Source organism: Corynebacterium sp. KPL2680 (genome assembly GCF_040225675.1).
In the GTDB taxonomy this organism is placed as follows: domain Bacteria; phylum Actinomycetota; class Actinomycetes; order Mycobacteriales; family Mycobacteriaceae; genus Corynebacterium; species Corynebacterium rhinophilum.
The window spans coordinates 57672-115342 of the sequence record NZ_JBEHFM010000006.1; the positions used below are offsets into that span (position 1 = coordinate 57672).

The following is a 57671-nucleotide window of genomic DNA, read 5'->3' on the forward strand; positions in this document are numbered from 1 at the left end:
AGCAAACGCGGAGATTTCCGCCTTGGCAAAGGCCGCACCGAAGTTGGTGGCCAAGCCCATGACCTCACCGGTGGACTTCATCTCGGGCGACAGCAAGGAATCGAGCAGGCTGCCATCTGGGCGGCGGAAACGGTTGAAGGGCAAGACCGCTTCCTTGACCGCAATCGGGTGATCAAGTGGCAAGGAGCCGCCATCGTAGGACGATGGAATAAGTCCTTCTTCTCGCAGTTCCGCGATGGTGGATCCCATCATGATGCGGGCGGCGGCCTTTGCTAGCGGCACGCCGGTCGCCTTTGAGACGAACGGAACGGTGCGCGAGGCGCGTGGGTTGGCCTCGATGACATAAAGGATGTCGTCCTTCAAGGCGAACTGGACGTTCATCAGGCCCTTGACGCCGATTCCCTCGGCCAAACGGCGCGTGGACTCGCGCACATTCTCGATGTCCTCTGGGCCCAGCGTCATCGGCGGCAGGGCGCAGGAGGAGTCACCGGAGTGAACGCCAGCCTCCTCGATGTGCTCCATCACGCCGCCGAGGTAGACCTCGTTGCCATCGCACAGGGCATCGACGTCGATCTCAATGGCCGAATCCAAGAAGCGGTCCACCAGGACTGGATGGTCTGGGGAAAGCTCGGTGGCGCGCTCGATATAGTTCTCCAGCGACCGCTCATCGTAAACAATTTCCATGCCGCTGCCGCCCAATACGTAGGAAGGACGAACCAGGACTGGATAACCGATGGAGGCTGCTACCTTCCGGGCCTCCTCGAAGGAGGTGGCGGTGCCGAATTGCGGTGCGGCAAGCCCACCGGCTTCTAGAACCTTGCCGAATTCGCCGCGGTCCTCGGCAGAGTCGATGGCAGCAGGGCTGGTGCCCACCACCGGCACGCCGGCGGCATCGAGGCGCTCTGCCAAGCCCAGCGGGGTCTGGCCGCCCAGCTGCACCAGCACGCCGGCGACCTCGCCGGAGGCTGCCTCTGCGTGGTAGACCTCCATGACATCTTCGAAGGTCAATGGCTCGAAGTACAGGCGGTCGGCGGTGTCATAGTCCGTCGATACCGTCTCCGGGTTGCAGTTGACCATCACGGTCTCATAGCCCTTGCGAGAAAGCTCGAGCGCGGCGTGTACGCAGGAGTAGTCAAATTCGATGCCCTGGCCAATGCGGTTCGGGCCAGAGCCCAAGATGATGACCTTGCCCTTCGAGCCTTCCGGTGCTGGGTGCACCTCGGTTTCGGCATCGGGGTCCAGCTCATAGGAGCTGTAGTGGTACGGCGTTTGCGCCTCAAACTCGCCGGCACACGTATCGACGGTCTTGAAGACGGGGCGAATGCCCATGCGCCAGCGGAGGCTGCGCACACCATCCTCGCCGTTGAACTCGGGGCGCAGGGCGGCAATTTGGGCATCGGAAAGCCCAAAGACCTTGGCCTCGCGCAGGAGTTGCTCGGTGAGCACGGGGGCATCGACAAGCTCCTGGCGGAATTTCACCAGGCCCTCGAGCTCCGCAATGAACCATGGATCCACGCCGGAGGCTTCGTGGACCTCATCCACCGAGGCGCCGAGGCGCAGGGCCAGCTCGATATCGTACATGCGGCCCTCAGTGGGGCGCTCGAGGTCCTTGAGCACCGCCTGCACGTCGGTGGCGCGCTCGCCCGCGAAATACTCATCGGGCTTGGTCCAGAAACCATTGGGCTTGTTTTCCAGCGAACGCATGACCTTATTCAGGCCAGAGATGTAGTTGCGGCCGATGCCCATGGCTTCGCCCACAGATTTCATCGTGGTGGTCAAGGTGTCATCGGAGCCGGGGAACTTCTCAAAGGCAAAACGGGGCGCCTTGACGATGACATAGTCCAACGTCGGCTCGAAGGCCGCTTGGGTTTCGCCGGTGATGTCATTTTGCACCTCGTCCAAGGTGTAGCCGATGGCCAACTTCGCGGCCAGCTTGGCAATGGGGAAACCCGTTGCCTTGGAGGCCAGCGCCGAGGAGCGGGAGACGCGCGGGTTCATTTCGATGACGATGATGCGGCCATCGTCTGGGTTCAAGGCGAACTGGATATTGCAGCCGCCGGTATCGACGCCCACCTCGCGGATGATGTCGATGCCCAAATCGCGCATCTTCTGGAACTCGCGGTCAGTCAGCGTCAGCGCCGGAGCCACGGTAACGGAGTCACCGGTGTGCACGCCCAAGGCATCGACGTTTTCAATAGAGGCCACGACGACCACGTTGTCGTCGCCATCGCGCATGAGCTCGAGCTCGTATTCTTTCCAACCGAGGATGGATTCCTCGATGAGCACATTAGCCTCAGGCGAGGCCGCAAGCCCGCCGCCGGCGATGCGCTCAAGGTCATCGTTATTGAAGGCTAGGCCGGAACCCAGTCCACCCATGGTAAAGGACGGGCGCACCACGACGGGCAGGCCGAGCTTGTCGACGGTCTCGTGGACCTCGTCCATGTTGTGGCACACCGCCGAGCGAGCGGATTCTCCGCCTACAGAGGCCACGATGTCCTTAAACTTTTGGCGGTCCTCGCCGCGCTCGATGGCATCGATATCGGCGCCGATGAGCTCGATATCGTACTTATCCAAAATTCCCAGGCGGTCTAGCTGCACCGCAGCGTTGAGCGCGGTTTGCCCGCCCAAGGTGGCCAGGACGGCGTCGATGGGGTGGCCTTCCTCTGCCTCCTTGACCAGGATCTTTTCGATGTACTCCGGCTCGATGGGCTCGACGTAGGTGTGGTCGGCGAATTCCGGATCCGTCATGATGGTCGCGGGGTTCGAGTTCACCAGGGTCACGCGCAGGCCCTCGTCCTTCAGGACGCGGCAGGCCTGGGTTCCGGAGTAGTCGAATTCGCAGGCCTGGCCGATGACGATGGGCCCGGAGCCGATGACCAGGACGTGATTAATGTCAGTGCGCTTTGGCATAATATTTTCTTCCTTTTCCTGGGTGACTACTTATTCGGGGTGTGGTTGGCCATGAGCTCTAAGAATTGATCAAAGAGCGGGTTGGCATCGTGCGGGCCGGCGGCGGATTCCGGGTGGTACTGCACCGAGAAGGCCATGCCATTGCGCAGGGCGACGCCCTCGACCGTGTCATCGTTCAAGCAGATGTGCGTGATGTGTGCCGGGCCGAAGTCCGAGGCGAATTCGGCATCTTCATCGGCCAAGTCGTAGTTATCTGGCGTCTGCAGCGCGAAGCCGTGGTTTTGGGAGGTGATATCGATTTTACCGGTAAGCATGTTGCGTACTGGGACGTTGATACCGCGGTGGCCGAACTTCATCTTGTAGGTGGATAGGCCAAGCGCGCGCCCGAGCAGCTGGTTGCCAAAGCAGATGCCGAAGAACGGGATTTTCGCCTCAAGTACCTTCTTAATGGTGGCAACTGTGTCGTCGGCGGTGGCCGGGTCACCCGGGCCGTTGGAGACGAAGACGCCATCCGGGTTATAGGACTGAACTTCTGCAAAGGTGGTGGTAGACGGCACCACGATGGTCTCGATACCGCGCTGGGAAAGGTAGCGCGGCGTGGCGGATTTCACGCCCATGTCAAAGGCGACGATGGTGTATTTCTTCTCCCCCTTGGCCTCAACAACATAGGGCTTATCGGTAGATACCTCGGCGGCAAGGTCCGCGCCCTCCATGGAGGACTGGCTCTTTACCTCCGCGAGGAGTTCCTCGACGGGCCGGGTGGCAGCCTCACCAGAGAAGAGGCCCGCGGAAATGGAACCGTAGTTGCGCAGGTGGCGCACCAAGGTGCGGGTATCAATCCCGCGGATGCCGATGACACCTTGGGCCTGCATTTCCTCGCTCAAGCTGCGCTCGGCGCGCCAGCTGGATACGCGGCGGGACAGATCGCGGATAACCAGGCCCGCGACCCAGATATTATTGCCGTGGGACTCGTTGTCCTCATCGTTCCAGCCGGTATTGCCAATGTGCGGGGCGGCGGAGACAACGATCTGGCGGTGGTAGGACGGATCCGTCATCGTTTCTTGGTAGCCGGTCATCGCGGTGGTAAATACGGCCTCGCCGAGGGTGGTGCCGGTAGCGCCGAAGCCGTAGCCACGGAAGGTACGCCCATCCGCAAGGACGAGGATTGCTGGGGTTTTATCAGTCACGTCGTGGCCTTTCTGTGCCTTGATTGGGTGCTGTGTGCAAGGTTAGTCCTGAGTAGCGGCGTTCAGATCGAACGTTACCGAGCCGCGCAAGATGGTTTGGGTAACTCGCGCACCAAATTCCTCGCCCGCATAGGGGTTGTTCTGGGACTTGGATGCGAGCTGCGCGGAATCGGATACCCAGTGGTGTTGTGGGTCAACGATGGTTAAGTTGGCTGGCTCCCCCACTTCCAAGGGGCGACCGTGGCCTGGCAGGCGCGTGATTTCGGCGGGGCGCTCGGACATGACGCGGGCGATAAAGCGCCAGTCCGCCAGGCCGGTTTCCACAAAGAGCTTGGCGATGACCGCCAGCGAGGATTCCAGCCCCAGCATGCCGGGGCGCGCGTTTTCGAATTCCACGCACTTGTCTTCGGAGCCGTGCGGTGCGTGGTCGGTGGCGACGCAGTCAATAGTGCCATCAAGAAGCGCCTGGCGCAGCGCCTCTGTATCGCGCTGTTCGCGCAGCGGCGGGTTCACGCGGAAAAGGCCGTCATAGGTGCGCAGTTTGTCATCGGTCATCAGCAGGTGGTGCGGGGTGACCTCTGCAGTCAGCGGAATATCGTGTTCCTTTGCCCACTGCAACAGTTCCACTGTGCCCTGTGTGGAGGCGTGGCAGATGTGCACGCGGTTGCCGTAATCGCGGGCCAGCAGGGCGTCGCGGGCAACGATGGATTCCTCCGCCACGCGCGGCCAGCCGCGCAGGCCCAACCGGGCGGCGTTTTCGCCCTCATGGGCAGAAGACCCGCCGGTCATGCGGTCATCCTCGGCGTGCTGGGCCAGCAGCACGTCCATGCCCTTGGCGTATTCCAGCGCGCGGCGCATCAGCTGTGGGTTTTGCACGCACTTGCCGTCATCAGAGAACATGCGCACCTTGGCCTCGCTGCGCGCCATCATGCCGAACTCCGTCAAGGACTTGCCTTCCAGGCCCTTGGTGATAGAGCCGACTGGGTGGACATCGCAAAGCCCCAGTGCCTGGGACTTTGCCCACACGGATTCGGCGATGATCGGCTGGTCCGTGACCGGCGTGGTATTGGCCATGGTAAGGACCGCGGTAAACCCGCCCTTGGCCGCGGCCTTGGAACCGGACTCGATGGTCTCGGTGTCCTCGCGGCCTGGCTCGCGCAGGTGCACGTGCATATCAACCAAGCCAGGCAGCAGTACGTTGTCGTCGCCCTCGATGGTCTCGGCGCCCTCTGCCTTCACCTCGGGCCCGATGGAGTCAATAACCCCACCGCGAACGAGGACGTTGGTGGGCTCGCCTTCCCCGTAGAGGCGAATATTTTTAATCAGTAGTGGATTCTCAGCCGGGGCGGACAGCCGGCCGGTAGCTGGGTACGTAGTCATTTTCTCTCCCTTTTACGTGGCTTATGCTCTGCCCGATTTAAATCCCGGCGTTATCGCCATTGGTCAGCAGCGTAAAAAGCACTGCCATGCGCATGTGGACACCGTTGTTGACCTGCTGCAATACCGTGGTTTTATCCATATCGGCCACGGTGTAGTTGATCTCCATGCCGCGGAGCATGGGACCTGGGTGCATGACGATGGCGTCCTTGTGCAGCGCCGCAGCGCGCTGCTGCGATAGCCCGAATAGCTGCGCATACTCGCGGTGGGACGGGAAGAAGCCGCCGTCCATGCGCTCTTGCTGCACACGCAGCATCATCACGACATCGGCATCTGCAAGCTCTGCATCAAAGTCATAGGACACGCGCACCGGCCACTTGTCCACACCCCAAGGCATCAAGGTCGCAGGCCCCACGAGGGTGACCTCCGCGCCCAAGGTGTGCAAGAGATCCACGTTGGAACGCACGACGCGCGAGTGCAGGCAATCGCCCACAATCTTTACCTTCAGGCCCTCGAAGCCATGATCGCCGCGCAGGCCTAGGCGCTGGCGCATCGTAACGGCATCAAGCAGCGCCTGCGTCGGGTGCTGGTGCGCACCGTCACCGGCGTTGATGACTGCGGGACCCTGCCCATCCTGGTCCACCCACTGGGCCAGCTGTTGCGGTGCGCCGGAAGACGGGTGGCGCATGATGATCGCATCGGCGCCGATGGCCGCCAGCGTCAAGCCCGTATCCTTCAGGGATTCGCCCTTTTTCACAGAGGAGGTCGACGCCGAAAGGTTGATAACATCAGCGGACATCCACTTGCCGGCCGTTTCAAAAGACGAGCGCGTGCGCGTGGAGTTTTCATAAAAGAGCGTATAAATCGTGCGCCCGCGCAGCGTCGGAAGCTTTTTGACCTCGCGGCCATCGAGCGCCTCGCGGAAGCGATCGGCCTCATCCAAAAGGCCGATGATCTCTGCGCGGGATAATTCCGCGCTATCAATGAGGTGTTTCATGAGTGCGTTCCCCTTATCTGCGCGGTATCGCCCGCGGACGTAGAGCGGGTGAGAACAACGGCATCGCGGCCATCGATATCTTGGATATATACGGAGACATCTTCTTCCCGCGCCGTGGGCAGGTTCTTGCCCACATAATCGGCGCGGATGGGGACTTCGCGGTGCCCGCGGTCAACCAATACGGCCAACTGGATAATCGAAGGCCGGCCGACATCGCCCAGCGCATCGAGGGCGGCGCGGATAGTGCGGCCGGAATAAAGGACATCATCGACCAAGATGACCGTGGCATTATCGATGCCACCGTCTGGGATGGAGGTCGGTTGCAGGGCGCGGTGCGGGAAATTGCGCAAATCGTCCCTGTACAACGTGATGTCGAGCGAGCCCCACGGAACGGGGACCCCGGAAAACTCGCGCATTTTCTGCGCGAGGCGCTGCGCTAGGGGCACTCCACCTGAGGGGATGCCCAGTAAAATGACCCGCGGGGCTTCCGCGGAATCGAGCGCCGTCTTTTCAATAATCTGGTGCGCGATGCGTGCAACGGTACGCGAGACATCATCGGAGCTTAAAAGCTCCAACTGGTTCGCGTTCACGTCAGTTCCACTCATCGTGACCTCCTTCCCCGCCTCACGGTGCGGTCCTTAAAGGATGCCTGTCAATGAACTTGTAGACGTCTATGCTGATAGACACGTATTACCTTAGCACCTTACCCACCGCGTGGGTGAGGCTCAGTCGAAAGAGGTGCATCACGCAGTGAGTTTCTCTGCACAGCACGTAGTCCCAGCCGCCCGCGAACACGTCTGGCAATGGCACACCCGGCCAGGGGCGCTGACGCGCCTGAACGCGCCTTTTGCCTTTATGAAGCCGGTGCAGCAGGCTACCGATCTGGGCGATGGTACCTCCCTGCTCGCCCTTCCCGGCGGTTTGCAATGGACGGCCCAGCACGACCTTGCGCGCTACCAAGCCGGGTATAGTTTCAGCGATGTCTGCGTCAACGCACCCATCCGCAAATTTGCCAAGTGGCGCCATACGCACCGTTTTGCCGATCACCCAGGCGGCACGCTGATTACAGACGAGGTCGATACCCGCATTCCCGCTGCGGCCCTCAACTCGCTATTCGCCTACCGGCAGCACCAACTCACCCAGGATATTGCCTTTGAAAACCGCCTGCGCGAAGGCCAGCTCGGCCAAAAGGCGTTGACCATCGCCATCACCGGCTCGCGCGGCAGCGTGGGCAGCGCCCTGACCGCACAGCTACAAACCCTGGGCCACACCGTGATCCAGCTCGTGCGCGGCACGGCGGAGGCAGGCCAGCGCGAATGGCGCCCGCACCACCCGCGGCCCGATCTCCTCGAAGGCGTCGACGTGCTCGTACACCTGGCGGGCGAACCCATCTTTGGGCGCTTTAATGACAGCCACAAGTCCGATATCCGCGACTCCCGCGTGGGCCCCACCGAAAACCTCGCCCGCCTAGTGGCCGCCACCGATTCCGTGCAGGCCATGGTGTGCGCCTCTGCCATCGGCTTCTACGGTTCCGAGCGCGGCGATGAGCTGCTTTCCGAGGACGCCGAGCGCGGCGAGGGCTTTCTTGCCGATGTCACAGCGAGCTGGGAACGGGCCTGCACCCCCGCCCGCGAGGCCGGAAAGCGCGTGGTCAATATCCGCACCGGCATCGTGATGTCCGGCAACTCCGGCCTGCTACCACTGTTGCGCGCGCTGTTTTCCACAGGGCTTGGCGGCGCCTTTGGTGACGGCAACTTTTGGTACAGCTGGGTGGCACTAGACGATCTCACCGATGCCTATATCCGCGCCATCGTGGATGAGAAGGTTAAGGGTCCGGTCAATGGGGTATCACCAAACCCGGTGCTTAATAAGGACTTCGTCTCCGCATTGGGGTCCGAATTGCACCGCCCCACCATTCTACCGATCCCCCAATTCGGCCCCGCCCTGCTCCTGGGCAAGCAAGGCGCGCAAGAACTCGCCTTGGCCGACCAGCGCGTCAAGCCACAGGTGCTGGAGGATCTAGGCCATACCTTCCGCTACCCCACCATCGACGGCGCCTTAGCGCACGAACTCGGCGGCGAAAGCCTGCTGTAGGTCAAGGCCACAGCAGTGCTCCTAGCAGCCGAAACGCTCTAGGCAGACAAGAGTTCCGATGCCTCCCCCACCACGCTGACTAGGAGCATGTCGCGGGCGCGCGACGCCGCAACGTAGAGCAGTGCTCGCTCGCGCTGTAGCGCTTCGTCGGCTTCAGCGGGTGCCAGCCCCTTGAATAGGTAGCGCTGCGGGAGGGCCTCGGCGTTGACGTCAAGGAGGATGACGTGGGTAAACTCCAGCCCCTTCGCATTGTGCATCGTCATAACGGCCACCGGGCGTTCCTGCGAGGTACGGCGACCGGCGCTAACGGCAACCTCAAACTCGCCCAACTGCCGGGCAATCTCCTCACCGCGCTGGTTGGTGCAGGTGAGCACGCCGATGGAGACGTCTTCCTCGCCCTGCGTCCATTCCTTAATGTGCGCGGCAAGCACCGCGGCCTCCTCCGCCTTAGAAGAGGACTGCACCACAATGGGTGCAGGACCTTGGCGCACCGAGTGATACCCGGTGAGCTCGGCCACGTCTTCTTCGGAGTCCACCCACTCTGCACCCTCCAGAATCGCGGTGGCATAGCCTAGAGGGCAAAGCAGTCCAAACGAGTCTCAGCGACAGTCGGCAAACTCATGGAAGGAGCCCGAGTTTCCGGCTGGAAACAAGCCATCAACCAGATGGCCGTGGCCTACCCCGACAGCTTCGACAATTACCTGTAAACCTAACCCCACACTCAAACAACTTGACACGCTCCGATCTGGAGGAACTGATGACCGAGCGGGCGTGCCGGCCGATCACACCACGATCTACCGCTGGGTTCAGAAATACGCCCCTGAGCTGGACAAACAAACACGGTGGTACCGGCAGGTACCTGACTGGCAGGCCAGTTCCTGGCGGGTGGATGAGGGTTATATCCGGGTCGGCGGCAGGTGGTGCTACCTCTATCGGGCGATCACCGCCGGTAGCCAGACCCTGGACTTTTACCTCTCTCCGAAGCGAAACGTGGCCGCAGCGAAGCGTTTCCTGGTAAAGGCCGGCAGATCCAATGCGTCAGCCGGGTATCCCAGAGTGATCAACGGCGATAAAGCACCCTCCCTAGCCAGGGCAATCGCCGAGTTGAAGTCAGAGGGAATCTGCCCGCCAACAGTGGAACACCAGCAGGTGAAATACCTCAACAACATCCTGGAAGGCGACCATGGTCGGCTGAAGCGGATCCTCGGGCCGAAAGGCGCGTTTAAGAACCGGACATCTGCATATTGGACGTTGAAAGGGATGGAGGCGATGCACTCATTGCGGAAAGGACAAGGCACGATGTTTGCCTACGGGCAACCGAACTCGGACGCGGTGATCGTCAACCGGGTCTTCGAGACGGCCTAACAACGCCCACACGCAGCGGCCATCAGGGAATGAGAAACTGAGTCTTCGCTGCTCTCCACCCAACTTTGCAACAGCACCCGCAGAACTCCCCGAGTGAACCACGCGAGGAAGATAATGCCCCACAGCAGGAGGCTCCGGCGCAGGACGCGGAGGTCATGTTGTCCGATGATGCGCAGGCGCGCGAAATGTGGGATGGGCTGATTGAAACGATTGGTATGGCCCAGTACGTCGAGCAGCTTAACCCTGTTCTGGAATCCCAGTTTGGTACCTACCTGTCGGCGCAGATTCCGGCCGCTGACATGCGCGCCCCCTGTCCGAGTGGATGGCCAACCCGCAGGATTTCCGTAGCCTGGCGGAGCAAAAGTACCGGGAAAAGCAGCAGGCCGCCCAGCCACAGGGGTAGGCCGCTTAGAGTAAGGTTCCCCGCTGCTTTTTGGGTGGGGCTTTCTGCTCCTGTGGGGTTGGCTGGCCCAGGTCTGCAACGCTGATTAGGTTGCTGGAGACAACCTGTTCGAGCAGCTGTCTGCCCTCTTTTTCGGCGTTGACCATGAACTCTATTTGCCACAGCAGTTCCAACAGCTCGCCGTCGAGGTGCCAATTGTCTGCCTGCATTTGATCCAGTGGTGAGGAGGATTTTCCTGCCGGGGTTTTCATTCGGTAGCCCAGCCAGGAAGACAGCACGTTCATGCCGGAGACCTCGAAGCTGGCGACCTGCGGGGGAACATGGTCAAAGCGTGCTGTACCCACCTGGAGCTGGTGGTTTTCCTCGTCATAGTCCCAGTTCTCGGGGTAGGTTCCCTCCGGCGTGGGGATGGCGATGGTGGCTGTTCCCTTAAAGCGGGTGCCGGTGGGTTGGCCAAACTGGTTGAGTTTTCCTCCGCGCTCACCCCAGGTTTGCTCAAAAATGATGTGGCGGCCAAAGTCTACGACCTGCTCAAACAGGGCGGTGTCGGCGGTAAAAGGGACGTGTGCGACAGCTTCGGACAATTCCTCACCAAACCGCTGGGTGTATGCCCCGGTGCCCAGGAGGCCCACCACGTAGGCCGCAACCTCGAATGGCTCCACCTCGCGGTTGTACGTGGCGGAAAGCGCTGCAAGCAGTGCGGAGGAAATGTTGGGCTGGGTGGTGCCTGCGGTGCGGTAGAGCGGATGCATGCTTTTCGCGCCAAACGATCCTCTAAAAAAGTCCATGTCAGGAACGTACGGACTAAGCGTTACTGCGGGGCCGTTTCCCAGAGTGGTTGAGGTGAGAGTCACCAAGAAAAGCTGACTGTTTGAGCAGCTGTTCCACAAAAGTTGCCGGAGATATGTGCCTACGCGGTGGTCGGGAAGGCACCACTGGCGGTCGAAGCTACGGTAGCCATAACGCACAGGCTTTACCATGCTTTCCCTCCCGTCCTGACCGGCAAGCACTGGCAATGGCGCATCCGTGAACACGTCGTTTTTTCTCACCTGTGGGGTGCAATCTCGGTCTGGGGAAAATAGTTCCTCGTCCACAGAGTCGGAAGTAAAGAGCTTGTCCCAGCGCTTGTTTAATGCTTGTGGGTCGGGAGAAATAGGCCATTTACGCTTGTACTGTGCACCAGAAACGCTCCAAGGAAAAATCATGTCGAGGGGAACACCGTCAGATAATGCGGCTGCCGTGGAGGGTACAAACTTGTCTCCCCAGTCCTTTTCCGGCAGCTCTACCCACTCACCTCCAGATTCTGGTGGGCATACACCGGCCATTGCATCCAGTTTTTCTTGTCGGGTTCCCCCAACACGTTGGTAATAGACAGTGGCTTGCCTCTTAACACGAGTCTCGTGGTGCCTGGTCTGTCCCCTGGAGTTTTTGGGGTGCTGGATTCCGAAGAAGACCGCGACCGGGGTTTGGATGGCAAAGACGTTTTCTTCTTTTCGAGCGCCGCGCCCCTCGCCTCCTAGGTCTACGATCCAGATTTCGTCGAAGACTTTGCGCATGTATTCGCGCAAGCCTGCAAACCCTGGGCCTCGCAGGTAGGAGGAACTGGTGATGTAGCTGACTACACCCGTTTCGTTCTCGCGCTGTTCACAGATTTTCCAGATGGCCCAGCGGATGAAATAGACGTAGGTGTTGTAGAGGTTTTTCACCTGCCTTCCCTGCTCTTTTTCGGTTAATGGAGCAATGAAATCATCTAGGAGAGCTGGGTGTCCATTGTGCTCCTCCAGGACAATGTTGCGGTGTTCGGTGGAGCCGCTTCCCAGAGCTTTCTTCCGTGAGCCACGGTCGTAGGGAGGGTTGCCGAGGATGACGCGGATGGGGGTTTGGTCGTTTTTGACCAGTCCCGCCTTGCGGGTTTCCTCGTTAATGTCTGCCATGACCTCCCAGAGGGTCATTTGATTGCCGTCGGCAGATACGTCGCCTGGGTCGGTCAGCGAATTGGTGAGGTAGACATTAACGCCGTCTTTACCCAGCTCAATTCCGGTGGACTCCAGCATCTGTGTAAGGCGCATGTGAGCCACCGCGTACGGCCCCATGAGCAGTTCAAACGCATAAAGACGTTGAGCGAGGCTGCGGGCCGCATCCTGGGGTTATGCAGCTTGGCCCAAAACGTGGCGAGCTACCGCCAGCGGGTAGGTGGCCGTGCCGGTAGCGTTGTCGAGGACGCTGGTGGCATCGTCTCCCAGGCCGTCGGGGCGGCCGAAGCGGGTTTTAAGAATCTCGTCGAGAAGCCTTACCTGCATTTCCACGATTTGTACTGGGGTGTAGTACACGCCCGCATCAGCGCGCATTTTCGGGTCGTAGGCTGCGAGGAAGTCTTCGTAGAAGTACAGCCACGGGTCGGCATCAGAGGTGAACTTGTCTACATCCACCGCGCCGATGACAGATTCCAGGAGGGATACCGGCCCCTCCACCAGGATGCGGTTACTTGGCTGCGCCATTACCTCCAGGACAGAGCCGATAAGCCGGTGGCCATTATGGCGTAGGTCTGGGGTGACGTCGGAAGCGGTAAACGTGTCAGCAGGAACGGCGGATTCCACGCGCGCCAGCAGGAGGGCGTAGGTAAAGGTTTGGGCAAAGCTGTCGGCGAAGCCTTCGACGGTAGCTCCCGGCATGAGGTCTTTGCCCCAGTTTGTGTAGAGGTTGTCGAGCGCGTCTGGGGTGTTGTCTGTGATGATCTCCACTACTGAATCGCGCAGCAGGCGGGTAAGTGGTGCCAGCTGGTCGGCCAATCCTTTAGGGCTGGAGGGTGAGGTGGGTTTCCAGGAAAGGAATTGATCCAGCAGGTTGGATAGTTCCTCCACCTGGTTTTCTGGCAGTTCGCCCTCGCGATTGGGGGTGAGTTGGATGTGGGCGAGGGGTTGTCCTGCCCCGTGGCGAAGTAGTGTCCACTCCCAGCCGTTGGTGTAGATCAGGTTCGAGTGGTTTTCTAAGCGTTTCCACTGTTTCTTGTCGTGTTTCGACCATCCGCTTTGCCGGTATGGGTTGGCGGATTTGTTGGGGCTTTTCAGCTCCAGGTGGCCGGTGAGCTGTCCGCGACCGTTTTTGACGGCCATGTCCAGGCACACGCCCTCCACATTGTCGCCGGAGAGTTGGCGGTGCTCGGTAAAGACGTTGACCTGATTGGAGCGGGCGTTTCCCACGGCCGTTAAGAAAGTGGAGATGGGGACTTTCAGCTGGTCTTCTGGGCTGGTTCGCCGGTCGGTGGCAAGCTCACGCTCAACTGCAAGTAGGGCGCGGGCTAGGTCGTTGCAGGCTGTGGCGATGGTGTGGTGGGCCATAATTCCTCTTGGGTGGAGTGCATTGGGTAGCTGTGTATCTGATGGATAAGTCTACGGTGTCACTGTGCACGAGGCATGAACTCGGGGCGAGACTTTTCTGACAGGGGGTGCACACCCGGCAGATAACGTTTTTGCATGACAAACCTCCTGCACAAACAGCATGACACCCTCCCCACGCTGGGAAACAGTCTACTCGTTCAGTTTGCGCCACAGTCACCGCACAGGAGCAACATGGATTATTGCCCTCACCTGCGCTCTTGTTGTGGCAGTTGCTGCTGCCACCACCGTTGGGGCTGTGTCCATTCCGCCCGGTCAGGTGTTGCACGTGTTGGCGCATCATCTGTGGGGAGCAGGTCTTGATGGGGTGGCTGAACCCACCCGCGTCATTGTGTGGCAGGTGCGGCTGCCGCGCGTTGTCCTCGGAGTGGTCGCCGGGGCGGGGCTTGCGGTGGCCGGTGTTGCCCTCCAGGTGGTGGTGCGCAACGTTCTTGCCGACCCCTACGTGCTTGGGGTGAACTCGGGCTGAAGTGCCCCGAGTTTTGTTCCTAGGCATTTGCCTTAATTTCTATTATTCCCTGTTGCGGGTTCTGCTTCCACAATTCGGTTTCCACCTCGGCTGGGGTTCGGTATCCCAGAGAGGGTCTAATGGTTTGTGTAGGTTTCCAACCTGCATAAGGAGATAAGCCAGAATGACTAGTGTGCCACGACGAGATCTAAGCTGATAAGGCCAAGATTGATGCGATTGAAAAGAAGCTTCTTGCTAACCCTGAAATCGCGAAACTGATTGATGAGCTAGGCACGTCCACCACGGATGCCAATGACCTGGTTCGCGGTATGTTGCAAGCTTCAATTACCCGCGGGCTGAATGCGGAAATGGATACCCACCTGGGCTATGCATCCGGTGATAGAGCAGCTAAAGCTAGTGCTGGAAGAAGATAATTACCGCAATGGGACGTATCCGAAAACCGTAGATTCTAATTACGGGCCAGTAAGCATTGATGTTCCACGAGACAGAAACGGCACGTTTGTCCCGATGATGGTGCCCAAAGGCTTAAGGCGGCTGACAGATGTTGACGATATGATTGTCAGCTTATATGCCGGCGGAATGACCATTCGGGATATCCAGCATCATATGGCTACTGCACTGCGGGTAGATATCTCCCATGAAACAATCTCTGCAGTAACTGATGCCGTCGGCGATGAGATCATGGTCTGGCAAAACCGCCAGTGAGATGAGTTCTACCCCGTGATATTCCTGGATGCGTTGCGCATTAAAGTCCGCGACGGCGGCAGAGTTGTCAACAAGTCTGCCTATATGGCTATCGGCGTGGACCTCGACGGCATCAAACACATCCTGGGATTGTGGATTGCCAAAGAAGAAGGCGCTTCATTGTGGGCGCAGGTATGTGCCAATCTTTCCAATCGTGGGGTCAAAGACGTCTTTATTGTCTGCTGTGACGGGCTGAAAGGCTTGCCGCAGGCTGTAGAGGCAACATGGCCGAATTCCATGGTACAAACCTGCATCGTGCACTTAATTCGTGCTGCCAACCGGTGGGTATCTTATGGTGACCGCAAGAGCGTATCGGCAGCGTTGAAGAAGGTTTATACGGCTACTGATGAATCCACGGCAGAAGCGGCGTTGAAGGAATTTTCCGTGTCTGAGCTGGGTGTGAAGTATCCTCAGTCGGTCAAGGTCTGGGAGGATGCGTGGGATAGATTCGTGCCATTTGTGCAGTTTCCTCCAGCGGCCAGGAAGGTTATCTATGACGGCGAATTCGATTGAGTCGTTTAACAATCAGCTGCGTAAAGCCACGCGTAACCGGGTCCAATTTACTAATGATGAATCCGCGTTAAAAACGTTGTGGTTGATGATCTGCAATATTGAAGACAAACGAGCTATCAAGCGGGCAAAACAAGGCAAACGGGCCTCAGCTACAGCCAGCAGGCTCGTGAAAGGAGCCCGAGTTTCCGGCTGGAAACAAGCCATCAACCAAATGGCCGTGGCCTTTCCCGACCGCTTCGACAAATACCTATAAACCTAGCCCCACACACAAACAACTTGACACGCTCGTATCGCAGGCTTTGGTGGAGCCTTACCTCGTTCCACCATGACACCCACTCGAATGTCGCAATTTCTACCTCGACAACATCATCCCACCTGCGAGTATGGATCAGCTCATTCTTGTAAGCGCCGTTAACGTTTTCAGCTAGAGCATTGTCATATCAGTCACCGACAGTCCCAGTGGAAGCAGCGATCCCGTGCTGGGCAAGGCGCTGATTGTAGATAACGCTGACGTACTATAAGCCGTGATCCGAATGGTGAATAAGACCTGTTGTTTCCCTCGCACACTTGGGTCGCTTGATTGAGTGCTTGCAGCGGCAATGCCTGAAGTGCGCATGGAATCTCATAACGCCCACCCAACGATCCGTCGGGAGTAAACGTCAGTGACAAATGCGGCATACACAAAGCCCTTCTTCGTGCGCACATACGTAATGTCAGCCACCCACAGCGTGTTTAAGGCCCTGGGCTTTGAACTCACGCTCCACCAAATCCGGGCGCAGAGCCGCAACGTTGAGGTGTACGCGTTGTGATTGGTGATCCGCCTTTGCCCTTGCCAGAAACACCAGCCAGGCGCATCAGCCGGGCAGTTTGCTCACGACCGATATCTATTCCATCACGGTCAAGCGCATGCCACATCTTCCATACACCGTAGACACCGTACTTATCCCGATGAACAGCACCAATGCATTTAACCAGCACGGCCGTCACGAAGGCGACGAGCACTTAACCCACGGGCCCTAGACTGGCGATAACCACGCGAAGTAATAAAGCCGCCAGCCCGGTTATTTTTCAACGTCTTGCAGATGAACTCGACAGAGAAACGATTCCGGTATTTATCGATGAACCGGATCATAACCGAGGCTTTGGGCCTGGTCGTGAGGCGAAAAAGCTGACGCAGCCTTCAGTAGCTCATTAGTGTCGCGTAGCTGGTGATTTTCACGGCGTAACCTCGCGTTTTCCGCAGCCAAATCTTCAGGCACAGTTTCTGGGGTGTTTCCTGCACGACGAGCAGGCTTAAGTCCATTGACGAGCCGTGTGCCATGAAACCCCGAGCTTTGGAGCTACTGCCTAGCACGCGGCCTGTGACATGCTTTCCGCCAAGATGCGGTCCTTCGCATCCTGGTCAAATTTTCTAGGCATGTTCCAGATTTTCCCAGCTACTCAAACGGAACAAAACCTGGAACACTTCAATCCGTGTGCCGGACTGTGAACAAGACCTGCCGCAATACTCACTTGCCAGAAAGCGCCGGTGTAGTTAGGTAAACTAGGCAGGGTTGACCATTATCCCCGATTTGTACATGGATTGAGACTACTTACGTGTCTGAAGAACCAACCCTGTATCCCGATACGCCCATTGAGGACGTCACCCTCGAGCGCATCGGTGAGATTTTTGACTCCGAAAAGCTCGAGTACCGCGTAGAAGAACAAACCGTCGGCGAAGGCGAAACGGTAAAGATACTGCGCACCGGCTTTTCCAATATTGCCATTGCCCTGCAGGTGCGTGACGATGTCCTCGTCGCAGACTCCGTCTGGCGCGGCAATGCCCCAGCCTCTGAGGGCCCGCAACTACTCATGGTTCTCAATAAATGGAACCAACAGCACTTCGCGCCTACCCTGCGCTTTTTTGAATCGTCTGAGAATAATCTGGCCGTCTCCGGCGTGCGCGAAATCAATATTTCCCACGGCCTGTCCCGCAACCAGATCGGTGCCTTTGTAATGTCCACCTTGGACTCCATGCTGCAGTCCATGGCGTTTGTTGAAGAGCACTACCCACAGCTTGTCACCTGGGAGGAGCATAACCATGACTAATGCATCCACCGCATCCACCGAAAACAATTTGCCCGAGGTCGATCTGGACCGCGTCATTGCCGCCATGGGCACCTTCGATATTGAGTTGACCAAGGTAGAGGGCGAAATTGACGCCGCCACCGCCAACCTCAATGGCCTGCCCACCATGTTTGCGGTCTTGGATTCCGTCGTCATCGTGCGCTGCGACGTGCCAACTGATGCCTCATTCTCCAAGGCCGATGCCGGGCTCTTCCTCGCCGCCAACCAGATCAACTCTGTAGCATTCGGCGCGCGAGCAGTTATTTCTGAACACGACGATATGCTCGTCGTCCGCACCGAGCGCGATATCCCGGCCGCCGCCGGAATGACCGATGAGCAACTTACCACCGCTTTGAAAAAGGCCGTCGACGCCGTTATCAACGGCCAAGACGCCATGGTTTCTGCCGCCGAGGAAATGGCCAAGCTCGGATCTGAAACCGCTGCGAAGGCTGGCAACGGCGGCGAGGAAAACTCCACGCCGTCAGAAAACGCCTAAGCCGCCTTTTCTAGGCTGCTCTCCCCGCACCTGCTTCGCCCCGCCTCGTGCTATCACGCAATGCGGCGCGGCGGAGATGCGGGGATTTTTAGGCGCCTTTACCCTGCCTTAGGGTCTCAGCACCGCGGCTAATGCCTAGTCCGCATCGAGAATGCGCTGCTTTTCTGCCTCCGGATCGAATTCGGGCGCAGGCCACGATAGGTTAAGGTGCCGCAGTGCATCAACAATGAGGTACTTCAAGGCCATACGCGCGTACTTCTTATTATCTGTGGGGATAACAAACCACGGTGCCCAAAGCTCATCCGTCCGGCGGATGGCATCCTCATAGGCGGCCATGTATTTATCCCAATAGCCGCGCTCTTCAAGATCTGAAGGATCGTACTTCCAGTACTTATCCTCGCGCTCGGTCCGCTCGATGAGGTTTTCTTTTTGGAACTCCGGCGAGATATGCAAGAAGACCTTGAGGATCTTTACCCGCTTTCCGGCGAGCTCTTGCTCATATTCACGAATCGCCTCAAAGCGGCGGTCGATCTCTTCCTCATCCACCCACTCATGCACGCGTTGAATCAAGACGTCCTCATAGTGGGAACGGTCAAAGGCTACGACCTGGCCAGGAACCGGATCGTGTTTGCGGATGCGCCACAGGAAATCGTGTTCCATTTCCTCTTCCGTGGGCTTACCAAAACCCACGGTCTTAGTGCCCTGCGGATCAAAGACGGAAAAGACGTGGCGAATCGCCCCGCCCTTACCGGAGGTATCCATGCCCTGCAGGACCACTAAGAGCGAAGGTGCGTCATCGCTATGCGCCCTGCCATTGGCAAAAAGGCGTTCCTGCAAGTCATAGAGCTCATCGTCATAGCGTTTAAAACGGTCCTCTAAGTCGGACTTTGAGCCATCGAATCCTGGAGTTGCCGTGGGATCAACATCTGCAAGCCGAAAGGTTTTGCCGGCGCGCAGGTCTAGCGCATCTTTGATCTTAAATTTACCCATGACAAACAGTGTACAAACGCTTGGGTGTTGGCCGAGTGAACCGGGGCGAACCGGGGCCTCCTCCCGCGGCTCCCCGCGGCGGGAAGGCAAGAGCAGTTCCCTGGCTTCTTTGCCTCTTAAGTTAAGCAAGCCGGGGAACTGGGGAAACTGGGAATGGGTTAGGAATTATCCTCTTCCGATTCCGCACGTGGGGAGGCTTCCCCAGACTCCTCTGGCGTCTTCGGCATTTCTGATGCCTCTGCGTGCGCCGAAGGCTCAGAGTCCTCCCGGGAATCCTCGGCTTCCGCGTCGTCGCTTTCTTCCTCTTGACCGACGCTATTCATCGGGCTTAACTCAGAACGAGATTGCGCGACGTCATCCAGGACCGCGTGGATATACGGTGCGGCTTGATCGTGGGAATACTGCGAGGCTAGCTCCACGCCTTCGACGACGGCCGTCGCGGTGGGAACGTCCGGATTAAATAGCAGCTCCCAGACCGATAGGCGCAGGATAGCGCGGTCGACGGCGGGGATCCGGTGCAGCTCCCAGTTCTGGGAAAGATACCGCGAGATCGTGTCATCGATAGCGTCTAGCTCTTCTGCGACACCTTGGACGATGACCTTGGTGTAGTCCGCAATCGGCGCTACCGCGTAGCGATCTTCGCGCGCCAAGGCAACGCGATCCTCAACGATAGCCACGGGATCAACGTCCCGGTTCTCCGCTTCATAGAGGATATCCGTTGCGCGCCGGCGTGCGCGGTAGCGCGCGGTATGGCGTTTATGATTGATATCCCGCTTAGCAGTGTTATCAGACAAGATAAAGCCCTAGTTATTGACGCGGGACAGGTACTCGCCAGTGCGGGTATCGATCTTTAGTACATTGCCGATTTCAATGAACAGCGGAACCTGGATCTCGGCGCCGGTCTCCAGCGTCGCGGGCTTGGTGCCGCCTGAGGAACGATCACCCTGCAGACCTGGTTCGGTGTGCTCTACGTTGAGGTCGACGGAGATAGGAAGCTCTGCGAACAATGCCTCATCCTCGTAGAAGGAGACCTGCACGCGCATGTTTTCCAGCAGGAAACGGGCGGCATCGCCAAACTTCTCCGGCGAAAGCTCGAACTGCTCGAAGGTCTTTTCATCCATGACGACATAGCTGGTGCCGTCGTTGTACAGGTAGGTCATATCGCGACGGTCCACCGTAGCGGTTTCTACCTTGACGCCCGAGTTCCAGGTCTTGTCCACGGTCTTTCCGGAGACAACGTCCTTGAGCTTGGTGCGCACAAACGCTGGGCCCTTGCCCGGTTTCACATGCTGAAACTCAGTGATCTGCATCAGCTTGTTGTCAATCTTGAGAACGAGTCCGTTCTTGAAATCAGTAGTATCAGCCATTGCGGTTAAACTCCCGAATATTGTGGTTGAAAGGTTGAAAGCAAAGTATAAGCCTACCGGATAGCCCGCACCCGCTGAGCCACCGGTACCCCCTAAAATCTCCGCCTTTAGGAGGGAGGAGTTACGGGACCAAGCCTACCTATGCCGGCAGCTCCGTAAAGTCCTTGGAGGCAGCGGTAATGATCTTTGGGGCTCCATTGGTGATGATGAGCGTATCTTCGATGCGTACGCCACCCTTGCCCGGCACATACACGCCCGGCTCGATGGTAAGAGTCATTCCCGGGGCCAGTTCTCCCTTACCGGTCGTGGCGGCAAAGGGGGCCTCGTGCACGTCCAAGCCCACGCCGTGCCCGGTGGAGTGCACGAAGTAGTTGCCGTAGCCGGCATCGGCGATGATGGTGCGGCAGGCGGCGTCGACATCGGAAAGCGACGTGCCCGCAACCGCAGCCTCGACACCGGCCTGCTGGGCGCGCAGCACCACATCGTAGATCTCCTTGGCAAAGTCATTTGCCGTACCCACGACGTAGGTGCGGGTGCAGTCAGAGTTAAATCCGCGCAGGTGAGCGCCGAAATCGATGGTGACCAAGTCTCCATCTTCAATCACGCGATCGTCCGCGCCGTGGTGTGGCATGGCGGAGTTCGGGCCAGAGGCCACGATGGTATCGAAGCTCACCCGCTCCGATCCTAGGATGCGCATGCGGAATTCCAGGTCAGCGGCGACTTCGCGCTCCGTGCGGCCCGCACGCAACTCACCGGCGGAAATGAGGTCTTCCAATGCTTGGTTAGCAAGCGCCGCGATCTCCTCGAGCTTTTCTAGCTCTACCGGATCCTTCGTGATGCGGATGTCCTCGATGATTCCAGAAATCGGCACCAAGGTGACCCCATCCGGTGCGGAATCCTTCAGATCTTCCAGTTCCGACACGGACATGTAGTCGGCTTCGAAGCCGACGCGAACCGGTGTCTCATCCTTGTCGAATTGCTGCAGGAGCACCTTGCCCACAGCACGGCCCTCTACAGCTTCTAGATCCGGAACTTCCTGGGCAATCTGGGTGGTATAGCGGCCATCGGTAGCCATGAGCGCGGAGAGATCCTTGCGCAGCAAAAGCCCACCGTTGGAACCGGAGAACCCGGACAAGTAGCGGACGTGGATTAAGTGGGTTACCAATACCGCATCAATGCGCTGACCAGCTAATTCGGCGGCTAACTTCCGGCGGCGATCGCTGAACCGGGTATCTGCAAGTGCCATAGAATCATCCTTTGCGGGAATCGTATTGAAGTGTAAAAATTTATTCTTCCACTATATCTATTTCCGCGGCGATGATGGCTAGGTTCAGTACCTACGTACCGCCTGCACCCGAAAAGGCGCGATTCGGGCCGGCAATTATTGGCACAAATAATCCACCGCGGCGCAGTACCCAAAGACCCCCAGGCCGGCGATGACGCCGCGGGCAATGGGGCTCAAATAAGAATGATGGCGGAATTCTTCGCGGGCATGCACGTTGGAGATATGCACCTCGACGAAGCCTGCGCCATCGGCAATTTCCGCCAGGGCATCGCGCAAGGCGACGGAGGTATGCGTCAGCCCACCTGGGTTAATGATGACGGCACTTCCGGCATCGGCGGCCGCATGGACCTTCTCGATGAGCTCGCCTTCAAAATTAGACTGGAAAAACTCGATGTCTGCCCCGTGCTTCGCCGCATGCTCGGACACGAGCTTTTCAACATCGCTTAGCGTCGTGGAACCGTATACGTCCGGTTGGCGCTTGCCCAACCTATTTAGGTTCGGGCCATTGAGAACAACGATTTTCATATCTACTCCGTGATGGCGGTATATGCCGCTTCTAGCTCTTCGCGCGTCGGACCCTCTATCCGCGTCGTCGCGCCGATACCGGTGAGCGCCACGAAACGTATCTTCCCATCGCGGTTTTTCTTATCGTGGGTCATTGCCTCATATAATTCCGCGAATTTGCCCGGTTCATACGTCGTAGGCAGCCCGATATTGCTCAAGATACTGCGGTGCATATCCACCAGTTCTGCATCTATGAGGCCCCGGTGGTGGGAAAGATGGGCAATGAACATCATTCCTACGGCTACCGCGTTGCCGTGGCGCCACACATACTTTTCCTGCCTTTCCACGGCGTGGCCAAAGGTATGCCCATAATTGAGGGTCTCGCGCAACCCGGCTTCCTTGAGATCTTCTCCCACCACCGCAGCCTTTACCGAGATAGATCGCTCGATCAATTCAGGCAGAACACCGCGTGGGTCAAGGCAAGCACCTGGATTTTCCACGTAGTGCTGCACAATGACCGGATCATGAATGAACCCAGTCTTAATGATCTCAGCAGAACCAGCCACGATCTCCGCCTGTGGGAGGGTCTCTAGGCGCTCCAGATCGACGAATACAGAGTCCGGCTCGTGGAAGGCGCCGACGAGATTCTTCCCGGCCTTCGTATTAATTCCAGTTTTCCCGCCCACTGCGGCATCAACCATGGCGAGAAGGGTCGTAGGGACCTGAATCACTTTGATTCCGCGCATCCACCCGGCAGCGACAAAACCCGCCATGTCCGTGGTTGCCCCGCCGCCGACGCCGATGACGACATCACTGCGGCTAAAGCCCGCCTCACCAAGGCGGTCCCACACGTTTCCCACCACGCTAAGTTGCTTCGCCGCCTCGGCATCCGGCACCTCGCACAAGACTGGGATGACGCCGTGTGCTTCAACGGATGCTGCGAGCTCTTCTGCTGCGGTGCGCAGGGCCGGCTGAAAGATGATTGCTGCCTTATCAGCGCCTGTGTCCGCGCAGCGCCGTGCGATATCTTCGCTGAGTCCAGCTCCTATGCGGACCTCATAAGGGCTCGGCCCGTTAACGGCGATGGTGGGCATGATGGTGTCCTTTCTACGGAGCGATAGCCTGCAGGATTGCGCGGGTAGGTGTAACTTCCCGCCTAGAGGGTTTCTAAAAAGCCCAGGATATCCCCCACCACCTGCTGCGGGGAGCGAGTATCCGTGCGCACGCGGAAATCGGCCACCTCCAGATAGAAGGGCCTGCGCGTTTCCACAATGGACCGATAATGTTCAACCGGATTATCTGCCGCTAACACCGGACGATTGCGATCGTCGGCCGTGCGGCGCGCGCCTTCTTCTGCGGAAATATCGAGGAATACGACCGTGTGGCGCTCTAGAAGCTCATGTGTGGAGGCCGTCATCACCGCGCCCCCACCAAGGCTTACTACCCCACCCTTTTGCAGGGCTGCAGCGACATGTTCGGCCTCAAGCTCGCGAAACGCTGGTTCGCCTCTCTCACTAAAGACCTCACCGCAGGGTTTTCCCTCGGCCATTTCAATCAGGTGATCCGAGTCCACCAGATCGCAATTCAGCGCATGCGAAAGCCGGCGGCCAATCGTGGATTTTCCCGCACCTGGCGGGCCAATCAAAACGACGCAAGGATGTGGCTGTCCCGTTACATCGGTTGGCGTTGTCATCATTTACTCCTGGTTAAAAGCGAGACGCTGCGATACGTATTCTTCATATGCAGCAACGGCGCGGGAGGTTTCGCTCAAGCTATCCCCGCCAAATTTATCTAAAACTGCGCGCGCTAGCACGAGTGAGACCATGGCTTCAGCCACCACTCCTGCTGCCGGCACTGCGCAGACATCTGAACGCTGGTGAATTGCCGTGGCATCCGCACCTGTTTCCATGTCAATCGTGTGCAAAGCGCGCGGCACCGTGGAAATCGGTTTCATGGCGGCCCGGACACGCAATTGCTGCCCGTTGGTCATGCCGCCTTCCAAGCCTCCGGCCCGGTTGCTGAGCCTTGTGACACCATCCTCGGTGCGGACCATCTCATCGTGGGCTTCGGAACCGCGTCGACGTGCCTCTTCGAAGCCATCGCCGATTTCTACGCCCTTGATGGCCTGAATACCCATCAAGGCTCCGGCAAGCTGCGCATCCAAGCGGTCATCGCCGGAGATATGTGAGCCGAGGCCAATAGGTAGACCATCGACGATCACCTCTACGATTCCGCCTAAGGTATCGCCCTGCTTCTTTGCGGTTTCAATCTCTGAAATCATCGCCGATTCGGCGTCTTTGTCAAAGGCGCGCACCGGAGAATTATCAATATCCTCGATATCCGCAAAGCTCGGGGAAGCTCCGGTATAGGGCTGCGATGCGCCGATAGAAATCACGTGGGAGAAGACCTCAACTCCCAACGTTTCCCGTAGGAAGTTCCGCGCTACCGTCGCGGCGGCAACACGTGCGGCGGTTTCCCGGGCAGAAGAGCGCTCCAAGATGGGGCGGGCCTCGCTGTGGTTATATTTCACCATGCCCGCGAAATCAGCGTGGCCTGGGCGCGGGCGCTGCAAGGGTGCACCCCGGCCCGAATTCATCGCCTTCGCTACGTCCTCATCCTCCATATCGATGGGATCTGCAGACATGACGGTGGTCCACTTCGGCCATTCAGTATTGCCGATCATGATGGCAATGGGGCTACCAATCGTCAGCCCATGGCGGACGCCGCCGAGGAGCGTTACCTCATCGGCTTCGAACTTCATGCGCGCGCCGCGACCATATCCTAGGCGGCGCCGTGCAAGCTGATAGGAAATATCAGCACGGGTAATGGGCACTCCGGCCGGCATGTGCTCCAGCATGGAGATCAGTGCCTGGCCGTGGGATTCACCAGCGGTAGTCCAACGAAGCATGCGGGTATTATCGCACGGCCCCTATCCACAAGGAGCAACTAGGCACCCCAATATATTCGCCTCCCCCTCAATGAGGGGATAAACCACCATAGCCAGCCCAGCGGATACCACCATCGAGGGACCGTGAGGCACGCCGCCCTTGACGTTCACGATACCGCTTGCCAGCAATGTGAGTACAGCTGCGCCACCACAGGCCATGAGGACGGCCAATGGTCCTGCTGTGGCACCAACGAGCATCCCCAGTGGCAGGGCCAATTTAATATCTCCCCCGCCGATGCCAGCACCCCGCAGAGCCACTAGGAGGTACAGTACTGGCCACAATAAACCGCCCCAATTGAAAAAAGTGACAGATAAAAGCCCAGCCGGGATGGTCAGCACATCCGGCAAACGCCGCTCGCCGATATCCCACCAGGACAACGCAGACGCCCACAGGCCATAAACTATTCCCCCGAAAATCCCCATGACATAAGGCTAAGCGCCGCCCTGCCGCTCTTCATGGCATGGCGGCGCACATGGGCGTATTCCCAGAAAGATTAGAGATTGCGAAGGCGAAGCTCTTCTTGCAGTGCCGCAACCATCTCTTCGCGCGGTGCGGTAAGACCGGTGAATTGCTCGAATTGACTAAATGCTTGATGTGCCAGCATGACGTGCCCACCCACGGTGAAATAGCCATTCGCAGCGGCGCAGGCGGCGAGCGTCGTGGGCCACGGATGATAAATCACATCGAGTACTGGGGCGTGAGCAAGCTGGAAGCGATAATCCTCTAACGCTGCCGAAGGAACGGTAGAAATAATCAAATCCGCGGAGCGAGAAAGATCCTCGAGATCATCGTCAAAAGTAGCGTACTGCAGATTGAGTCCCAGCCGGTCCGCCAAAGGCTGGAGCTCTGCTTGGCGGTTCGAGCGGTTCAAGATGGTTACCTGGTCGATTCCGCGTTCTGCTAAAGCCCACAGCGCCGGACGGGAGGTTCCACCCGCGCCAATGATAAGGGCCTGAGACACGGGCCGGAGCCCGATGAGTTCTTGCAGCGCGCCGCGCACGCCCTCAGTATCTGTGTTGTCCGCGCGCCAACCGTGCTGGGTGCGAACCAAGGTATTAGCAGAACCGATGAGCTGTGCACGCTCGCTTTGTTCTTCCGCAACCTCGAGCGCGGCGAATTTACCGGGCATGGTCACGGAAAAGCCGCGGTACTCGGGGCCGCATTCTTCTAGGAATGGGGCGAGGGTATCGGCCGTAACCTCAAAGCGGGTATAGGACCAGTCCTTGAGCCCCACTGCGGCATACCCTGCGTTGTGCAGGATAGGCGATAAAGAGTGAGCGATGGGGCTACCGAGTACTGCGGCGCGCGGCATGAAGAGCGTCTACCTTTCTGGCTGCGGCCTAGTGCCTACTCAGCCGGTTGATCCGAGGCGGCATCGCCGTTGCCGGCTCCTGCTCCCTCACCCTCGCGCTGCGAGTCGAGGACGCCGGAGCGGATGGCATCGTCCACACGGTCCAGGTGCTCATCGTAGGTATCAGAGAACACGGTGGTGCCGTCCTTATCCACGGTGACGAAGAACTTCCAGTTACCATCGGCAGGTTCTTCCATGGCGCGGATTGCCTCATCAGAAGGCGAGGAAATCGGCGTATCCGGCAATCCTTCCTTGGCGTAGGTATTCCACGGCGTCTTCTCCGCACGCGCCTCATCGGTGGTGGCAAGCTCCACGTCTTCTAGGCCGTAGTTCACGGTGGAGTCGAACTCCAAGCGCATCGGCTCGTCCAAGCGGTTCAGGATGACGCGGGCAACCTTGTCGAATTCGCCGGCAGGTGCCTCACGCTCCACCAAGGAGGCAGAGGTCAAAAGCTCGTACGGCGAAAGCCCAATGGCCTTAGCGCGGTTTTCGATATCGGTTTCTTCATAGCGCTTGGCAGAGCGGGTAATGAGGTCCTTCAGGATGTCCTTGGCGCTCATATTCGGGTCCAGGACGTACTGACCAGGGGCAATCAGGCCCTCAATACGCTTCGGATCATTTCCACGCTTCTTGATAGCATCCAGTGCCCAGTCGGGTGCGCCGAGCTCCTTAGGATCGGTTTCTGCCGCTGCCTTTTCCAGCTCTTCCTTCTCCAAGCAATTGCCGTCATCGCAGCTAACCTGGGAGATCAAGGAGTAGATACCAAAGCGCACGTCACCGCCGACGACCTTGACATCCTCCAAGGTCGCACCGCCTTGGACCTCAAGCATGTCCACACGGTTGTTTTCATCGAGCAATGCCTCTACCGCATTCGCCGCGCTCATTTCTTCCTGCAGGCGGTAGAAGCCAGGCTGAATCTGGCTGGCGCTGTGGTTCATCGACGCCGCGGAGTCGAATGCCTCTTGGGTCTTGACCACATTCTTATCCACGAGCGTGGGGCCCAGCTCGGACATGGACGACCCTTCGGGGACCTCCACCAATTGCGTGGTGCCGTTACCGGCCCCTTCGTAGTCGGCCGAAGAAGTGCCGATGCGTACTCCGATGTAGATCAGAGCTCCTAAAATGACGATGACGGATGCGACCACCACGGCGATGCCGCGCTGGCGCCGCTTGACGTACTTATCATCCATCGATCGCCCGAGGCGTTGTTGGTTACGGCTCACGTGTTTAGTCTCCTGAGTTTGAAGGCTGGGCTACTGCATCATCCGAGCGGAGCGCGTTAGCACGCCCATCCAGCCAGGACTGTAGTATTTCCACCGCTGCAGCTTGGTCAATGATTTTTCTGCCCTTCTTTTCGGACACGCCGGACGCGCGCAGCGCGGTGGTTGCCGCTACCGTCGTCAAACGTTCATCAGCCAAGCGTACTGGTGGTGGAACTTTATCTATATTTTCATCTTGATTCAAGCGGCGTCGAATCCGAAACGCAATTTCTTTCGCGTGTTTTACACTTTTTGACCCATTTCCTTGTAAATCACGCGGCAAACCAACAATGACTTCTACCGCGGAATATGCCTCAATAAGCTCCAGAATTCGATCAATGTCTTCTTGATCGCGGTCTTTGAAACCGGTCTTCCTGGGAACGGTTTCCACAGGGGTAGCGAGGGTGGCCTCCCGGTTGGATACCGCAACGCCAATTCGCACTGTGCCTACGTCGAGTACTAACCGGCGGCCCTCGCCTGGGTCACCTACTCCCGGGGAATCTGGTTTAACTTTTGCCATAATAAGCCCTTAGCGCGACTGCAAAAGGTCCTTGACGGCCTCGAAGCCCCGCTGCGCACCTTCCGGCGCGGTGCCGGAGCCCTGCGCCATGTCCGGCTTGCCGCCGCCGCGACCGTTGACGTATTCGCCGAGGCGCTTGACGATGTCACCAGCTTTCACGCCCTCGTCCACCGCCTTGGCCGTAGCGGCCGCAATGAACGGGAACTTACCCTTGTCCACTGCACCGAGCACGATGACAGCGGCCGTATCCTTCATGCGGTTGCGGATATCGGTGGCCACGGTGCGCAGGTCGCCGCCCGAGGTGCCATCGGGAAGCTGCAGCGTAATGGTCTTGATCCCATTGACCTCGGTAGCCGAGTCGATGAATTCAGAGGCGCGCGCGGTCAGTTGCGCCTTGCGCAGGACCTCGATTTCCTTCTCAGCGGCCTTGAGCCTCTCCGAAAGCTGCGAAATGCGCTCTGGGAGCTCCTCCGACTGCACCTTCAGCTCGCGAGAAACTCCTTCTACCAGCGCAGTTTCCTTGGAGTAGTACCGGAAGGCATCCATACCGGAGTAAGCCTCAATGCGGCGGGCACCGGAGCCAACCGAGGACTCACCGAGCACGGAAACGGGACCGATCTCTGCCGAGGAACCAACGTGGGTGCCGCCGCAGAGCTCGATGGAAAATGGTCCGCCGATTTCCACCACCCGCACCTGGTTTCCGTAGTTTTCACCGAACAGAGCCATAGCACCCATCGCCTTAGCCTCTTCCAGTGAGGTCTCGATGGTGTTGACGGCCATATTGGAGTCGATCGCCTGGTTAGTAATCAGGGCGATTTCTTCCATTTGCTCTTTGCTCAACTGCTCGGTGTAGTTGAAGTCGAAGCGCAGGTAGCCCGGACGGTTAAGGGAGCCTGCCTGCACGGCAGTGGGTCCCAGCACCTGCCGCAGGGCTGCGTGAATGAGGTGGGTGGCCGAGTGCGCCTGGGTCGCACCGTGGCGCCACTTCTCATCTACGGAAGCCTCAACAGACATGCCAAGATCGAGCCCACCGGCGGTAACGGAAGCCTTGTGTACCCACAGCTTCTTGCCAATCTTCTGGACGTCATTGACCTCCAGAAGGGATTCGCCCGCAGAAATGCGGCCGCGGTCAGCCATCTGTCCGCCGGACTCAGCGTAGAGCGGCGAGTGGTCCAAAATAACCTCAACCTCATCGCCCTCGTGCACCTCGTTGACCTTCTGGCCATCTTTGACCAGGCCGATGACGTTCGCTCCCGAGACCAGTTCCTCATAACCGGTGAATACGGTGGGGTTATTATCTACCCAGTCGCGGTACAAGGAGAGGTCGGTGTGGCCGTGCTTCTTGGCTTGGTTATCGGCCTTGGCGCGGCGGCGCTGCTCGCCCATGGCGGCATTAAAGCTTTCCATGTCCACGTCAAGGCCGGCTTCCTGCGCCATTTCCAGGGTGAGGTCAATGGGGAACCCATAGGTATCGTGCAGCTCAAAAGCCTTATCACCGGAAAGCACCTTTTGGGTCTTCGCGCGGTGGGTAGTGCGCAGGTCATCCACGGCTTCATCGAAAAGCTTGGTGCCAGATTCCAGCGTCTTCAAAAACGCCTTTTCCTCGTTGATGGCCACGCGGAGGATGCGCTCGCGGTTATCCGCAATCTCAGGATAAGACGGGGTCATGGTATCCATGACCGTATTCATGAAGCGCTCCATGGTGGCGCCCTCGGCGCCGAGCAGCTTTGCGGAGCGAATGATGCGGCGCAACAGGCGGCGCAAGATATAGCCCCTGCCCTCATTACCTGGGGTAACGCCATCCAAGATGAGCATCATGCCGGTGCGCGAGTGGTCAGCCACCACGCGGAAGCGGATATTATCCTGCTGCGTTGCCTTCTCGCCGTAGGTGGCGCCGGTAAGCTCCTCAGCAACGTCAATAACCGGGCGGAGCAGGTCGGTCTCATAGACATTGTCTACTCCCTGCAACAGGCAGGCCACGCGCTCGATGCCTAAGCCGGTATCGATGTTTTTCTTCGGCAGCTCGCCGACGATCTCAAAATCGCCCTTTCCGGTTCCCTCGCCGCGCTCATTTTGCATGAACACGAGGTTCCAGATCTCCATGTAGCGGTTATCGTCTGCGATCGGGCCGCCGTCTTTGCCGTATTCGGGCCCTCGATCGTAATAAATTTCCGAGCAAGGACCACACGGACCCGGCACGCCCATGGACCAGTAGTTATCTTCCATGCCAAGGCGCTGGATGCGCTCTTCTGGCACGCCGATCTTATCGCGCCAGATTTCCGCTGCCTCATCGTCATCGAGGTACACGGTGACCCACAGGCGCTCCGGGTCAAGACCAAAGCCGCCGTCGGCTACGTCTTTGGTCAGCAGGTTCCATGCATTGGAAATAGCGCCTTCCTTGAAGTACTGGCCAAAAGAGAAGTTACCCGCCATTTGGAAGAAGGTGTTGTGGCGGGTGGTAATTCCCACCTCCTCAATATCCAAGGTGCGCACGCACTTTTGGATAGAGGTGGCAAGGCCTTGGGAAAATGGTGGGGTCTGCTGGCCCAAGAAATAGGGCTTGAAGGGCACCATGCCCGCGTTAACGAAAAGCAGGTTAGGGTCATCCAGGATCAAGGAGGCGCTGGGGACAACCTCGTGACCAGAATTGACGAAGTGCTGGGTAAACCGTTCCCGGATCTCATGAGTCTTCACGAGCAATAATCCTAACTGTCTAAGCTTTTATCTTCCATCAAGAAGCTTTCTAACCCATCCAACTTTACCTACTGGTGGGCAGGCCTTGCCCATCGGTGGGGCCAAAACCAGCCGAGCAGGCTCGCACTCAGCGGCGCTTGCCGCGAAGTATCCTGCGCAAACGGCCAATATAGTCAAAGATTCGTTTTTCAGCGCCGTGCTCGGTGGGCTCATAATATACGGTGCCCTCGAGCTCATCGGGCAGGTATTGTTGCTCCACTACCCCGCGCGGATCATCGTGGGGATAGGAATACCCCGTCGCATTTCCCAGCCGTTTTGCGCCCTCATAGTGCCCATCGCGCAGGTGCGGCGGCACGTGGCCGACCTTGCCGGCGGCGACATCGGCTTGTGCCTTAGTAATGGCAGCGATTACGGACGGCGATTTCGGCGCCGTCGCCAAGTGAATCGTTGCCTGCGCCAGCGGGATGCGCGCTTCAGGCAAACCGATCAGTTGTGCCGCCTCTGCGGCCGCGACTGCGACTTGCAAGGCCGTGGGATCAGCCATGCCAATATCCTCTGAGGCGTGAACCATCAGACGGCGGGCAATAAACCGCGGATCCTCGCCGGCCTCAACCATGCGCGCTAAATAGTGCAGCGCGGCATCGACATCAGAGCCGCGGATGGACTTGATGAAAGCGGATGTCACGTCGTAGTGCTGATCGCCGTCGCGGTCATAGCGCACCACCGCCCGATTCACGTTATCCGTAATCGTGGCCGCGGTGATCTCGCCTCCATCGTCAACTGCTTCCGCGGCCGCTTCGAGGTAGGTCAGACTGCGCCGAGCGTCGCCCCCAGAGAGCACGACGAGCTGGTTTAACGCCTCCTCAGTAATGGTCAAGTCGCGCTCCCCAAGCCCCCGGTCGCTGTCTAGGGCGCGGCGCGCTACGCCCTTAAGATCCTCCTCGCTCAGCGAGTGCAGTTGCAGGAGGAGCGAGCGGGACAGCAACGGCGAGACGACCGAGAAGGATGGGTTTTCGGTCGTCGCTGCAACGAGCAGGACCGTCCGGTTTTCCACCGCTGCCAGCAAGGCGTCCTGCTGGGTTTTGGAGAAGCGGTGCACCTCATCAATAAAAAGCACCGTTCTGCGGCCGTGGATGAGTTCCTGCCGGGCATGGGTAATGACTTCGCGCACCTGTTTTACCCCTGAATCAAGGGCGGAGAGACCAACAAAGTTTTGGCCCATCTGGCTCGCGATGAGCGAGGCAATCGTTGTCTTGCCGGTCCCGGGCGGACCATACAAAATGACCGAGGCCTCGCCGGATCCTTCGACCAAGCGGCGCAGCGGCTTGCCGGGAGCAAGGAGGTGGTCTTGTCCCACGACTTCTTCTAGGGTCTGTGGACGCATGCGCGCGGCCAAGGGCGAACCGGAGTGCGTGGCAAAGAGATTGGCCGTGGGAAAAGACGATGCCGAGCCATCGCCTCCCTTGCTGCCGCCAGCATTGGGAGAGGCACCGAAGAGAGAATCCTGGCTCATGTGGTTTTAGCTCCCCAGAAAGGTGTAGTGATTATTCGTCGTGAACGCGGCGGGCAACAAGGTTGCCAAATTCCGCGATTGCCGTACATGGTGCGGTTCCACACTGCGCGGCGTAGCGCGCGAGCGCGTCGAAGGTTTCATAGAGGTCTTGGCGGACCAATAGCTCGTCCTCGTTAAATGGCCCGCTGTCCGGCGGGCGCAGGATCGAGCGCTGCGGGTCGTGAACAATCTCTGCGTCCCCGCTAGCAAGGGCAACCAATCCCTCAATTCCCCCAGCGTGCATGGTAGTCACGCTAGACAGGGCCCAACCAATGAGGGAGGCGACGATAAGGCCGTGTAGCTCTTCTTCATCGGCAAAGCGCGGCCATACCTCAGATACTTCGCGCGACCATGCCGCGAGGAATGTATCCGCTTCCTTATCCGTGATTGGTTTAGAAAATAGGAACTGTGGGAAGCCCGCGATAACGCAGGCGACATCAAAGCCCACGTTCCTAAACCCCGCCCATTCATAGTCCAGGAAGTGCAGGCGCTTAGAAACGATGATGTTATCCGGCGAGAGATCGAAGGGAGTAAAGGCCCTATCCTTGCCGGAGGCGAGGGATTCGGCGGCTTGACCGGCCAAGCTGCGAAAACTCTCTGGGGCCTTGAGCCCTGCCTCATCAAGCAGGTTCAGCCCGATACCAATGGAACGATACAAGGACTGATCGCGCACGGATTGGTGATCGGCGTATTCCGGGTTATGCCGCAAGGTGCGATTCAGCAAGGTTTCGAAATCCCGCTCATGATCCGCGGTTCCTACGTGAATATGCCCCAATGCTGTGCCCAATGAACGCAGGATCCGAATGCGATCCTCATCGGAGGATTCCAAAAGCACGTCCGCGAGCGTTTCGGCCTCACCCAAATCCGTCAATACGATGATGCGACGGTCTAAATCGTGCGCGAGCAGCACCGGCCCTGGGCGCACGTCTTCTGCTAAAGCGGTGGTAAATTGGTAGGCCACGACCTCGCGCAGCATCGCTGCGTCATCAACGCCGTAGCCGGTTACTGGATTGTATTTGATAACCACAGAGCGATGCGGCAAAAAGGCGCTAGGGGCAACTTTCGCGCGCAGCACTAAGGCATTGCCGGATCCGCCTAAATCCTCAATATCCGACATTTCTGGCGTGCCACCAAAGCGGCGCGACAACATTTCCGATGCGGCACCAATGACCTGATCGGCCGAAAGCACTGTCTGTGTATCAACCATAGTTCTATCCAGTATGCCCGCCAACACAAAGCGGGGGCTACACCCTCGCCGCACAAGTGTCCGCTGCGGCGAGGGCGCGCGCCCCGCTTACCCTAAAAATGGTGTCGTGATAGCGAGCCTAAGAGCTAGTTGTCCTGCTCTGATTTCGCGGCCTTAGCCTCTTCGCCGTTCTTTTTCTTCTCCGGCTTGAAGTCCACGCCGGTCTCCTTGCGCTGTGCGGCGGGGATGGGCGCGGGGGCATCGGTAAGCGGATCCACGCCGCCACCGGACTTCGGGAAGGCAATCACGTCGCGGATGGAGTCAAAGCCTCCCAAGAGGGACACGATGCGGTCCCAGCCAAAGGCGATGCCGCCGTGTGGAGGTGCGCCGTAGGAGAAGGCATCGAGCAAGAAGCCGAACTTTTCTTGTGCTTCCTCATCGCCGATGCCCATGACCTCAAAGACGCGCTTTTGCACATCTTCTTGGTGGATACGGATGGAACCGCCGCCGATCTCGTTGCCGTTGCAGACGATGTCGTAGGCATAGGCCGTGGCCTCGCCCGGGTTCTCGTCAAAGGAATCGATCCACTCTGGCTTCGGCGAGGTAAAGGCGTGGTGCACCGCGGTCCACTTGGAGTGGCCCAAGGCAACGTCGCCGGAAGCGGTAGCATCGGCAGAAGGCTCAAAGAGCGGGGCGTCAACGACCCAGGTAAAGGCCCAGTCCCCTTCCTTGATGAGGTCGAGCTTCTTCGCGATTTCGCCGCGGGCCGCACCCAACAGCGCGCGGGAAGACTTGGTATCGCCGGCGGCGAAGAAGATGGCGTCACCGGGCTTTGCGCCAACGTGCTCGGCGATGCCCTCGCGCTCCGCGTCGGTGATGTTCTTGGCCACTGGCCCGCCCAGGGTGCCATCTTCTGCGACGGTGATGTAGGCAAGGCCCTTGGCGCCGCGCTGCTTGGCCCAGTCCTGCCATGCATCGAACTGGCGGCGCGGCTGCGAAGCACCGCCGTCCATGACCACGGCACCGACGTATTCATTCTGGAAGACGCGGAAGGTGGTGTCCTTGAAGAACTCCGTGCACTCGACGATCTTGATGTCAAAGCGCAGATCCGGCTTATCGGAGCCGTAGTACTTCATGGCATCGGCATAGGTCATGCGCGGGATTGGGGTCTGAATGTCGTAGCCGATGAGCTTCCACAGCTCCTTGACAATCTCTTCACCAAGCGCAATGACATCGTCTTGATCCACGAAGGACATCTCCACGTCCAACTGGGTAAATTCCGGCTGGCGGTCGGCGCGGAAGTCCTCATCGCGGTAGCAGCGCGCGATCTGGTAGTAGCGCTCCATGCCGGCCACCATCAGCAGCTGCTTGAATAGCTGCGGCGACTGCGGCAGCGCGTACCAAGAACCCGGCTTCAGGCGAGCAGGGACCAAAAAGTCGCGCGCGCCCTCTGGGGTGGAACGGGTCAAGGTAGGGGTTTCGATTTCGGCGAAATCGTGCTTATCCAGCACGTTACGGGCCGCGCGGTTGGCAGCAGAGCGCAGACGCAGTGCCTTTGCCTGGCGCTCGCGGCGCAGATCCAAGTAGCGGTACTTCAGGCGGGTCTCCTCGCCTACCTCGCCAGAGGAGGAAGGATCATCTACCTGGAAGGGCAGCGCTGCGGATTTATTGAGCACCTCCAGGTCGGTCACGTTGACCTCGATGTCTCCGGAAGGCAGGTTCGGGTTTTCGGAGCCTTCTGGGCGCGGCTCCACCACGCCGGTTACCTTGACGCAGTATTCCGAACGCAGGTCGTGGGCGCGCTCTGCGACATCGGATTCACGGAAGACTACCTGGGCAATACCAGAACGATCGCGCAGGTCAATGAAGATGACGCCACCGTGATCACGGCGACGAGACACCCAACCGGTTAGGGTTACGGTCTCTTCTGCCAGTTCTTTGCGGAGCTCACCGGCCAAATGGGTACGCAGCACTATAATTCAATCCCTTCTAAAATGGAGTTACTTGCGGGTCCAGCCACGCGTAAACAGCGCGCGCCCAACCAAGCACAAGACTAGGAACTTGGCCAATTCTACATCCCACCGCTACTTCCGCTCCTATTAAGCCCAATTAATCCACAGCACACGGTCACGAGCCCAGTGCCACTGCCCGCCCCCGGAAAAGGAGTGCCCGCTGCGCACTGACGACGCTGAAAAGGTGTGGCACTATTTAGTCATGACATTTAAATCTGGTGCCGATTTTGATGGCCAGCGCGCAACCTCCGGCGGTGGCGGTGGCCTCGCAATAGGCGGCGGCGTCGGCTCCGTCGTACTGGTAGGGCTCTACCTCTTATTGGGAGGAAATCCCTCCGATATTGGCGCCCTCCTGGGCAATGAACAGTCACAATCCAGCACCCAATCTGGCACCGATGATTCTGCCTTCGATCACTGCCAAACGGCAGAGGACGGCAATAAATACGATGACTGCCGAGTGATGTTTACCGCCATGAGTGTGGATAACGTGTGGACCGCCGAGCTGCCAGAGCAAGCCGGCATTGAATACACCAACCCTGGCCGGGTGATTTTTAATGGCTCCACCAATTCCGGTTGCGGCACCGCATCTTCAGCCACCGGGCCGTTTTATTGCCCCGCCGATCAATCGGCATACTTCGACACCACGTTTTTTGATTCGCTGAGCAACTACGGTGCACACAATGCCCGTTCGCGCAAATGTACATTGTCGCCCACGAGTTTGGCCACCACATTCAGCAGCTTGAGGGCACGCTGCAGCTTTCTGACTATAACGACCCCGGCGCGGATTCCAATGCGGTAAAGATCGAGCTCCAGGCAGATTGCTACGCAGGTATTTGGGCTTCTCACGCGGATAAGGGCGAGGATGCTCTGCTTGAGCCGATTTCCCAACAGCAAGTTGCGGATGCGGTCACTGCGGCGCAGGCTGTGGGTGACGATAATATCCAGCGCCGTTCCACCGGCCAGGTTCAGCCCGATGCGTGGACGCACGGGTCTTCTGAGCAACGCCAGCAGGCGTTCCTTGCTGGTTATAATTCTGGCCGGATGGCTGAGTGCGACACCTTGGGGCGCGGGGTCTACCGCTAATTCCCCTTCTCCGCTTTACCCAATTGGGAACAATCTCCCCCCCTGCGTTGTTGACATGTCACGTACAATGATTATAAGCAGGAATCAAGGGTAGAAAGGGATATCATGCAATTCGGCATCTTTACGGTCGGAGACGTAACCACCGATCCAACGACGGGCGAAACCCCGTCTGAGGCGGAGCGAATCCGCAATATTACGGAAATCGCGCTCAAGGCAGAAGAAGTGGGTCTCGATGTCTTCGCGACAGGCGAGCACCACAATCCGCCCTTCGTTCCGTCTTCTCCGACGACCCACCTAGCCTACATCGCAGCGCAGACCGAGCGCTTGCAGCTTTCTACCTCCACGACGCTAATTACCACCAATGACCCGGTAAAGATCGCGGAAGATTACGCCTTTTTGCAGCACCTCTCTGGCGGCCGCGTGGACCTGATGATGGGACGCGGCAACACTGGCCCCGTCTACCCGTGGTTTGGCAAAGATATCCGCCAAGGCATCCCGTTGGCCGTGGAAAATTACCACTTGCTGCGCCGCCTGTGGCGGGAGAATAGCGTCAACTGGGAGGGCAAATTCCGCACCCCATTGCAGGCGTTTACCTCTACCCCGGCTCCCCTTGATGGCGTCCCGCCGTTTGTATGGCACGGCTCCATTCGCTCGACGCAGATTGCAGAACAAGCCGCCTATTACGGCGACGGATTCTTCCACAATAATATTTTCTGGAATCAAGAACACACAGCCAAGATGGTCAGCATGTATCGGCGCCGCTTTGCCTCTTATGGCCACGGCCAAGCCGACCAAGCCATCGTGGGGCTCGGCGGCCAGGTATTTATTGGCGATACTGAAGAGGAAGCAAAGAAGTTCTTCCGCCCGTACTTCGATAACGCACCCGTGTACGGGCACGGTCCGAGCCTTGAGGAATTTACCGATTACACCCCGCTGACCGTGGGCACTGCGGAGCAGGTTATTGAGCGCACCCTGAAATTTGCGGACTATGTGGGCGATTACCAACGCCAGCTTTTCCTCGTTGATCACGCGGGGCTGCCGCAAGAAGTGGTGCTCAAGCAGATAGAAATTCTTGGCACGCAAGTCGTCCCGGAGCTCCGTCGGCGCTTTGAGCAGCGACGACCAGACCATGTACCCTCAGATCCACCGACGCATGCCACGCTCAAGCAACACCCAGATTCCCCACACTTTCGCGTAAGCCCTGGAAAGGAGGACTAAGCAATGCGATCTTTGGTTGTCCTCACGGCCGGGCTCTCGGAGCCATCGTCTACCCGGCAATTAGCTGAAACTATTGCAGAAGCCACCGAAGCAAAGATTTCCGCGCGCGGAGAAGGCGTAAACACCCACATCATTGAGGTGCGCAGCCTTGCTTCTGAATTGGCAACGGCCATGACTAATTGGGCGGCCCCGACGCCCCAATTAGATGAAGCAAAAGAGCAGCTTTCTACGGCCGATGGTTTTATTGCCGTCACGCCAGCGTTCCAAGGAAGCTACTCCGGGCTGTTCAAAATGTTTTTTGATGTCTTGGATGCGCACGCCTTGGAGGAGCTGCCCACTATCGTGGCCGCTACGGGCGGTTCACCGCGCCACGCGCTCATATTGGACTATGCGCTGCGCCCCCTATTGAATTACCTGCACGCCCACGTCGTTCCGACCGGCATTTTCCAGGCAACTGAGGATTTGGGGACCGCCGAGGGCACGCGCATTCGCAGCCGCATCGAGCGTGCCGCCACGCAGCTTGCGGATCAGATGATCCGGCCCACGGATCGGGTTGCCGGGCTTGCCGATGCCCCCAAACCCAGCCCCCATTCTCGCCCTACTGGAATCGGAGCGGACGAGGAATTCCTGCCGTTTGAACAGATTTTGTCCCAATACGACGGAAAGCACTAGCGCCGCAATACCTATCGCATATTCTAAAATTGATACATGTCACATATTTCTCTACGCTTGAATTTTAGAATGTTCGACTCGGATCCCCGCGCCTGAGAAAATCTCTTTTTCATGCTCTTGGATTGTTAACTCTCTTGCAACGAAGAAAGGTTTCTTAAGGCTTTCACCATGACTATTAGCGTTACTGACATTTTCGCCATCGGCATCGGTCCATCCTCTTCGCACACGGTTGGACCGATGCGCGCCGCGAAGCAATTTCTAGAATCCCTCGATACCCACCCCGCCCGCGTATCTGCGGAACTGCGCGGTTCGCTGTCCGCCACCGGACGCGGCCACGCCTCTGACCGCGCCGTCATTCTGGGACTCGCCGGCTGGGAGCCGCTGACCGTTCCTATCGATGCCGAGCCGCAAGCCGGCGGCACAATCCCCAGCGAAGGCACCATTTCTGGCCCTTCTGGCAGCGTCGACTACGAAATCACCTTTGACAACGAGCCACTGCCCCAGCACCCCAATGGCATGATCTTCCAGGCCTGGGATGCAGATGGCAATATCCTTGCTGAAGATGAACAGTACTTCTCCGTCGGCGGCGGCTTCATCCTCTCCCGCAAAGAGCTCGATGCAGAGGTCGCCGATAGCCACGAAGTGCCCGCCGGCGTTGCCGCAGCAACCGTAGAAGACACCGTGCCATATGAGTTCACCACCGGCGAAGAACTGCTCAACCTCTGCGAGGCCAACGACAAAGATATTTGGGAAATTGTCCTCGCCAATGAGGAAGTACTTCACAAGGACGAAGGCGGCGCGGATTTTGTCCTGCGCCATTTGGACCTCGTATGGGACATCATGCGCGAATGCGTGACCGATGGTATTTCCACCAAGGGCATCTTGCCCGGTGGCCTCCGGGTACCGCGGCGCGCCCCCAAGATGTATGCGCAGCTGCTCGAGCAGAAAAATGACCCACACTCTGGCTTCTCCGCCATGGAATGGGTCAATCTCTTCGCCTTAGCGGTCAACGAGCAAAACGCCGCGGGCGGCCGCGTTATTACCGCGCCCACCAACGGCGCCTGCGGCATCATTCCCGCAGTGCTGCACTATGCGCGCGACTTCCATGGTGGCTTCTGCCGTGAATCCGCACGCCGTTACCTGCTCACCGCAGGCGCAATCGGCATGATCATCAAACAGAACGCCTCCATTTCCGGCGCCGAAGTGGGATGCCAGGGCGAAGTCGGCTCCGCCTCATCCATGTCCGCTGCGGGAATGGCAGCACTCCTTGGTGCGACCCCCGCCCAAGTGGAAAATGCGGCAGAGATCGCCCTTGAGCACAACCTCGGCCTTACCTGTGACCCGGTCGGCGGACTAGTGCAGATCCCTTGTATTGAGCGCAACGCCATCGGCGCGGTGAAATCCATTAACGCCGCCCGCATGGCAATGATGGGCGAAGGCACCCACCACGTCACCCTGGATAACGCCGTACAAACCATGGCAGATACGGGCCGCGATATGCTCTCCAAGTACAAGGAGACCTCCCTCGGCGGCTTGGCTAAGACGATGGGCTTTAGCGTTTCCCAAGTGGAGTGCTAATCAGTTAAAAACACACAAAAGGGGGGCACCGAATTTAATCGGTGCCCCCCTTTTTTTACTCCTGCGTTTAGCTTTCTAGATCCCGTCCTAAAATGGCAACCAGCTGCGATAGCTCAACATCGCGTTGCTCGTGGGCCGCCAAGTCCTTCACCGCAACGGTACCGTTTTCTAGTTCTTGATCTCCCAGGACCAGAGCAAAGCGCGCGCCCGCGCGGTCAGCGCCCTTCATCGCGCCCTTGAGGCCGCGATCACCAAAGGACATATCCGCCGCGATTCCCGCCTTGCGCAGGTCATTGATGATGCCGGTCATGCGGCGCTTGGCCGCTGTACCCAAGGCAATGCCATAGACATCCACGCGGGAATCACTGCCTTCTAAGGTGATTCCCTCAGCTTCTAGGGCGAGGATGGCGCGGTCAACGCCGAGGCCATAGCCGATGCCCGAGAGATCTTGCCCGCCAAGCTGCGCCATCAGGCCGTCGTAGCGGCCGCCGCCGCCAATACCGGATTGCGCACCCAGGCCATCGTGGACGAATTCAAAGCAAGTCTTGGTGTAGTAGTCCAAGCCGCGCACCATACGGGGGTTGATTTCGTACGCCACGCCCATATCCTCCAGCATGCCGGTTACGGTCTCAAAGTGCTCGCGGCACTCGGCATCGAGGTAATCGAGCATCAAGGGGGCATCGGCAAGCTGCTCCTGCATATCCGGGCGCTTATCGTCTAAGACACGCAAGGGGTTGATCTCCGCGCGGCGGCGGGTTTCCTCATCAATGTCCAGCTTGAACAGGAATTCCTGCAGCTTTTCGCGGTAGGCGGGCCGACAATTCCGGTCGCCCAAGCTGGTCAATTCCAGGCGGAACCCGCTCAGCCCCAGGGCCCTGTAGGAGCGATCCGCCAGTGCGATGACCTCAGCATCAAGTGCTGGATCGTCAACGCCAATAGCTTCCACGCCAACCTGCTGAAGCTGGCGGTAGCGCCCCGCCTGCGGGCGCTCATAGCGGAAGAACGGACCACTGTAGTTCAGCTTTACCGGCAGCTGACCGCGATCCAAATTGTGTTGGATGACCGAGCGCATAACGCCCGCAGTTCCCTCCGGGCGCAAGGTCACAGAGCGATCGCCGCGATCTGCAAAGGTGTACATCTCTTTGGAGACCACGTCGGTAGATTCGCCCACGCCGCGGGCAAAAAGCGCGGTATCTTCAAAAATGGGCAATTCAATGTGCTGAAAGCCGGAAAGATGCGCCTGTTCCACCATGGTCTGGCGGACCTTATAAAAAGTCGCAGACTCTGGTGGGTAATAATCTGGCACACCCTTCGGTGCGGACAGTGCCTGGAACCGCTTCTCTTCACTCATGGTCACTAGAGTACCCCATGGGATTTTCGCAGGAATGGGTTGGTCGCCCTCTCCTCACGCATGGTCGAGGTTGGGCCGTGGCCGGGAAAAATGTCCAGCTCATCGTCTAAATCCCACACCGGGCCCGCCAATGAATCAAGCATGGCCTGTGGATTAGAATCCGGAAGATCGACGCGCCCCATTCCCCCCGGCAAAAAGTACGTCACCGGTAAGGGCAAAAGTATCCGAAAAGATCAATACGCACCCCGGCGAATGTCCAGGGGCGTGTTGGAGGGTAAATGTATTCCCGATTAGCTCCAGTTCTTCCCCACCGTGGAGTTCGCGGAGATTGGCAATGGGTACCATGCTCGAGGCTTGGAATAGCTCCTGCACCGGGGCAGAGACGCCCTCCCCAGAATCCAACATGAACCTATCTGCGGGATGAATATAAACGGGGATATCGAGCTTTTGTGCCAAGTCCCCGGCCTCGCGGGTGTGGTCAATGTGCCCGTGCGTGAGCACGATGGCTTCATAGTCATAGTCGTGCGCCAGAACCCTCGACATGGAATCCATGCCCGGATCCACGATGAAAGCGCGCTTTCCCTCCGCCACGATATAGGTATTTGTGCGAAATGGGCCTGCAGTAAATCCTTGAACGTCCATGGCTCAAGTCTAACGAGAACCGCTCCTTGAGCACCCCGCACGTATCAGCCTTCTTGATCCAAGGCCGCGCAAGCATGCAAAAAGCACCCAGCCTTCGCGCCCACAACCACGGTGGGTTATGGGGAAAGGCTGGGTGCTGGATTTAAAGATCCTGCCAGCTTAAAGCTTTATTGCAGGGCTGCAAGAGCCTTGTCGTAGTCCGGCTCAGTGGTTACCTCCGGCACCAACTCGTTGTAAATGACCTTGTGGTCAGCGTCGGTGACTACAACGGAGCGTGCCAATAGGCCCTTGAGTGGGGAGCCTTGCAAGGTCACGCCGAACTTCTCGCCAAAATCGGAGCGGAAATCGGAGGCGGTGTCCACATTTTCAATGCCCTCTGCGGCGCAGAAACGATCCAGCGCGAAGGGAAGGTCGCGGGAGACAGACAAGACAACGGTGTTGTCCAGGCCCGCGGCCTTCTCGTTAAAGGTGCGCAGCTGCTGCTGGCACACGCCGGTATCGATGGAAGGGAAAATCGAGATAACGAGGCGCTTGCCCTCGAAATCCTTATTGGTGACCTCAGAAAGGTCGGTGCCAACGAGGGTGAACTCTGGGATGGACTCCCCTACTGCGGGAAGTTCACCAGCGGTTTGGGTAGGTTCGTCAGAAAATTTAACTTCAGCCATGGCCCCGAGCGTACTGATACTTTTGCTTCCCCGCTATAGCTCACCGCTTTTTGCTGATGCCAATCCCCGAGCCAAGTCAGCCCCACGTCCGCAAAGCCGCTAAAATCATCCTAGTTGAGACACGTCACCGATAATCGCTAGAAAGGTTGTCCCACGGTGCCAGATAATAAAAAGCGCGGAGAAGACGCGATGCACAAGCTCGACCGCGAGCTAAAGTCCCGTGACCGCAAACAAAAGACTCGTCCTTTTGGTGTCGCCGTAGCCTCGCTCGTCGTCATCCTCGGCATCGCGGGAGGAATTTACTTCCTCTCCACCCGCGATGGCTCTGAGGGCGAAATCCAGGCGGAAGATACCTCGGAAGCTAAGACCACGCAGGAAGCCCCCAAGGCAGAGCCCTTGAGCGGCAAGCGCGCGGAAGCCCTGCCGGCAACCGTCCAGTGCGAGTACAAGGACAATGGGCAGGATGGCCACGGTGCCAAGAAGCCCGACGGCAAGGATATTTCCACCGAGGGCACTGTCACCGTATCCTTCGATACCACCCAGGGCCCGATCGAGATGAACCTAGATCGTGCCACCGCGCCTTGTACCACCCACGCTATTTCGGAACTGGCTGACTCCGGCTTCTACGATGACACCGTCTGCCACCGTATGACCTCTGGTGGCTTGAACGTGCTCCAGTGCGGCGATCCCACCGGTTCCGGTACCGGCGGCCCAGGCTTCAGCTTTGCGAATGAATACCCCACCGATGAAACTGATGACGAGGACTTGCAGAACCCAGTTGTCTACCCCCGCGGTTCCGTCGCTATGGCCAATAGCGGTCCGGATACCAACGGCTCCCAGTTCTTCCTTAACTACGATGACTCGGAGTTGCCTCCTAACTACACCTACTTTGGCACCATCACCGAAGATGGCCTCAAGACCCTAGACAAGATTGCCGAGGCCGGCGTAGACACCGGCGAGCAGGGCGGTCTCCCAGGCGGCCAAGAAGACGGCAAGCCTGCAGAAGAGGTAAAGATCAAAAAGGCTACGGTAAAGGCCTAGTCTGCGGCATCGGCGCTTGCCGATGCCTCCCCCCTACATTTGCCTCACCCCAGCGCAATGCACGAACTAAATCGTGGCGTGGCGCTGGGGCATTTTCATATCCGATGCTTTGCCTTGAATACCCTCCTACCTGCACTTAACTCCAGAAAGCACATCCTTCCCATTCACACCATCTGTATTAATCACCCCCTCAAAACACCCCTATTCCTTAATGATAATGTTTTTTATTAAAATCAGCTTGGGGTAATTCGGACAGCTACGAAGCCGTCTAATATCTAAAAATTTGAACACCACAAGCTTGATAGGAAACACAATGAAGCTTTTCTCCCGCAAGGCCTTCCTCGCCGGCGCAACCGCCCTATCCGTTACTCTCGCTGACACCACCGTGGCCACTGCCGCAGAGAATGTGGATACCGCCGCTCAGGTCTCATCTGCCACCTCCACCGGCGCTCCTAGCCAGAAGATTGATTCGGACGCAAACAAGCAAAACGACGCCAAGAAAACGCAAGACTTGTCTTCCAAGGACGCGAATCCTGAGTCCATCAAGGCCTGGATCGAAGTTATTACTGCTGCTGTCGGTGCACTGGGTACTCTCTTCGCTTTCGCCAATAAGTACATCAACATCGATGACCTTCTAAAGAACTTCAAACTTCCTTTCTAAACGCTAACGCGCCTTGAGAGTGCTTAACCGCCGTGCTCTTATTGAACTGCACGGCGGTTCTACGAAAGGTAGTTCTGAAGTTCTCCCCCCTCTATCAAATCTTTAAGACTCTTTGGCCTGTTTGATATACCCAGAGCCAACGAGGTCATTAAAGATATCTGGGTCTATGTCCTGACCATTCTTGATGACAGATATGTGCCCGGTGGGTTCTAAAACCATAATCTGAACGTCTTCCATGCGGGCCAAACCAGCCTTTCGCACCGCGGAATACACGTCAGAGCGAGTGATGTGGGACACGGTGAGATTATCGTCAATCATCTCGCCCTGAAAGACGATGAGAACAGGGCGGCGATCCAAAAATCGCGTCCACTTCACCACCTTGCGGATGGTGCCGAATGCAGCTTCCAGGGCCATCAGCGTGGTCAGCCCGATAACACCCGCCGCTAATGTGGGTGGAACACCAATGATCACACGCCCGGCAACGGCACCGAACATAATGATGATGATCGCGTCAGAGGCCGTCATGGAGGTCAATACGCGAGAACCAAAAAGCTTTACCAAGACCATAAAGGCAAGATAGATGCCTAATGTAGACAACATGACAACAGGAACTCGATGTAGCTCGATTCCTAGTTGAAAAGTAGCCTCGCGTAAAAACCGTTCAAAGATATCCACGGCTTTTGAGGTTACTAGGATGCAAGACACAGCACAGAAAAATAAGCGCTTTTCCCCCTTTAAGCGAGGAAAAGCGCTTTTCGCGTATCCGCAGGAATTGGATCCCTAATTAGATGTGAAAAGTCTTGCGCAGGTCATCAAAGATGGCCCGCAGTGGTGCCGGCAGCACCTGGGGATTTAACCCAATAAAGGCGATTCCTGCCGCTAGTGCCGCCACGATGGCAAGGGCTGCGCCACCAAAGGAAGAGCCTTGCGGTATCTTCGGGGCACCATTGGCGTCACCCAATTCCACGGGCAGGATTGCTTGCGTACCAGCGTCGGTGGTGATTTCTAGGTTCTGAGAGCCAGTTAGGCCTTCTGGAACGGTAAGCGTCACTTGCGCACGTCCGCGCTCGCCAAATTGGTCATCGCCTTCCTGCTTGGAGTTGTCGATATCGGCAGATACTTCCTCATCCCCCAACTTCACCGTAACCGTCTTAGCCATTGGCTCGCCCTCACTGGTGTAGTTCAAGCTGGACAGTTCGACGGTGATTTCTTTACCTGGGACAATATCGCCATCGATGTGGGCGCCAATTTGGCCCTGTCCCTTGCGGACCTCGGACTCACCGGACGCAATGTAGTCGATCATGGCTTGGGCGTCCATGTATCCCACATCGTTCTTGTCCTTGATGGAGCCTGCTTCAAAGTAACCATCGCCACCCTTTTCGCTGTCGCTGGAAGCAAGGAAGGAAGAAAGCGCGATGGAATAGTCCTTATTCGGATCGAGGGGCTCGCCATTAACAGTCACCGCCTTGACGCGCTGGCCGTGAGATGCTTTTTGGTCATAGACCACCTGGACATTATTGGACAGCCCCATGGCTAGACGCGGCCTACTACCCTCCTGCCACTGGTTTTCTAGTGCGGTGATGAAGTCCTTGCCGGAGACCTTCGCGGTAATAACAGAGTTACCAAACGGCTGGACCTCAAAGATGTCCTTGTACGTTACATCGCCACCCTGCAAATCGGCGCGCACTCCGCCTGCATTCATGACGCCGAGGTCAATGTCCTCACCCACCTGCTTGCTCATGGCATAGCGCTGCCCTTCCGCGATGAAGTTATTCAGGGTGGACTCGACACCGCGGTTAGAGCCTGGCTTTTGCCCCTCATCGGAACCGCGGAACAAGTCGGTTTCGACTGTGCCAGCGCTCTTCGAGCCTTCTACCTCGGCTTCATCCTGTGCCTTCTTAACGATGCCCGCAATGTCAGCATCGGGTTCTACCTGCGCCGCAGCAGTCGCGTCGTACTGCTTGAGATCAATGCTTTTCACCTTGCCCGCGGCCTTGTCGAAGGTAATATCGGCATCGTTCAGCAGCTTGCCGTACTCATAACCTTGCGCCCACTGCAGTGGCAGCGCGCCGTCGCGTTCAACCGTTCCCTGGGTGGTCTGGTGGGTATCGCCGCCAAAGAGGATATCGACGTCCTTATTAAAGCCCTTTGCGTATTCTTCCGCATCCTCGTGGAAAAGGGAAACCACGACATCTGCCTCGCCGCTTTCCTTCAAGCGAGTGGCTTCTTTGTTCGTTGCCTCGACAGGATCGGTAAAGGTAACGCCCGGAATCTTTGCCGCGGATACCTTGAACTTGGTGTTTTGGGTGACGGTGCCGACGTAGCCGACCTTCACGCCATCGATTTCTTCCACATGAGAGGCATCCAAAAGCGGCTTGCCGTCTTTTAATACATTGGCGCCGAGGATGGGATAGTCAGAAGCGGGCTGGATACGATCCGTTAGGTCCTCGGTGCCTTTGTCGAATTCGTGGTTGCCCACTGCGGTTGCCTTCATCCCCATGGCATTGAGCGCTTCCAGGGTGTATTTGTCATCCGAGATGGCCGAGACGAATGCAGAACCGCCCACGTTATCGCCCGAAGAGGTGAGGTTGAACTCCTGGCCTTCGTTGACCTGCTTGATAAGCGATTGCAGGCGAGCCACGCCAATCTCATCGCCCGCCTTAGCAGGGTCGCTCAGACCATCTTCCAGGTGACCGTGCAAGTCAGTGATATTGGTAACCGAGATGGTGGTCATGTTCTCCTGCGCTAGGGCCTGCGTGCCGGAGAGAGCGACGGCGGTGACGGTGGTGGCGGCCACCAACTGGCCGATGCGGCGGAACTGCATAATTACTCCTGTGTCGTAGAAAGTATTCAGATAATTTATATCGCTTTCTTAACCAACTCGCAGAAAGCACACCACCCGTGAACTGGTCTTTTACCTCTCCTCCGCCCAGAATTCACACAATCGTCACCTGCCCGTAGCCCGCGCGTTGCTCTACCAAGCAACCGCGCAGGGAGGTAGCCAGGCAGTCAAACGGTTACGCGGTCACGCGGTAGACGTCAAAGACGCCCTCGGTATTGCGCAGCGTCGTCATCAACGAACCCAGCTGTTTGGTATCCGAGACTGAAAAGGTGAATCGCATCGTGGCAATTTGGTCCTCGCCGCGGTTCGAATTCATGGTCAACACATTAATGTTCTGGTCACTGAGTACCCGCGTTAGCTCAGACAGCAAGCCCTGACGGTCCAATGCCTCAAGCTGCAGCGTGGCAGAAAAGGCGCCGGTAGAAGAGGTACCAGAGGACCATTCGACCTTCAACATGCGTTCCGGTTCGGATTTGAGCTTTTCCGCGTTGGCGCAGTCCGCACGGTGCACGGATACTCCCCCACCGCGGGTGACGAAACCGAAAATAGCGTCCCCGGGCACCGGCTGGCAGCACTTCGCAAGCTTGGCCATGACATCGGGGCTTCCCTCCACCAAGATGCCCGTGCCGGAGGCGGAGTCCTTAGTATGCTGCGCGCGAGAATGCTCGAGCTCCGACAGCGGGGTTCGAGAAGCCAGCGCATCCACGGCATCATCGCGATCGCCGAACATGGCGACCAATTGGTTGGCCACGTGTTGTGCGGAAACATGTCCTGCGCCGATGGCAGTATACAGGGCATCGACATCAGAATAGTGCAGCTGTTCTGCCACCTGCTTCATGGAGCTGGCGGTAAACAGGCGGTGCATCGGCAAGCCGCCGCGCTGCACCTCAGTGGCCAAGGCATCGCGCCCGGCTTCAAGGTGCTCCTCACGCCTTTCCTTGGCAAACCACTGGCGGACCTTTGCCTTGGCACGCGGGGAGACCAAGAATTCCTGCCAATCGCGCGACGGGCCGGCGTTAGGATCCTTGGAGGTAAAGATTTCTACCTTGTCGCCAGATTTCAGCGGCGATTCTAGCGCCACCAATTTGCCGTTGACCTTGGCACCAATGCAGCGGTGCCCGACCTCCGTATGCACGGCATAGGCAAAATCCACCGGAGTGGAACCCGCCGGCAGATCCACCACATCACCCTTCGGGGTAAAGGCGAAGATCTGGCGCGCCGTCAGGTCATAGCGCAGGGAATCGAGAAACTCATTGGGGTCAGCCGCTTCTTTCTGCCAGTCCAGCAGCTGGCGCATCCAGGCCATCTGGTCCACCTCTTCCTGGTGCCCAGAATTCTTTCCCTTCGTTTCCTTATAGCGCCAGTGCGCGGCGACGCCGAATTCGGCGTTGTAGTGCATCTCGTGCGTGCGGACCTGTACCTCAAGGGTCGCTCCGCCGTCCGCGAGCACCGTCGTATGCAAAGACTGGTAGACGCCGAAGCGCGGGGAGGAAATATAATCCTTAAAACGCCCCGGCAGAGCCTGGTAGATGGAGTGCACGACGCCAATGGCGGCGTAACAGCTATTGCTGTCATCCACCAGCACGCGAATGCCCACCAAGTCGAAGATCTCCGCGAACTCGCGGCCGCGGACGACCATCTTTTGATAGATAGACCAGTAATGCTTCGGCCGGCCCATTACTTCGGCCTCGATGCCATTTTCCTTTAAGGCGGCACCCACTTGGTTGATGATTTCCTTCAGGGCACGATCGCGCGAGGGCGCGCGCTCTGCCACCATGCGCACGATTTCGTCGTACTTTTTGGGATAGAGGATGGCAAAAGACAAATCCTCTAGTTCCCATTTCACGCTCGCCATGCCCAACCGGTGAGCCAAGGGGGCAATGACTTCTAGCGTTTGGCGCGCCTTTTTGGCCTGCTTTTCTGGAGGCAAGAAGCGCATCGTGCGCATATTGTGCAGCCGGTCGCTGACCTTGATGACAAGGACGCGCGGATCGTTGGCCATGGCGACGATCATCTTGCGGATCGTCTCAGCCTCGGCCGCAGCACCCAAGGCCACCTTGTCCAGCTTGGTCACGCCATCAACGAGCCGGGCAACTTCGGGCCCGAAGTCTCGGGTCAGATCCTCCAGCGTGTAATCGGTATCCTCCACCGTATCGTGCAGGAGCGCTGCAACAATGGTGGTGGTATCCATACCGATTTCCGCGGCAATCGTAGCTACGGCCAGAGGGTGGGTAATATACGGCTCACCCGACTTGCGGAATACTCCCTCATGCAACCTTTCCGCGGTGTTATAGGCAGCGTTGAGTAGTTCCGCATCCGCCTTGGGATGGAATTTCCGGTGGATAGACATGAGGGGATCGAGCACGGGGTTAATCTTGACCCGCCCGCCGGTCAGTGACCGGGCAAGCCGAGCAGACATGCTCCGCATCCCGTTATTAGCCTGGCGTTTTGCTGACTTATCCGTGGCCATCTCTACCGCCCTTCACAATGCCGCAGCCTTTATTGCTGGCTGCAGCGCCTTTCCAGATCGTGTGATCTAGCTTAGACACACCATCTTAGTCAGCGTCATCCAGCACAATGAGCGGCGGGCCCGATAAGCGTTCACGACCATTAAGACCCTTAACTTCTAGCACCACTACATTGCCCGCGACCTCGGCACCTGCAGACTCCAGCAACAGTTTGGCTCCGTGGAGGGTGCCACCGGTGGCTAGGACGTCATCGACAAGCACCACGCGCTTGCCCTTCACATCAACGCCGCTGGCGGGGATCTCCAACGCGGCCGAACCATATTCCAGTTCGTATTCCTCGGTATATACCGGCGGCGGAAGCTTGCCCTTCTTACGAATGGCCAAAATGCCCAAACCCAGTTTGTACGCCACGGCAGAGCCAAGCAGGAACCCGCGGGCATCCAAGCCGCCAATGAGATCCGCACCCAGCTCCTCGCACGCGGCCGCGAGTCCATCAACAACGGCCTGAAATGCCTCAGGATCGGCTAATACCGGTGTGAGGTCTTCAAAAAGAATCCCTTCTTCTGGAAAGTCCTGCACAAGGCGCACGTTATCGCGCAATGCTTGTGCTGCTGATTCGTAGTGAGAGGTCATCATCTTCCTTGAGAACTAAATAGCGAGAATTAATTTAGGAGCGAACAAGGCCTAGGCCTTTTCCACAGGTTCTTGTGTCGACACGTGCCAACGGTCCATATTCCAGCCGATGCCCGAGATGCCAGTGTACGGCAGGACACCCTCCACGTCGCGATGAACGATGAACACGCGCGGCTGCGCAGCGACCGGAATGGAGGGAACACTCTCCCACAGCTGCTCTTCCTGCTCCTTGAGCTCAACGGAGTTTTTGATGCTGGAATCAGCGGCGGAGTACTCGGTCAGCGGATCGACTGGGCCCAAGAAGGCATCGATAATTGGCTGCCCCGTTTCCGGATCAGGGTTGAGATAAAACTGCGATAGGTTCTCCTCCGCAGCATCCTCGATGGTAATCCCCGCCGGTTCGCAGGAGGCGCGCAGCGCATCGACCATCGCCTGATAGCGCTTATCCGGGCCAACGTAGCCCACCTTGATGGTGGACCCATTCAACTGGCCGGCCGCAGCCATGTCCGTTCCCTCGTGGTCCTTCGCCACCGAGCCTAGCGTTTGGGCTACCGGATCTTGGACAGAGACGGTACGCACATAAGCCGGTGGAACATCGACACCAGATATTTCGGAGCTCTTTTGTGCTAACGCCGCTTGGTCGACGCAGGCAGCAAATGCCTTCCTAGCAGAAGGCGCTGCAAAAATCCCAGCCTGCGACAGCGTCAACGTATCGGTTTGCAGGCCCACCTTGGTGGTCGTTTCAAACTCGGTATTGTCAGCGCCCGCGGAGTCCTCCCCATCGGAGCCGTGTTCTTTATTCGAGTCAGATCCATTTGTGGATTCTGGGGCGTCGTTACCTTCCTCGGATTCTGCGTCCTTGCCCGCGTTCCCTGAGAGCCAGTCGGGCGCCGCGATGACGGAGTCTGCCACCTTGAGAACGCCCTTATTCGCAAGTTCCTGTGCGTTGGCAGTACTCGGCCAAATGACCAGGCGATCCAAGGCAGGCTCATCACCGCGGTACTGCTCATTGGCTTTTAGGAAAACCTCGCCGGAATCGCCCACCTTATCCGCAGTGAATGGTCCGTAGGAGACCTGCAGCTCGGGGTCAAAGTCATCCTTGGCTGTAGAAAACCCATAGCGCCACAATTCCGCTACTGGCTGCAACGTCGCCATGTCTTCTGCGTGCAAGGCCGCGTTGAGTTCCTCTACGGTCAAATCCGTCTTCTGCGCAAGCGCGTGCGCAGGCATGACGGTGCCAGGGCCAAACATTTGGCGCCACCGATGTCCCTGGTCTTTCTGAAAAGTCAGTGTAAAGGCCTTGCTCTGCGGTGCGCACTCGATATCTGCGATGTCATTCATCAGCGGCATATGCGAGGCAAATTCAACCGGGTGCGTGCCAGCCGTATAGGCAAGCAGGTAATCATCGCAGGTGACGGGGGCACCATCGGAGAATGTGGCGTCATCGGCAAGCGTCACACGCACGCTTTCCTGATCACTATCAGCTGCCGGCGGAAGCTCTTCGGTCTCTACCAAATCCGCATTGGGAATAAGCTGCCCGGAGGGCCCCGGGACAAAAAGGCCGGGATAAAGCCGCGTCGAAAGTTGGGCCGCTGAGGTGGTGCTGCCGAAGGCGGTGCCGGCATTCGTCGTGGTCAGCTGAGAGTTAACCATATATCCGGCGTAGTTGTAGGACTCCGGATCGCTGGGCGTAGCCTGGTCAACGCTCTCGGATTCCTCACTGCTGCACGAGGCCGCTACCAGCGCAAGGGCGGAAAGCCCCGCTGCAACCGCCGTGATTTTGGGACGGCGCCCCCACCACCGTGTGGTGCCTAATCTGCGTTCCACGGTACGCACAACCCCTTTTCTCCTAAAAAGACCAAGCTTTAGTCTGCCTGATTATGCCGTGTTCAAGGGCACTTAGCGGCCCGGGCGCCACGTAGCACCGGTATGGCCGGAGGCACTGCTGCCGTGATCAGTTTGTTCTTCTGCCACTTCCTTGTGCGTCTTGGCCCCGACATCGGAAGGCGTAACCACCTTGCGCTTTGCAGAACCCGCATCCGCTGGTTCACCTTCCTCAGATTTACCTGCGCGGTAATCTAGCACACGCTGCGTGTGCTGCTTGACGCGCTTAGTCCAATTAGCAAACGTCACCACCAACGGAGTGGCCAAGAAAATCGAGGAGAAAATACCCTCGATAACGCCAATGAGCTGGATCAGCGCCAAATCGCGCAGCGTACCGATGCCCATAAGCCATACGGCAATGACGAACAGCGCGATAATAGGCAGCGCGGAAATGATAGAGGTGGAAATGGAACGCATGACCGTCTGGTTGATCGCCAAGTTGGCGAGTTCCCCATAGGTCTTAGATCGTTGGCCTTCCAGCCCGGCCGTATTCTCATTGACCTTGTCAAAGACGATGACGGAGTCATAGATGGAGAAGGTCAGGACGGTGAGCAAACCGATGATGACGGCGGGAGAAACTTCAAACCCGAAGAGGGCGTAGATACCGGCGATGACGATGCCATCAATAATTAGCGCCAAAATGGCGGCAAAAGCCATAATCTTTTGCAGGCGTACCGCCACATAGATTGTCGCTGCAACGAGGAATACGATCATGGCGAGGATCATGCGCTGCGTAATCGAGGAGCCCCACGATTCGGACACGGTGGAAGAACCGATGGCGTCCGGGGTGGCCTCCCCGTTTTCATCCTTGGGTTGGAATTCCTCGTAGATCGCAGACCGAGCGCTGTCTACCTCTTCTTGGCTCAAGCGCTCAGAGGTGATTTCGAGCGTCTCAGAATCACCGGCACCAACGATGCGCACTTGCTCCGGTTCAACGCCAGTGGAGTCCTCGAAGACGGTAGCTACCTCGTCTTCTTTCAAGTCCCCAGCAGGCATGGACAAGGTGGTGCCACCCTCAAAGTCGAGGGAAAGCGTAAATCCACGAATCAAGATAGCGACGATGGCACCGACGAGGAGCGCGGCGGTAATCCCGTACCACCGTTTGGTATGGCCAATGAAGTCATAGCCACGCTCGTCTTCATAGAGGCGATCTAAACCTGAAATCTTATTTTTAGTCGATACGGCCATGATTATTTCTCCTCATCTTCCGCAGCTGCTGAGGGCGAAGAACTCTCAGACGAATCGGCGCCAACGGATGCCGAATTTTCAGTGGAGCGCTCCTGCGGCGTAGTAGCGGCAGAACGGGAATCTCCGTAGTAGCCGCGCTCGCACCGCTCTTCAATTAGCGCATAAATTCCACCCAAACCATTCATCGATGGCTTGGCTGCCGCAGGGCGGCGGCCAATAATCTGCATCAACGGTGCCATGACCAAGAAGGACACGACGAGGTCGAAGACCGTGGTCAGGCCCAAAGTAAACGCGAAGCCCTTCACTTCACCGATGGCGAGGAAGTAGACAATGACAGAACCGATGAGTGTCACCGCATTACCGGTGACGATGGTGCTGCGCGAGCGCTCCCAGGCCTTCTGCGTTGCTGACCTAAAGGTTCTACCTTCTAAGAGTTCATCCTTGATGCGCTCGTAGTACACCACGAACGAGTCCGCTGTCGCACCGACACCGATGACCAAACCGGCGATACCGGAAAGGTCGAGCGAGTAACCAATCCAGCGCCCCAGCAGCACAATAGCGCCGTAGGTTAGCAGGGCAGAGCCGAGCAGGAAGATAACGGACACACCACTGAGCGCGCGGAAGTAGTACAGCGAGTAAAGGATGACCAAAATCAAGCCTGCCAAGCCAGCCCAAAGACCAGCTTCTAGCGCTGCCTTACCCAGTGTCGGAGGAATGGACTCCACCGTGCCACCGGGCTCGCCGTTTTCGCCGGCAAAGGACAGCGGCAATGCGCCGTAGCGCAGGTTATTGGCTAGGTTATTGGCTTCTTCTTGGCTAAATTCACCATTAATGGAGGTAGCGGAACCATACGGGGTAGCACCCTGGATAACCGGCGCAGAAATGACAGCCGAGTCAAGGGTGATAGCAATCTGGTCGTTCAGATGCTCCCGCGTAAGGTCAGCCCAGGTCTGGGAACCGTTCGGGCCGTTGCCAGTCTTGAAGGAGAAGCTGATCTCCATCTGGCCGGACTGCGGGTTGAGGCCACCGTTGATCGGGGAATTGGTATCAATCTCATTACCCGTCAAACGGGTACCGTCTTCATCCTCAATGCCACTGAGCAACGGGGCTGGCTCCAAGACATAAGGAGTGCCGCTGTCGTAATCACAGGTAACAAAAGGCTTGGACGGATCGTCTGCGCCAGCCAGCGGGTCAGCGGCTCCCTGGCACGTCAAAAGTGAAGAGGCCGCTGCCTGCGTAGTCGGATCCTCCGATTGGCGGTCCTTCAACAACATCTCGGTGATTTCATCGCGACGCTCGGTCTGCTCAATTGAGTTGGACGGCTCATCCAAAGGCTTAGCGGAAACCTTCGGGGCCTTGACGTCTTTCGCTTCCTTGCCCTCAGCCTGCGCTTCTTGCTGGGCAACGGCATTGGTGACGTCTTCCAACTTCTTGTTAGCTTCGTCCTTATCTAGGACGCCGTATTTGACCCAGCGGTTGGCCATATCCTCTAGCTCTTTGTCGAGCTTATCCAAATCCGGCGCCGAGGGTTGCGCCACCGGGCGGAAGTACAACTGAGAGGTCTGCCCCACTGCCTGGGCCTGCGAGGCGTCCTCGCCCGGTACTGTGATGACGAGGGTATTGCCGTTGATGACGACCTCGGAACCAGAAACGCCCATACCGTTCACGCGCTGTTCCAAAATATTGCGCGCCTGCCGTAGCTGGTCCTGGGTGGGGTCTTCACCTTGTGGTGCCAAGGTAACGCGCGTGCCGCCCTGCAGGTCAATGCCTAGCTTCGGGGTGGCTTGGCGGTTTCCGGTGAAAAAGACCAGCGCATAGATAACGACCACGATAAGCCCAAAAAGCGCGAGGGCGCGCTTGGGCCATTGGCGGTTGCTATTTTTCATAGCGCCTCGAGATGATGCGGACAACGATATTCTCCTGTGCACTGCAAACCAGGGTGATTAAACATTAAATACGGCCCGCCCAATTCGGCACGGGCACGTTAACAACGCACAATCGTACGTCATGGAACAACATTTTCCTTAACGGGGTCCGCGATTCAGCGAAAATGTGTCAGGTTCTACGTTTCCCTTAAGCCAATTGCAGGTGCAGAGAACACTAGCCGTGTGCACAGGGTGCGCCCGCGTCTGCCTTCGTTGAGAGCACGGGCGATAACGAGGAATTAGCGGTTAGAGGGCTGCTCGCCTTCCCCACCAGTGAATCCGTCATCATTATTGTTCTCACCGTTGTCGCGCTGTGGCTCTCCAGCATTGTCTGCACCACCGCGGGCGAGGTTCTGAGCTTCGCTTTCGGTGCGAACCACCGCCATCTTGTCAAAGGTAAGGGTAACCCCCGGGGAAACCTCGAGGTCCACACTGGTATCGGTGGTTCCGCGCACCACGCCGTGGACACCGCCAGCGGTCACGATGCGATCTCCATTCTGCAGGGAGTTCTGCAGCGATTGCATGTCGTTTTGGCGCTGGCGTTGCTTACGCATCGCCATAAAGGAAGGAATGATGAACAAAATGACAATGATTATGAGAAAGATGATTTCCATAACTTTCCAGTATGCCAGACTGTTTGGTTCACAAAAACCATGGGCTAGTTCCGCCTCACTGACACCATCAGCGAGGTGTTCATGCTCCCTCAAAACAGCCCAATTGCCCTATCCGGAGGCGTCAGGCCCAGGTGCTGCCAGGCGGCTGCGGTGGCTACTCTGCCCCGCCCGGTGCGCGAAATCATGCCCGCGCGAACCAAGTACGGCTCGCACACCTCCTCCACAGTGGAGGGTTCCTCACCAACGGCGATGGCCAAGGTATTAACACCCACCGGCCCGCCACCATGACCATTGATCAGGGCATTAAGAACGGCACGGTCTAGCCGGTCCAACCCCATTTCATCAACATCGAATACCTCCAACGCCCCCTGCGCGGCGGAAAGATCGATGCGCCCGTTGCCATTGACCTCCGCATAGTCGCGCACGCGGCGCAGTAGGCGGTTGGCGATGCGCGGAGTGCCGCGCGAACGCGAGCCGATTTCAACGGCGGCATCATCGTCGATGGCGACGTCCAAGATATGTGCCGCACGCTTTATCACATGGGTGAGATCCTCGGTGCTGTAGTACTCCATTTGGGCGGTAAAGCCGAAGCGATCCCGCAGCGGACCAGTGAGCATTCCCGCTCGCGTTGTGGCTCCGACCAACGTAAACGGCGGGATCTCCAAGGGGATCGAGGTAGCTCCCGGCCCCTTGCCCACAATCACATCGATGCGGAAATCCTCCATGGCCATATAGAGCATTTCTTCGGCGGGCCGGGCTATGCGGTGGATCTCATCGATGAAGAGCACGTCGCCTTCCATGAGGTTCGAAAGCATGGCCGCGAGATCTCCCGCCCGCTCCAGCGCTGGACCCGAAGTCATGCGCAGCGACGTCCCAAGTTCCTGCGAGATGATCATGGCCATCGTGGTCTTACCCAGGCCGGGCGGACCCGATAGCAGGACGTGGTCCGGGGTGACCCCGCGGTTTTTCGCGCCGGTCAGCACGAGGGACAGCTGTTCCCTCACCTTTGGCTGCCCAATAAATTCCGTCAGGGATTTCGGGCGCAGGGAGCGCTCGATATCGTGTTCTTCGGCGTGAGCGGTGGCTTCCACATCACTATTGTGCTGTGAATCGTGCGCCTCATTCATTCCCTCCGGGAGGTTGAACTCGGTACGCTCAATATCGGACATGCTGTAGCCTTCGTGTCTTCTTGACGTCGTGTTCTTTTAACCCTGCTTACCCAACTGGGCTAGGGCCGCGCGCAGCAAGGTCGACGTATCCGCCGCGGGGGCTTCGGCATATGCCGCCTCCACCACGGGACGAGCCGCCTTCTCAGTAAATCCTAGGCCCAAGAGGGCTTCAGTAACGCTATCGACAACTGGGCCACCGCCGCTTGTTGCCGCCGGTGCCGCATCAGCCGTTGGAGTTCCAGCAAAGCGCTTTACCTTATCTTTAAGCTCCAAGGTAAGGCGTTGGGCCATCCGCTTGCCGACGCCCGGAATT

47 protein-coding genes and 5 pseudogenes (2 of these 52 cut by a window edge) are annotated in these 57671 nt (G+C 58.0%); 12 read left to right on the plus strand and 40 right to left on the minus strand.

Going from position 1 to position 57671, the window contains the following annotated elements; translation table 11 throughout:
• The 5 genes in view from carB to pyrR are tightly spaced (at most 42 nt apart) and all read right to left on the minus strand, a layout consistent with a single transcriptional unit that may run on beyond the window.
• A protein-coding gene (gene carB / locus ABRP66_RS04515) for a carbamoyl-phosphate synthase large subunit (protein ID WP_284854023.1) crosses the window boundary here: on the minus strand, positions 1 to 2910 show its 5' portion. Its footprint begins 432 nt before the window's first position; only the first 2910 of its 3342 coding nucleotides appear in the window; the start codon lies at positions 2908 to 2910; its stop codon lies beyond the left edge, outside the window.
• Between the two features lie 26 nt (positions 2911 to 2936).
• Positions 2937 to 4097, minus strand: a complete 1161-nt coding sequence (gene carA / locus ABRP66_RS04520) for a glutamine-hydrolyzing carbamoyl-phosphate synthase small subunit (RefSeq protein ID WP_284769745.1) — start codon at positions 4095 to 4097, stop codon at positions 2937 to 2939.
• A 42-nt stretch (positions 4098 to 4139) separates the two neighbouring features.
• Entirely contained in the window at positions 4140 to 5477 is a 1338-nt protein-coding gene (locus ABRP66_RS04525; RefSeq protein ID WP_284854024.1) for a dihydroorotase, read from the minus strand.
• A gap of 37 nt (positions 5478 to 5514) precedes the next feature.
• A complete protein-coding gene (locus ABRP66_RS04530; protein WP_284854026.1) occupies positions 5515 to 6471 on the minus strand; it encodes an aspartate carbamoyltransferase catalytic subunit in 957 nt (318 codons plus the stop codon).
• Positions 6468 to 7076 carry a bifunctional pyr operon transcriptional regulator/uracil phosphoribosyltransferase PyrR gene (gene pyrR, locus ABRP66_RS04535; RefSeq protein WP_284769742.1) on the minus strand — a complete coding sequence of 203 codons (609 nt, stop codon included), beginning with the start codon at positions 7074 to 7076 and terminating at the stop codon, positions 6468 to 6470. Before pyrR ends, ABRP66_RS04530 begins: the two co-directional genes overlap by 4 nt.
• 145 nt (positions 7077 to 7221) lie before the next feature.
• On the opposite strand from pyrR, the gene ABRP66_RS04540 reads away from it, so the two are divergent.
• Entirely contained in the window at positions 7222 to 8565 is a 1344-nt protein-coding gene (locus tag ABRP66_RS04540; protein ID WP_284769741.1) for a TIGR01777 family oxidoreductase, read from the plus strand.
• Positions 8566 to 8603: 38 nt separating this feature from the next.
• On the opposite strand, the gene ABRP66_RS04545 is transcribed toward ABRP66_RS04540, so the two are convergent.
• Positions 8604 to 9101: a 3'-5' exonuclease gene (locus tag ABRP66_RS04545; RefSeq protein ID WP_284852037.1), complete on the minus strand. Its 498-nt coding sequence runs from the start codon at positions 9099 to 9101 to the stop codon at positions 8604 to 8606.
• 194 nt (positions 9102 to 9295) lie between these two features.
• Here ABRP66_RS04545 and ABRP66_RS04550 point away from each other — a divergent pair.
• Positions 9296 to 9930 (plus strand): annotated as a pseudogene (locus tag ABRP66_RS04550) (IS6 family transposase); the annotation flags it as partial.
• A 408-nt stretch (positions 9931 to 10338) separates the two neighbouring features.
• Here the strand turns inward: ABRP66_RS04550 and ABRP66_RS04555 are convergent.
• Together ABRP66_RS04555 and ABRP66_RS04560 are read right to left on the minus strand one after the other, a co-directional pair.
• Complete coding sequence (locus tag ABRP66_RS04555) at positions 10339 to 12402, minus strand: type ISP restriction/modification enzyme (RefSeq protein WP_349838386.1); 2064 nt, start codon at positions 12400 to 12402, stop codon at positions 10339 to 10341.
• Between the two features lie 78 nt (positions 12403 to 12480).
• Positions 12481 to 13671, minus strand: a complete 1191-nt coding sequence (locus tag ABRP66_RS04560) for a hypothetical protein (RefSeq protein ID WP_349838387.1) — start codon at positions 13669 to 13671, stop codon at positions 12481 to 12483.
• 160 nt (positions 13672 to 13831) lie between these two features.
• Here ABRP66_RS04560 and ABRP66_RS04565 point away from each other — a divergent pair, with 160 nt between their 5' ends.
• Together ABRP66_RS04565 and ABRP66_RS04570 are read left to right on the plus strand one after the other, a co-directional pair.
• A complete protein-coding gene (locus ABRP66_RS04565) occupies positions 13832 to 14197 on the plus strand; it encodes an iron chelate uptake ABC transporter family permease subunit (RefSeq protein ID WP_349838388.1) in 366 nt (121 codons plus the stop codon).
• Positions 14198 to 14360: 163 nt separating this feature from the next.
• A pseudogene (locus ABRP66_RS04570) lies at positions 14361 to 15707 on the plus strand (IS256 family transposase).
• Here the strand turns inward: ABRP66_RS04570 and ABRP66_RS04575 are convergent.
• From ABRP66_RS04575 to ABRP66_RS04585, 3 genes and pseudogenes are all read right to left on the minus strand, one after another.
• Positions 15658 to 15879 (minus strand): annotated as a pseudogene (locus ABRP66_RS04575) (integrase core domain-containing protein); the annotation flags it as partial. The pseudogenes ABRP66_RS04570 and ABRP66_RS04575 overlap by 50 nt on opposite strands.
• Before the next feature lie 197 nt (positions 15880 to 16076).
• Positions 16077 to 16211, minus strand: a complete 135-nt coding sequence (locus tag ABRP66_RS04580) for a DDE-type integrase/transposase/recombinase (protein ID WP_349838389.1) — start codon at positions 16209 to 16211, stop codon at positions 16077 to 16079.
• A complete protein-coding gene (locus ABRP66_RS04585) occupies positions 16208 to 16369 on the minus strand; it encodes a hypothetical protein (RefSeq protein ID WP_349838407.1) in 162 nt (53 codons plus the stop codon). The genes ABRP66_RS04580 and ABRP66_RS04585 overlap by 4 nt, the downstream gene beginning before the upstream one ends.
• Positions 16370 to 17050: 681 nt before the next feature.
• Between ABRP66_RS04585 and ABRP66_RS04590 the strand changes: the two genes are divergently transcribed.
• A complete protein-coding gene (locus ABRP66_RS04590; RefSeq protein ID WP_005283185.1) occupies positions 17051 to 17542 on the plus strand; it encodes a YbjN domain-containing protein in 492 nt (163 codons plus the stop codon).
• The gene (locus tag ABRP66_RS04595; RefSeq protein WP_349838390.1) at positions 17535 to 18056 is read left to right on the plus strand and encodes a YbjN domain-containing protein; all 522 of its coding nucleotides are present in this window, start codon (positions 17535 to 17537) and stop codon (positions 18054 to 18056) included. Before ABRP66_RS04590 ends, ABRP66_RS04595 begins: the two co-directional genes overlap by 8 nt.
• Before the next feature lie 135 nt (positions 18057 to 18191).
• Here ABRP66_RS04595 and ABRP66_RS04600 read toward each other — a convergent pair whose 3' ends face one another.
• The 16 genes from ABRP66_RS04600 to aspS all read right to left on the minus strand — a co-directional run bounded on the left by ABRP66_RS04600 (position 18192) and on the right by aspS (position 35685).
• Positions 18192 to 19046, minus strand: coding sequence for a PPK2 family polyphosphate kinase (locus tag ABRP66_RS04600; protein WP_349838391.1), 855 nt, complete (start codon positions 19044 to 19046; stop codon positions 18192 to 18194).
• A 158-nt stretch (positions 19047 to 19204) separates the two neighbouring features.
• Positions 19205 to 19840: a transcription antitermination factor NusB gene (gene nusB / locus ABRP66_RS04605; RefSeq protein ID WP_284782015.1), complete on the minus strand. Its 636-nt coding sequence runs from the start codon at positions 19838 to 19840 to the stop codon at positions 19205 to 19207.
• A gap of 9 nt (positions 19841 to 19849) precedes the next feature.
• Complete coding sequence (gene efp / locus ABRP66_RS04610; RefSeq protein WP_349838392.1) at positions 19850 to 20413, minus strand: elongation factor P; 564 nt, start codon at positions 20411 to 20413, stop codon at positions 19850 to 19852.
• A 139-nt stretch (positions 20414 to 20552) separates the two neighbouring features.
• Positions 20553 to 21659, minus strand: a complete 1107-nt coding sequence (locus ABRP66_RS04615; RefSeq protein ID WP_284782016.1) for an aminopeptidase P family protein — start codon at positions 21657 to 21659, stop codon at positions 20553 to 20555.
• Positions 21660 to 21794: 135 nt separating this feature from the next.
• Positions 21795 to 22223, minus strand: coding sequence for a type II 3-dehydroquinate dehydratase (gene aroQ, locus ABRP66_RS04620; RefSeq protein ID WP_284769733.1), 429 nt, complete (start codon positions 22221 to 22223; stop codon positions 21795 to 21797).
• 2 nt (positions 22224 to 22225) lie between these two features.
• Positions 22226 to 23296 carry a 3-dehydroquinate synthase gene (gene aroB / locus ABRP66_RS04625; RefSeq protein ID WP_284782017.1) on the minus strand — a complete coding sequence of 357 codons (1071 nt, stop codon included), beginning with the start codon at positions 23294 to 23296 and terminating at the stop codon, positions 22226 to 22228.
• A gap of 62 nt (positions 23297 to 23358) precedes the next feature.
• Positions 23359 to 23898, minus strand: coding sequence for a shikimate kinase (locus ABRP66_RS04630; RefSeq protein ID WP_349838393.1), 540 nt, complete (start codon positions 23896 to 23898; stop codon positions 23359 to 23361).
• Positions 23899 to 25110 carry a chorismate synthase gene (aroC, locus tag ABRP66_RS04635; protein ID WP_284782020.1) on the minus strand — a complete coding sequence of 404 codons (1212 nt, stop codon included), beginning with the start codon at positions 25108 to 25110 and terminating at the stop codon, positions 23899 to 23901.
• Between the two features lie 21 nt (positions 25111 to 25131).
• The gene (locus ABRP66_RS04640) at positions 25132 to 25572 is read right to left on the minus strand and encodes a prepilin peptidase (protein ID WP_296088045.1); all 441 of its coding nucleotides are present in this window, start codon (positions 25570 to 25572) and stop codon (positions 25132 to 25134) included.
• A 71-nt stretch (positions 25573 to 25643) separates the two neighbouring features.
• Positions 25644 to 26462, minus strand: a complete 819-nt coding sequence (locus ABRP66_RS04645) for a shikimate dehydrogenase (RefSeq protein WP_284852034.1) — start codon at positions 26460 to 26462, stop codon at positions 25644 to 25646.
• A gap of 35 nt (positions 26463 to 26497) precedes the next feature.
• Positions 26498 to 27691, minus strand: a complete 1194-nt coding sequence (gene mltG / locus ABRP66_RS04650) for an endolytic transglycosylase MltG (RefSeq protein WP_284853368.1) — start codon at positions 27689 to 27691, stop codon at positions 26498 to 26500.
• 37 nt (positions 27692 to 27728) lie between these two features.
• Complete coding sequence (gene ruvX / locus ABRP66_RS04655) at positions 27729 to 28280, minus strand: Holliday junction resolvase RuvX (protein ID WP_349838394.1); 552 nt, start codon at positions 28278 to 28280, stop codon at positions 27729 to 27731.
• A 9-nt stretch (positions 28281 to 28289) separates the two neighbouring features.
• Positions 28290 to 30974, minus strand: coding sequence for an alanine--tRNA ligase (alaS, locus tag ABRP66_RS04660; RefSeq protein ID WP_349838395.1), 2685 nt, complete (start codon positions 30972 to 30974; stop codon positions 28290 to 28292).
• A gap of 127 nt (positions 30975 to 31101) precedes the next feature.
• Entirely contained in the window at positions 31102 to 32487 is a 1386-nt protein-coding gene (locus tag ABRP66_RS04665) for a replication-associated recombination protein A (RefSeq protein WP_284853212.1), read from the minus strand.
• Positions 32488 to 32518: 31 nt separating this feature from the next.
• Positions 32519 to 33733 (minus strand): phosphotransferase family protein, encoded by a 1215-nt coding sequence (locus ABRP66_RS04670; RefSeq protein WP_349838396.1) that lies wholly within the window; start codon positions 33731 to 33733, stop codon positions 32519 to 32521.
• Positions 33734 to 33858: 125 nt separating this feature from the next.
• Positions 33859 to 35685, minus strand: coding sequence for an aspartate--tRNA ligase (gene aspS / locus ABRP66_RS04675; RefSeq protein WP_349838397.1), 1827 nt, complete (start codon positions 35683 to 35685; stop codon positions 33859 to 33861).
• 241 nt (positions 35686 to 35926) lie between these two features.
• Here aspS and ypfJ point away from each other — a divergent pair.
• From ypfJ to ABRP66_RS04695, 4 genes and pseudogenes are all read left to right on the plus strand, one after another.
• Positions 35927 to 36807 (plus strand): annotated as a pseudogene (ypfJ, locus tag ABRP66_RS04680) (KPN_02809 family neutral zinc metallopeptidase).
• 105 nt (positions 36808 to 36912) lie between these two features.
• On the plus strand, positions 36913 to 38025 hold the full coding sequence (locus tag ABRP66_RS04685) for an LLM class flavin-dependent oxidoreductase (protein WP_284769721.1): 1113 nt from the start codon (positions 36913 to 36915) through the stop codon (positions 38023 to 38025).
• A 3-nt stretch (positions 38026 to 38028) separates the two neighbouring features.
• Positions 38029 to 38697, plus strand: a complete 669-nt coding sequence (locus tag ABRP66_RS04690) for an FMN reductase (RefSeq protein WP_349838398.1) — start codon at positions 38029 to 38031, stop codon at positions 38695 to 38697.
• 168 nt (positions 38698 to 38865) lie between these two features.
• Complete coding sequence (locus tag ABRP66_RS04695) at positions 38866 to 40275, plus strand: L-serine ammonia-lyase (RefSeq protein WP_284784204.1); 1410 nt, start codon at positions 38866 to 38868, stop codon at positions 40273 to 40275.
• A gap of 67 nt (positions 40276 to 40342) precedes the next feature.
• Here the strand turns inward: ABRP66_RS04695 and hisS are convergent, their stop codons facing one another.
• The 3 genes and pseudogenes from hisS to tpx form a co-directional block, all read right to left on the minus strand.
• A complete protein-coding gene (hisS, locus tag ABRP66_RS04700) occupies positions 40343 to 41626 on the minus strand; it encodes a histidine--tRNA ligase (RefSeq protein WP_284782037.1) in 1284 nt (427 codons plus the stop codon).
• Positions 41627 to 41631: 5 nt separating this feature from the next.
• Positions 41632 to 42268: pseudogene (locus ABRP66_RS04705) on the minus strand (MBL fold metallo-hydrolase).
• A gap of 167 nt (positions 42269 to 42435) precedes the next feature.
• On the minus strand, positions 42436 to 42933 hold the full coding sequence (tpx, locus tag ABRP66_RS04710; RefSeq protein ID WP_284769716.1) for a thiol peroxidase: 498 nt from the start codon (positions 42931 to 42933) through the stop codon (positions 42436 to 42438).
• A 156-nt stretch (positions 42934 to 43089) separates the two neighbouring features.
• On the opposite strand from tpx, the gene ABRP66_RS04715 reads away from it, so the two are divergent.
• Together ABRP66_RS04715 and ABRP66_RS04720 are read left to right on the plus strand one after the other, a co-directional pair.
• The gene (locus tag ABRP66_RS04715) at positions 43090 to 43974 is read left to right on the plus strand and encodes a peptidylprolyl isomerase (protein WP_349838399.1); all 885 of its coding nucleotides are present in this window, start codon (positions 43090 to 43092) and stop codon (positions 43972 to 43974) included.
• Positions 43975 to 44287: 313 nt separating this feature from the next.
• A complete protein-coding gene (locus tag ABRP66_RS04720; RefSeq protein WP_349838400.1) occupies positions 44288 to 44635 on the plus strand; it encodes a hypothetical protein in 348 nt (115 codons plus the stop codon).
• A 102-nt stretch (positions 44636 to 44737) separates the two neighbouring features.
• Here ABRP66_RS04720 and ABRP66_RS04725 read toward each other — a convergent pair whose 3' ends face one another.
• The 10 genes from ABRP66_RS04725 to ruvA all read right to left on the minus strand — a co-directional run.
• Positions 44738 to 45310, minus strand: a complete 573-nt coding sequence (locus tag ABRP66_RS04725) for a DUF421 domain-containing protein (RefSeq protein ID WP_410755690.1) — start codon at positions 45308 to 45310, stop codon at positions 44738 to 44740.
• Positions 45311 to 45419: 109 nt separating this feature from the next.
• Positions 45420 to 47459, minus strand: a complete 2040-nt coding sequence (locus ABRP66_RS04730; RefSeq protein WP_284782043.1) for a bifunctional metallophosphatase/5'-nucleotidase — start codon at positions 47457 to 47459, stop codon at positions 45420 to 45422.
• A gap of 193 nt (positions 47460 to 47652) precedes the next feature.
• A complete protein-coding gene (locus tag ABRP66_RS04735; RefSeq protein ID WP_284782045.1) occupies positions 47653 to 49947 on the minus strand; it encodes a RelA/SpoT family protein in 2295 nt (764 codons plus the stop codon).
• Positions 49948 to 50032: 85 nt separating this feature from the next.
• Positions 50033 to 50578 carry an adenine phosphoribosyltransferase gene (locus ABRP66_RS04740; protein WP_284782245.1) on the minus strand — a complete coding sequence of 182 codons (546 nt, stop codon included), beginning with the start codon at positions 50576 to 50578 and terminating at the stop codon, positions 50033 to 50035.
• 51 nt (positions 50579 to 50629) lie between these two features.
• Positions 50630 to 52405, minus strand: a complete 1776-nt coding sequence (locus tag ABRP66_RS04745; protein WP_349838401.1) for an ABC transporter substrate-binding protein — start codon at positions 52403 to 52405, stop codon at positions 50630 to 50632.
• Between the two features lie 72 nt (positions 52406 to 52477).
• The gene (secF, locus tag ABRP66_RS04750; RefSeq protein ID WP_349838402.1) at positions 52478 to 53650 is read right to left on the minus strand and encodes a protein translocase subunit SecF; all 1173 of its coding nucleotides are present in this window, start codon (positions 53648 to 53650) and stop codon (positions 52478 to 52480) included.
• A 2-nt stretch (positions 53651 to 53652) separates the two neighbouring features.
• The gene (secD, locus tag ABRP66_RS04755) at positions 53653 to 55536 is read right to left on the minus strand and encodes a protein translocase subunit SecD (RefSeq protein WP_349838403.1); all 1884 of its coding nucleotides are present in this window, start codon (positions 55534 to 55536) and stop codon (positions 53653 to 53655) included.
• A gap of 278 nt (positions 55537 to 55814) precedes the next feature.
• Positions 55815 to 56189: a preprotein translocase subunit YajC gene (yajC, locus tag ABRP66_RS04760; RefSeq protein ID WP_284853222.1), complete on the minus strand. Its 375-nt coding sequence runs from the start codon at positions 56187 to 56189 to the stop codon at positions 55815 to 55817.
• A gap of 89 nt (positions 56190 to 56278) precedes the next feature.
• Positions 56279 to 57358, minus strand: a complete 1080-nt coding sequence (gene ruvB, locus ABRP66_RS04765) for a Holliday junction branch migration DNA helicase RuvB (RefSeq protein WP_284853223.1) — start codon at positions 57356 to 57358, stop codon at positions 56279 to 56281.
• 36 nt (positions 57359 to 57394) lie between these two features.
• Positions 57395 to 57671 carry the final stretch of a Holliday junction branch migration protein RuvA gene (ruvA, locus tag ABRP66_RS04770; RefSeq protein ID WP_284784230.1) on the minus strand. Its footprint extends 332 nt past the window's final position, so only the last 277 of its 609 coding nucleotides appear in the window; its start codon lies beyond the right edge, outside the window; it ends in the stop codon at positions 57395 to 57397.

What these genes read in the sequence shown, in the direction of transcription:
- ABRP66_RS04525 (WP_284854024.1), bottom strand. Translation starts at nt 5,477, where the DNA reads ATGACTACGTACCCAGCTACCGGCCGGCTGTCCGCCCCGGCTGAGAAT.
- ABRP66_RS04530 (WP_284854026.1), bottom strand. Translation starts at nt 6,471, where the DNA reads ATGAAACACCTCATTGATAGCGCGGAATTATCCCGCGCAGAGATCATC.
- pyrR (WP_284769742.1), bottom strand. Translation starts at nt 7,076, where the DNA reads ATGAGTGGAACTGACGTGAACGCGAACCAGTTGGAGCTTTTAAGCTCC.
- ABRP66_RS04555 (WP_349838386.1), bottom strand. Translation starts at nt 12,402, where the DNA reads ATGCGCCTTACACAGATGCTGGAGTCCACCGGAATTGAGCTGGGTAAA.
- ABRP66_RS04560 (WP_349838387.1), bottom strand. Translation starts at nt 13,671, where the DNA reads ATGGCCCACCACACCATCGCCACAGCCTGCAACGACCTAGCCCGCGCC.
- ABRP66_RS04565 (WP_349838388.1), top strand. Translation starts at nt 13,832, where the DNA reads ATGACACCCTCCCCACGCTGGGAAACAGTCTACTCGTTCAGTTTGCGC.
- ABRP66_RS04585 (WP_349838407.1), bottom strand. Translation starts at nt 16,369, where the DNA reads ATGTGGCATGCGCTTGACCGTGATGGAATAGATATCGGTCGTGAGCAA.
- ABRP66_RS04595 (WP_349838390.1), top strand. Translation starts at nt 17,535, where the DNA reads ATGACTAATGCATCCACCGCATCCACCGAAAACAATTTGCCCGAGGTC.
- ABRP66_RS04600 (WP_349838391.1), bottom strand. Translation starts at nt 19,046, where the DNA reads ATGGGTAAATTTAAGATCAAAGATGCGCTAGACCTGCGCGCCGGCAAA.
- efp (WP_349838392.1), bottom strand. Translation starts at nt 20,413, where the DNA reads ATGGCTGATACTACTGATTTCAAGAACGGACTCGTTCTCAAGATTGAC.
- ABRP66_RS04615 (WP_284782016.1), bottom strand. Translation starts at nt 21,659, where the DNA reads ATGGCACTTGCAGATACCCGGTTCAGCGATCGCCGCCGGAAGTTAGCC.
- aroQ (WP_284769733.1), bottom strand. Translation starts at nt 22,223, where the DNA reads ATGAAAATCGTTGTTCTCAATGGCCCGAACCTAAATAGGTTGGGCAAG.
- aroB (WP_284782017.1), bottom strand. Translation starts at nt 23,296, where the DNA reads ATGCCCACCATCGCCGTTAACGGGCCGAGCCCTTATGAGGTCCGCATA.
- ABRP66_RS04630 (WP_349838393.1), bottom strand. Translation starts at nt 23,898, where the DNA reads ATGATGACAACGCCAACCGATGTAACGGGACAGCCACATCCTTGCGTC.
- aroC (WP_284782020.1), bottom strand. Translation starts at nt 25,110, where the DNA reads ATGCTTCGTTGGACTACCGCTGGTGAATCCCACGGCCAGGCACTGATC.
- ABRP66_RS04640 (WP_296088045.1), bottom strand. Translation starts at nt 25,572, where the DNA reads ATGGGGATTTTCGGGGGAATAGTTTATGGCCTGTGGGCGTCTGCGTTG.
- ABRP66_RS04645 (WP_284852034.1), bottom strand. Translation starts at nt 26,462, where the DNA reads ATGCCGCGCGCCGCAGTACTCGGTAGCCCCATCGCTCACTCTTTATCG.
- mltG (WP_284853368.1), bottom strand. Translation starts at nt 27,691, where the DNA reads ATGGATGATAAGTACGTCAAGCGGCGCCAGCGCGGCATCGCCGTGGTG.
- ruvX (WP_349838394.1), bottom strand. Translation starts at nt 28,280, where the DNA reads ATGGCAAAAGTTAAACCAGATTCCCCGGGAGTAGGTGACCCAGGCGAG.
- ABRP66_RS04665 (WP_284853212.1), bottom strand. Translation starts at nt 32,487, where the DNA reads ATGAGCCAGGATTCTCTCTTCGGTGCCTCTCCCAATGCTGGCGGCAGC.
- ABRP66_RS04670 (WP_349838396.1), bottom strand. Translation starts at nt 33,733, where the DNA reads ATGGTTGATACACAGACAGTGCTTTCGGCCGATCAGGTCATTGGTGCC.
- ABRP66_RS04685 (WP_284769721.1), top strand. Translation starts at nt 36,913, where the DNA reads ATGCAATTCGGCATCTTTACGGTCGGAGACGTAACCACCGATCCAACG.
- ABRP66_RS04690 (WP_349838398.1), top strand. Translation starts at nt 38,029, where the DNA reads ATGCGATCTTTGGTTGTCCTCACGGCCGGGCTCTCGGAGCCATCGTCT.
- ABRP66_RS04695 (WP_284784204.1), top strand. Translation starts at nt 38,866, where the DNA reads ATGACTATTAGCGTTACTGACATTTTCGCCATCGGCATCGGTCCATCC.
- hisS (WP_284782037.1), bottom strand. Translation starts at nt 41,626, where the DNA reads ATGAGTGAAGAGAAGCGGTTCCAGGCACTGTCCGCACCGAAGGGTGTG.
- tpx (WP_284769716.1), bottom strand. Translation starts at nt 42,933, where the DNA reads ATGGCTGAAGTTAAATTTTCTGACGAACCTACCCAAACCGCTGGTGAA.
- ABRP66_RS04720 (WP_349838400.1), top strand. Translation starts at nt 44,288, where the DNA reads ATGAAGCTTTTCTCCCGCAAGGCCTTCCTCGCCGGCGCAACCGCCCTA.
- ABRP66_RS04730 (WP_284782043.1), bottom strand. Translation starts at nt 47,459, where the DNA reads ATGCAGTTCCGCCGCATCGGCCAGTTGGTGGCCGCCACCACCGTCACC.
- ABRP66_RS04735 (WP_284782045.1), bottom strand. Translation starts at nt 49,947, where the DNA reads ATGGCCACGGATAAGTCAGCAAAACGCCAGGCTAATAACGGGATGCGG.
- ABRP66_RS04740 (WP_284782245.1), bottom strand. Translation starts at nt 50,578, where the DNA reads ATGACCTCTCACTACGAATCAGCAGCACAAGCATTGCGCGATAACGTG.
- secF (WP_349838402.1), bottom strand. Translation starts at nt 53,650, where the DNA reads ATGGCCGTATCGACTAAAAATAAGATTTCAGGTTTAGATCGCCTCTAT.
- secD (WP_349838403.1), bottom strand. Translation starts at nt 55,536, where the DNA reads ATGAAAAATAGCAACCGCCAATGGCCCAAGCGCGCCCTCGCGCTTTTT.
- yajC (WP_284853222.1), bottom strand. Translation starts at nt 56,189, where the DNA reads ATGGAAATCATCTTTCTCATAATCATTGTCATTTTGTTCATCATTCCT.
- ruvB (WP_284853223.1), bottom strand. Translation starts at nt 57,358, where the DNA reads ATGTCCGATATTGAGCGTACCGAGTTCAACCTCCCGGAGGGAATGAAT.